General features: G+C 41.9%; 47 protein-coding genes (1 of these 47 running past the window's edge). 21 read left to right on the top strand and 26 right to left on the bottom strand.

Annotated features, from left to right (window positions below; genetic code table 11):
* The 3 genes from upp to HMPREF9331_RS01260 form a co-directional block, all read left to right on the top strand.
* On the top strand, positions 1 to 116 hold the end of the coding sequence (upp, locus tag HMPREF9331_RS01275; protein WP_016419378.1) for a uracil phosphoribosyltransferase. Its footprint begins 541 nt before the window's first position; 116 of the gene's 657 nt are visible here — the last part of the coding sequence; its start codon lies beyond the left edge, outside the window; the stop codon is at positions 114 to 116.
* Between the two features lie 27 nt (positions 117 to 143).
* Entirely contained in the window at positions 144 to 1,007 is an 864-nt protein-coding gene (locus HMPREF9331_RS01270; RefSeq protein WP_016419377.1) for an Abi family protein, read from the top strand.
* A 256-nt stretch (positions 1,008 to 1,263) separates the two neighbouring features.
* Entirely contained in the window at positions 1,264 to 3,117 is a 1,854-nt protein-coding gene (locus HMPREF9331_RS01260; protein ID WP_016419375.1) for a BamA/TamA family outer membrane protein, read from the top strand.
* A gap of 59 nt (positions 3,118 to 3,176) precedes the next feature.
* Here the strand turns inward: HMPREF9331_RS01260 and HMPREF9331_RS01255 are convergent, their stop codons facing one another.
* From HMPREF9331_RS01255 to ileS, 7 genes are all read right to left on the bottom strand, one after another.
* Positions 3,177 to 3,878, bottom strand: a complete 702-nt coding sequence (locus HMPREF9331_RS01255; RefSeq protein WP_009641593.1) for a hypothetical protein — start codon at positions 3,876 to 3,878, stop codon at positions 3,177 to 3,179.
* A 200-nt stretch (positions 3,879 to 4,078) separates the two neighbouring features.
* Entirely contained in the window at positions 4,079 to 4,453 is a 375-nt protein-coding gene (locus HMPREF9331_RS01250) for a TraR/DksA family transcriptional regulator (RefSeq protein ID WP_009641581.1), read from the bottom strand.
* Positions 4,454 to 4,764: 311 nt separating this feature from the next.
* Entirely contained in the window at positions 4,765 to 5,571 is an 807-nt protein-coding gene (locus tag HMPREF9331_RS01245) for a YwqG family protein (protein ID WP_016419374.1), read from the bottom strand.
* A gap of 9 nt (positions 5,572 to 5,580) precedes the next feature.
* Entirely contained in the window at positions 5,581 to 6,363 is a 783-nt protein-coding gene (locus tag HMPREF9331_RS01240) for a hypothetical protein (RefSeq protein WP_016419373.1), read from the bottom strand.
* A gap of 6 nt (positions 6,364 to 6,369) precedes the next feature.
* A complete protein-coding gene (locus HMPREF9331_RS01235) occupies positions 6,370 to 7,350 on the bottom strand; it encodes a hypothetical protein (protein ID WP_016419372.1) in 981 nt (326 codons plus the stop codon).
* A 344-nt stretch (positions 7,351 to 7,694) separates the two neighbouring features.
* Positions 7,695 to 8,564 (bottom strand): DNA damage-inducible protein D, encoded by an 870-nt coding sequence (gene dinD, locus HMPREF9331_RS01230; protein ID WP_016419371.1) that lies wholly within the window; start codon positions 8,562 to 8,564, stop codon positions 7,695 to 7,697.
* Entirely contained in the window at positions 8,564 to 11,980 is a 3,417-nt protein-coding gene (ileS, locus tag HMPREF9331_RS01225; RefSeq protein WP_016419370.1) for an isoleucine--tRNA ligase, read from the bottom strand. Before ileS ends, dinD begins: the two co-directional genes overlap by 1 nt.
* A gap of 249 nt (positions 11,981 to 12,229) precedes the next feature.
* On the opposite strand from ileS, the gene HMPREF9331_RS01220 reads away from it, so the two are divergent.
* Positions 12,230 to 14,152 (top strand): hypothetical protein, encoded by a 1,923-nt coding sequence (locus HMPREF9331_RS01220; RefSeq protein ID WP_016419369.1) that lies wholly within the window; start codon positions 12,230 to 12,232, stop codon positions 14,150 to 14,152.
* Positions 14,149 to 15,012, top strand: a complete 864-nt coding sequence (locus HMPREF9331_RS01215; protein ID WP_016419368.1) for a hypothetical protein — start codon at positions 14,149 to 14,151, stop codon at positions 15,010 to 15,012. The genes HMPREF9331_RS01220 and HMPREF9331_RS01215 overlap by 4 nt, the downstream gene beginning before the upstream one ends.
* 137 nt (positions 15,013 to 15,149) lie before the next feature.
* On the opposite strand, the gene HMPREF9331_RS01210 is transcribed toward HMPREF9331_RS01215, so the two are convergent.
* Positions 15,150 to 16,073 (bottom strand): helix-turn-helix transcriptional regulator, encoded by a 924-nt coding sequence (locus HMPREF9331_RS01210; RefSeq protein WP_016419367.1) that lies wholly within the window; start codon positions 16,071 to 16,073, stop codon positions 15,150 to 15,152.
* 45 nt (positions 16,074 to 16,118) lie between these two features.
* Here HMPREF9331_RS01210 and HMPREF9331_RS01205 point away from each other — a divergent pair, with 45 nt between their 5' ends.
* Positions 16,119 to 16,724, top strand: coding sequence for a SprT-like domain-containing protein (locus tag HMPREF9331_RS01205; RefSeq protein ID WP_009641591.1), 606 nt, complete (start codon positions 16,119 to 16,121; stop codon positions 16,722 to 16,724).
* A 9-nt stretch (positions 16,725 to 16,733) separates the two neighbouring features.
* On the opposite strand, the gene HMPREF9331_RS01200 is transcribed toward HMPREF9331_RS01205, so the two are convergent.
* On the bottom strand, positions 16,734 to 18,500 hold the full coding sequence (locus tag HMPREF9331_RS01200) for an aminopeptidase P family protein (protein ID WP_016419366.1): 1,767 nt from the start codon (positions 18,498 to 18,500) through the stop codon (positions 16,734 to 16,736).
* Between the two features lie 13 nt (positions 18,501 to 18,513).
* Positions 18,514 to 19,050 (bottom strand): Smr/MutS family protein, encoded by a 537-nt coding sequence (locus HMPREF9331_RS01195; RefSeq protein WP_016419365.1) that lies wholly within the window; start codon positions 19,048 to 19,050, stop codon positions 18,514 to 18,516.
* 151 nt (positions 19,051 to 19,201) lie between these two features.
* Between HMPREF9331_RS01195 and HMPREF9331_RS01190 the strand changes: the two genes are divergently transcribed.
* Together HMPREF9331_RS01190 and HMPREF9331_RS01185 are read left to right on the top strand one after the other, a co-directional pair.
* Positions 19,202 to 20,650, top strand: coding sequence for a S41 family peptidase (locus HMPREF9331_RS01190; protein ID WP_016419364.1), 1,449 nt, complete (start codon positions 19,202 to 19,204; stop codon positions 20,648 to 20,650).
* 11 nt (positions 20,651 to 20,661) lie between these two features.
* On the top strand, positions 20,662 to 21,495 hold the full coding sequence (locus HMPREF9331_RS01185) for a 1,4-dihydroxy-2-naphthoyl-CoA synthase (RefSeq protein ID WP_172539831.1): 834 nt from the start codon (positions 20,662 to 20,664) through the stop codon (positions 21,493 to 21,495).
* Here HMPREF9331_RS01185 and hflX read toward each other — a convergent pair.
* Genes hflX through HMPREF9331_RS01170 form a run of 3 tightly spaced genes read right to left on the bottom strand, consistent with a single transcriptional unit; the run spans position 21,492 to position 24,127 of the window.
* On the bottom strand, positions 21,492 to 22,709 hold the full coding sequence (hflX, locus tag HMPREF9331_RS01180) for a GTPase HflX (RefSeq protein ID WP_009641548.1): 1,218 nt from the start codon (positions 22,707 to 22,709) through the stop codon (positions 21,492 to 21,494). The genes HMPREF9331_RS01185 and hflX overlap by 4 nt on opposite strands.
* A gap of 36 nt (positions 22,710 to 22,745) precedes the next feature.
* Positions 22,746 to 23,459 (bottom strand): SAM-dependent methyltransferase, encoded by a 714-nt coding sequence (locus tag HMPREF9331_RS01175; protein WP_016419362.1) that lies wholly within the window; start codon positions 23,457 to 23,459, stop codon positions 22,746 to 22,748.
* 2 nt (positions 23,460 to 23,461) lie between these two features.
* Complete coding sequence (locus tag HMPREF9331_RS01170) at positions 23,462 to 24,127, bottom strand: SanA/YdcF family protein (protein WP_016419361.1); 666 nt, start codon at positions 24,125 to 24,127, stop codon at positions 23,462 to 23,464.
* 134 nt (positions 24,128 to 24,261) lie between these two features.
* On the opposite strand from HMPREF9331_RS01170, the gene HMPREF9331_RS01165 reads away from it, so the two are divergent.
* From HMPREF9331_RS01165 to HMPREF9331_RS01145, 5 genes are all read left to right on the top strand, one after another.
* Entirely contained in the window at positions 24,262 to 24,522 is a 261-nt protein-coding gene (locus HMPREF9331_RS01165) for a thiamine-binding protein (protein WP_040356974.1), read from the top strand.
* Entirely contained in the window at positions 24,506 to 25,198 is a 693-nt protein-coding gene (gene pnuC, locus HMPREF9331_RS01160; protein ID WP_016419359.1) for a nicotinamide riboside transporter PnuC, read from the top strand. Before HMPREF9331_RS01165 ends, pnuC begins: the two co-directional genes overlap by 17 nt.
* Complete coding sequence (locus HMPREF9331_RS01155; RefSeq protein ID WP_016419358.1) at positions 25,144 to 25,692, top strand: AAA family ATPase; 549 nt, start codon at positions 25,144 to 25,146, stop codon at positions 25,690 to 25,692. The genes pnuC and HMPREF9331_RS01155 overlap by 55 nt, the downstream gene beginning before the upstream one ends.
* Entirely contained in the window at positions 25,689 to 27,242 is a 1,554-nt protein-coding gene (locus HMPREF9331_RS01150) for a DUF4301 family protein (RefSeq protein WP_009641616.1), read from the top strand. Before HMPREF9331_RS01155 ends, HMPREF9331_RS01150 begins: the two co-directional genes overlap by 4 nt.
* A gap of 98 nt (positions 27,243 to 27,340) precedes the next feature.
* Positions 27,341 to 28,165, top strand: coding sequence for a hypothetical protein (locus HMPREF9331_RS01145; RefSeq protein ID WP_016419357.1), 825 nt, complete (start codon positions 27,341 to 27,343; stop codon positions 28,163 to 28,165).
* A gap of 107 nt (positions 28,166 to 28,272) precedes the next feature.
* Here the strand turns inward: HMPREF9331_RS01145 and HMPREF9331_RS13050 are convergent, their stop codons facing one another.
* Positions 28,273 to 28,449 carry a hypothetical protein gene (locus HMPREF9331_RS13050; RefSeq protein WP_016419356.1) on the bottom strand — a complete coding sequence of 59 codons (177 nt, stop codon included), beginning with the start codon at positions 28,447 to 28,449 and terminating at the stop codon, positions 28,273 to 28,275.
* 85 nt (positions 28,450 to 28,534) lie between these two features.
* Complete coding sequence (locus HMPREF9331_RS01140; RefSeq protein WP_016419355.1) at positions 28,535 to 29,989, bottom strand: RHS repeat domain-containing protein; 1,455 nt, start codon at positions 29,987 to 29,989, stop codon at positions 28,535 to 28,537.
* A 691-nt stretch (positions 29,990 to 30,680) separates the two neighbouring features.
* Here HMPREF9331_RS01140 and mrdA point away from each other — a divergent pair.
* A complete protein-coding gene (gene mrdA, locus HMPREF9331_RS01135) occupies positions 30,681 to 32,546 on the top strand; it encodes a penicillin-binding protein 2 (protein ID WP_016419353.1) in 1,866 nt (621 codons plus the stop codon).
* 4 nt (positions 32,547 to 32,550) lie between these two features.
* The gene (gene rodA / locus HMPREF9331_RS01130; protein WP_016419352.1) at positions 32,551 to 33,816 is read left to right on the top strand and encodes a rod shape-determining protein RodA; all 1,266 of its coding nucleotides are present in this window, start codon (positions 32,551 to 32,553) and stop codon (positions 33,814 to 33,816) included.
* On the opposite strand, the gene HMPREF9331_RS01125 is transcribed toward rodA, so the two are convergent.
* Positions 33,817 to 34,254: a hypothetical protein gene (locus tag HMPREF9331_RS01125; protein ID WP_016419351.1), complete on the bottom strand. Its 438-nt coding sequence runs from the start codon at positions 34,252 to 34,254 to the stop codon at positions 33,817 to 33,819. It abuts the gene before it with no gap.
* Positions 34,255 to 34,533: 279 nt separating this feature from the next.
* On the opposite strand from HMPREF9331_RS01125, the gene HMPREF9331_RS01120 reads away from it, so the two are divergent.
* The 4 genes from HMPREF9331_RS01120 (at position 34,534) to HMPREF9331_RS01105 (ending at position 41,475) form a co-directional block, all read left to right on the top strand.
* Positions 34,534 to 36,696 carry a prolyl oligopeptidase family serine peptidase gene (locus HMPREF9331_RS01120; RefSeq protein ID WP_016419350.1) on the top strand — a complete coding sequence of 721 codons (2,163 nt, stop codon included), beginning with the start codon at positions 34,534 to 34,536 and terminating at the stop codon, positions 36,694 to 36,696.
* A 701-nt stretch (positions 36,697 to 37,397) separates the two neighbouring features.
* Positions 37,398 to 37,784, top strand: coding sequence for an endonuclease domain-containing protein (locus HMPREF9331_RS01115; RefSeq protein ID WP_016419349.1), 387 nt, complete (start codon positions 37,398 to 37,400; stop codon positions 37,782 to 37,784).
* A gap of 144 nt (positions 37,785 to 37,928) precedes the next feature.
* Positions 37,929 to 40,079 carry a prolyl oligopeptidase family serine peptidase gene (locus tag HMPREF9331_RS01110; protein ID WP_016419348.1) on the top strand — a complete coding sequence of 717 codons (2,151 nt, stop codon included), beginning with the start codon at positions 37,929 to 37,931 and terminating at the stop codon, positions 40,077 to 40,079.
* 100 nt (positions 40,080 to 40,179) lie between these two features.
* Positions 40,180 to 41,475 (top strand): NAD-dependent succinate-semialdehyde dehydrogenase, encoded by a 1,296-nt coding sequence (locus HMPREF9331_RS01105; protein WP_016419347.1) that lies wholly within the window; start codon positions 40,180 to 40,182, stop codon positions 41,473 to 41,475.
* 155 nt (positions 41,476 to 41,630) lie between these two features.
* Here HMPREF9331_RS01105 and HMPREF9331_RS01100 read toward each other — a convergent pair whose 3' ends face one another.
* From HMPREF9331_RS01100 to HMPREF9331_RS01090, 3 genes are read right to left on the bottom strand one after another with little or no spacing between them, the layout of a single operon-like run.
* Entirely contained in the window at positions 41,631 to 42,788 is a 1,158-nt protein-coding gene (locus tag HMPREF9331_RS01100) for a GlmU family protein (protein WP_016419346.1), read from the bottom strand.
* Position 42,789: 1 nt separating this feature from the next.
* The gene (gene ribB / locus HMPREF9331_RS01095; protein WP_016419345.1) at positions 42,790 to 43,917 is read right to left on the bottom strand and encodes a 3,4-dihydroxy-2-butanone-4-phosphate synthase; all 1,128 of its coding nucleotides are present in this window, start codon (positions 43,915 to 43,917) and stop codon (positions 42,790 to 42,792) included.
* Positions 43,918 to 43,951: 34 nt separating this feature from the next.
* Complete coding sequence (locus HMPREF9331_RS01090) at positions 43,952 to 44,428, bottom strand: hypothetical protein (RefSeq protein WP_016419344.1); 477 nt, start codon at positions 44,426 to 44,428, stop codon at positions 43,952 to 43,954.
* 236 nt (positions 44,429 to 44,664) lie between these two features.
* Between HMPREF9331_RS01090 and HMPREF9331_RS01085 the strand changes: the two genes are divergently transcribed.
* On the top strand, positions 44,665 to 45,075 hold the full coding sequence (locus HMPREF9331_RS01085) for a BrxA/BrxB family bacilliredoxin (RefSeq protein ID WP_016419343.1): 411 nt from the start codon (positions 44,665 to 44,667) through the stop codon (positions 45,073 to 45,075).
* Positions 45,076 to 45,133: 58 nt separating this feature from the next.
* Entirely contained in the window at positions 45,134 to 46,039 is a 906-nt protein-coding gene (locus HMPREF9331_RS01080; protein WP_016419342.1) for an ion transporter, read from the top strand.
* An 88-nt stretch (positions 46,040 to 46,127) separates the two neighbouring features.
* On the opposite strand, the gene HMPREF9331_RS01075 is transcribed toward HMPREF9331_RS01080, so the two are convergent.
* The 7 genes from HMPREF9331_RS01075 to HMPREF9331_RS01045 form a co-directional block, all read right to left on the bottom strand.
* A complete protein-coding gene (locus HMPREF9331_RS01075) occupies positions 46,128 to 47,957 on the bottom strand; it encodes an ABC transporter ATP-binding protein (RefSeq protein ID WP_016419341.1) in 1,830 nt (609 codons plus the stop codon).
* 46 nt (positions 47,958 to 48,003) lie between these two features.
* A complete protein-coding gene (locus tag HMPREF9331_RS01070) occupies positions 48,004 to 49,722 on the bottom strand; it encodes a phospho-sugar mutase (RefSeq protein ID WP_016419340.1) in 1,719 nt (572 codons plus the stop codon).
* Positions 49,723 to 50,113: 391 nt separating this feature from the next.
* Positions 50,114 to 50,809, bottom strand: a complete 696-nt coding sequence (locus HMPREF9331_RS01065) for an FG-GAP repeat protein (RefSeq protein ID WP_016419339.1) — start codon at positions 50,807 to 50,809, stop codon at positions 50,114 to 50,116.
* Between the two features lie 72 nt (positions 50,810 to 50,881).
* Positions 50,882 to 51,109, bottom strand: coding sequence for an AtpZ/AtpI family protein (locus HMPREF9331_RS01060; protein WP_016419338.1), 228 nt, complete (start codon positions 51,107 to 51,109; stop codon positions 50,882 to 50,884).
* Entirely contained in the window at positions 51,090 to 51,491 is a 402-nt protein-coding gene (locus HMPREF9331_RS01055) for a bactofilin family protein (protein WP_009641602.1), read from the bottom strand. The genes HMPREF9331_RS01060 and HMPREF9331_RS01055 overlap by 20 nt, the downstream gene beginning before the upstream one ends.
* Positions 51,492 to 51,493: 2 nt before the next feature.
* On the bottom strand, positions 51,494 to 53,998 hold the full coding sequence (porW, locus tag HMPREF9331_RS01050) for a type IX secretion system periplasmic lipoprotein PorW/SprE (protein WP_016419337.1): 2,505 nt from the start codon (positions 53,996 to 53,998) through the stop codon (positions 51,494 to 51,496).
* A gap of 173 nt (positions 53,999 to 54,171) precedes the next feature.
* Positions 54,172 to 57,671, bottom strand: a 3,500-nt coding sequence (locus HMPREF9331_RS01045; RefSeq protein ID WP_016419336.1) for a T9SS type B sorting domain-containing protein, incomplete at its 5' end; no start/stop codon positions are given.

Genomic DNA, 57,671 nt, shown 5'->3' with positions numbered 1-57,671 from the left:
AAAATGCCCACTTATGGATAGCTACCATTGACGACTATCTCAACGAAAACAGCTATATCGTCCCAGGCTTAGGCGATGCTGGTGATTTAGCCTTTGGAAAAAAAATGCAAGGATAGTAGGTCTGAATTAAAAATATAATTTACATGGGAGATAAGGCAATAACTGTAGAGGAGCAAATCATCACTTTAAAAACAAGAGGATTAGTTATTGAAAATGAAGATAAGGCAAAAGAAATTCTAAAAGATATAGGATATTATCGCTTAGGTTTCTATTGGTATTATTTCCAAGAGGATAAAATAAGGCATATTTTTAAAGATAGAACCCTATTTTCAACAGCTGTAGACCTATACTATTTTGATATGGAGTTAAGGCATTTGCTTACTAAAGTCTTAAGTAGAATAGAAGTAAATTTACGAACTCAAATTACCTATATTGTTTCAAACCATTATAGTGAAAATCCTATTTGGTTTGTAGATACTAATATTATGGACAGAGAGTTTGTAAAAATATTCAAAAAGATCTACAAAGACATACGTAAGAATAATGTCATCATACAAAATCATCATAGAAGGCACGAGGAACCTTATGCACCTGCTTGGAAAACTTTAGAATTTGTAACTTTAGGGAGTATTCGAAAAATTTTCAACGCTATAAAAGATGATAGTGTTAAAATAAAAATTACAGAAGCATATGGAATCAATAGAATAGATGTTTTTGATAATTACCTAAAAGCTATTGTCGATATTCGTAATGCATGTTCTCATACAAGAGTTATATTTGATTTCAAAAGTGAGGAGTCTATTAAAAACACGAAAATATGTAAAATTCTTCCAGTTGAAAGAAATCACCTCAATGCCATTATCAAAGTAATTCATTACTTTCTGACTAAGATTTCTAACAACAGAGCAAGTGATATGCAAAAAGAAATAGATGATTTAATACTCAAACATGCTAATAATAAAGATCTTATAGAAATCATTAAAGAAAAAATGAAATATTCTTTGTAAATACAAAAAAGTTTTGTAACTTTGCAACGTGAATGGATCACAGTGTCCTTACAGACAAGAACTGCTATCGGCACTTTAAAATAGTTAAAGCCCTTTCCTTTGTGAAAGGGCTTTTGTATAAACTGACCTACACAGGTTTAACTGTGGAATATCTAATGGATATACAACCTCCACACACTTTACTTGCTTACACACAACTGAACTTGGTAGAATACAAGAGTTTCGTTCCGTAATAAAAACGTAAATACTAACTTTTTTGAAAAAACTATTCTTTTTTATAGTCTTTATAGCCTTTGGAGGGTGTCAGTTTACACTGGCGCAAGATACCTTACGTACCAAACGCATCCTAAACGACTCTATTAGGATAAAAGAGGATTCTCTCTACCGAAGAATAGAACGCAGAACTCAGAAAAGTAAGATCGGCCGTCGCCTTTATGACCTTATTTTCACCTCTGGAGAATCGGTGCCTGCTATCCCTCCCCCTCCCAAACCTAAAGAACCTTCCCGCTGGGTAACTTTTCAGGGAAAAATCATTCGCCATATCGAGATTACCACCTATGACCCCTTGGGCTTTGATGAGCGGGATAGTACCCAACAACCCAACAAATGGGAACGCTTGGGCAACCGCTTCCATAACAAAACAAAAAGCGAGGTAGTCAGGCGCCTCTTGCTCTTTGACCCTTATACGCCTTTGGATTCTATCAAAATGAAAGAGACCGCCCGTGTGCTACGTAGTCAATATCATATTCGAAGGGTGTATATACAGCCTGTGGCTACCCATAGTGCTGATTCAGTGGATATTAAGGTCAATGTCCTCGATAGCTGGAGCCTCTATGCCGATGCTATGGGCTCTCTTAACGAAGGTACAGTGCGGGTTTTCGAGCGCAATTTCTTAGGTTTGGGGCACCAACTATCGGGTAGGTATAGCCAAGAAATCCGAGGAAGTACCCGCCCTAGCTTTGGCTTTGACTATGAGATTCCTAACCTATATGCCACTACGCTCAACGCGTCCGTTGGCTACTCTATGGATTTTGACAAATATTACTACAAATATGGATCGCTCTCTCGCCCTTACTACTCTCTCTATACCCGTTGGGCGGGGGGTGCCAGTGTCTATCAACGGACTTTTGACGATACCATCCTCAAGAATGACTCTCTTTACCGCCCCGATTTCAAGGTCTCAGGTAGCAATCTCTGGGGAAGTGTTTCTTTCCCAATACTTAAGCGCTATACTCCTGTCAATCGGGTAACCAATATGGTCTTTTCCTTGCGCTATTATCGAATAAACTACCTAAAAAAGCCTGATGAGTTCCTAGACCCCGAACATTTCTATTCGGATAAGAATACATTTTTGGCTTCTTTGGGGGTGAATTACATAGGGTATGAGCAAGATAGATATATTTTCAGGCATCAGGATATAGAAGATATTCCCATTGGCAAAAGTGTTGCCCTTATTGGCGGATTCCAAGACAATCTCGGTTATAGAACACCATATCTGGGCGGACGTTTGCGTTATGGAGATTACTTTTCCTTTGGTTATTTAGCCTCTGATGTACAATTGGGGGGCTTTCTCACCCAAGAGCGCAACAAACAAACAACCTTGCGCTGGGAGTTTACCTATTTTTCCCCTTTGTTCAACATTGGGCAATGGCATTTTAGACAATTTGTCAAATGGCGCTCCGTAGTGGGACTCTCCCGCAAGGACTATGTAAAGGATCGTATCTCCCTCAATGGCTCCACAGGGATCATAGGCTTCAATAGTCCTACACTTACAGGCATACACAAGTCTATACTAACCTTACAGACGCAATCCTACTCGCCTTTCGCTCTCTGGGGATTCCGTGTGAGTCCTTTCCTTATGGGGGATATAGGGTTTATAGGTAATGACAACCGCAATTTGCTAAAGGATCAGATGCTGACCAAAGTCGGCATTGGCTTCTATATCACCAATGACTATATCCCTTTGGGCAATTTCCAATTTTCTTTTATCTATATGCCACGTGTGCCTGGGGTAGGCAACCATATACAGAAATTCACCAGTATCAACAACACCGATTTCAGGCTCCCTTACTTCAATTACAATATGCCTGAGCTGATCCGCTACGAATAAAACAATAGCCCAACATCGCAAAGGACATCAGGCTATTATCACCATAAAATATGACTTAACTAATTCTCATACAACGGGTTAGGAATCTCTTCCCGACCTTGTTCCATTCTACTTTGTTTGTTTGTTTTGGCCCTTGCCACTATTTTACTAATGACATATTCTTCTTCTTTCTTTTGTCCTCTGAAAATGAGCTTCCCAGCCTTAGCTATATCACCTATATACTTTTTAATCAGCTGGTACATCTCCTTATTGGCCTGTGTATGGTGTTTGCGCTCATTCATTAGCGTATTTTGCTGTATGTTAAGTGCATCGAGCTGCTTGGTTTGCTCTACTACCTTCTCCAAGAAGCCTTCGGGCATATCGGCAATACGCTCCATATTATCGCTGTAATAAGGAATGGCATCGCGTACAGCCTTAACCACTCCTGCGATATTTTTTCCATTGATTTTGGTTACAATCACCTTGAGCAAGGAGGTATCCAGACCAGAGCGCTCCGTATAATCCTTTAGGAAAGTAATACTTCGGCGGAGTTCGTCGGCCTGTTTGTATAGTTTTGCCGTAGTTTCTTTCTGTTTTACAACGATGGCATTGGTAGAATCATTGTTTTTCAGCTTGCTTATTGCCTTTTTGAAACTCTCTAGGTATTCGGCATTCATTGTTTTGTAAATTTGAGAAAAAGAAGCCAAATCTCTTTCAAAGCTTACCGCAATAAAATCGGCTATTACTGCATAATCCTCATGTTTGATAGTGGGTGCTTTCATAAACAAATCTATTTATTAGTCTTATATGGTTCTTTCTAAGGGGGCTTTAGTTTTTATCCACAAAATATGGTGCAAAAATATATGTTTTTTTCTTATTTTACAAATTTATTTTAATTTTTTTCTTGGCTCATTGTATAAAAAATATAAGGTAACTGAAGCAAGCATCAATTACCTTATTTCTTGTACAATCATGGAAAAAATTATTGCATATTTTTAGCCTCTATACTTAGAGTTGCATGAGGTACAGCCTTGAGGCGTTCTTTGTCTATGAGCTTACCTGTTACTCGGCATACACCATAAGTCTTGTTTTCTATACGGATAAGTGCATTTTTTAGATCACGAATGAACTTTTCCAAGCGTGTAGCCTGTGCCATATTGGATTCCTTACTCATCATTTCAGAACCTTCTTCAAAAGCCTTGAAAGTAGGTGAAGTATCATCTACACTATTGTCAGCCCCATTGAGATAAGCATTGCGTAAGAACTCCAAATCTGCTTGGGCTTTCTCCAATTTCTCCTCTATAATCGCCTTGAACTCTTGCAAATCCTTATCGGAATAACGAACTTTTACATCCATAATATACTGGTTTTTACTTACAAATTTGTTCCTTAAAAAAAGGCATTTATACCCCTTTTTTTAAGTTCCGCAAAGATACGAAATTTTTTGGATATTTGTATACATAACACAGAGAAAACTTTCTATTTATGGTATTTTACCCAAAATTTGACCATCTTTACTTACAACATAGGATTGACCTGCCTTAACCACTACACAATAATAGTGGCCATATCAAGAGACATTTTTTCATACAAATAGCCCTCGTCATATAGTAGCTGATTATAGACTTTTGCAAGATATTCATAACTCAATTCCTTCTACCCTTAATTTTAGCAATCCCAATTGTATAGCACCTCTTCAAAATTCTTTTCTTTCAAATCCTCCTTACGAATAAAGAAGTTAGCCACCCCCATGGTTCCCCACATAATATGGTCAGCATCGGAGTTCATCTGAAGGAGCAGCTCGGTAAATGGTGAGTCCTCCTCTCTGGGATCTTGTTGGGTAAAATAAGGATACCCTCCTATACGATGCTCTGTACCATCGGGGACAATGTCCCACAACAGTCGTCGAGTCTCTTCGGGCAGATCCCATATTGTTTCTATATCATCGGAAAAGGCTTCATTCCATAAGTCGGTAAAAAGGCGATCAAAATTCACATCCCATGGGGTAATTCCCTCTTCTCTGCGAATGAAAGTAAGCGCCAATTCTTTATAAGGAGTCATAGGGGTATATTCCTCGGTGAGCACGTACTGAAGCTTTACCTCATCCAGAGAAAGACCCTCAGTAGGTTCTGGAAAATAGAGCACTCGCTTGCCTGCATTACTACAAGGATCCTGCAAATCCAACCCATAGAGGTCATCACCGTCTATAATCCAAAACTGCAATAGTCCTTCCTTAGGATATATATTGTTCTCAGGCAACTGCTCACAGTTGATTTGTGCTACCATAAAGAACGGATTCCCCTCACTATCTCTGGGGATATGTCCGTTCTTAGGTACATAGGGATAACCGCCAAACTTACTATCGGTAAGGGTAAGGTTTTCTCCTTCGTGCGTTTCTATAGTAATGACTTCTTTCTTAGTAGCCTCGTTTAGCTTCGCTGCTAGAGTTTTGATCTGTTCTTGAGTGGGTTCCATATACTTTATTTAACTGAAACTAAACCAGTTATACACTTCTTTTTCGTCAGGGGAGATAAATAGCGAAATCGTATCGGCACTGTACTGTAAATAGTTATATCCTATTACATAGCCTAAATAGTTCTTATCTTCTAAGGAAATACCATATTCTTCACAGAGATAGGATTCTGTATCCAGGCGATATTCCAAATACTCGTCTAAATCCTCATAGGTTTCTTCATCTTCATCGTAAGGGGTAAGCTCATATATCTCACGTTCGTGTCCGCTATACCCTTGTGTGTAGTGATTACCAGCGATAAACTTGCCCGTTTCTTGGTATTTATCACGAGTTACCCAATAACTTAGCAGTGTATCCATATAAGTGGCATAGTCCCCACTGATTGCTTCCCATTTCTCTAAACTATCCTTATAGGGTGAGGGGTCATAGCTGTGTTTCACCTCACTATTGAGGTAAAGGTCTTTGTGGGCTGCATAATCTTCCTTTGCATTTTGATACCATTGAGGCAGTTCAGAAAAGTTAGGCAACCAATCCATCTCTCCATCAAAACGGTATTTGTCCCCTACTTTCTCAAAACGTACAAAGAACCAATTACAATCTGTACGCTCTGACTCATACTCTGCCAATCCACAAGCATACATGGAGATAAAATGTGCCTTGCTTTTTTGCTGCTGTTCATTCTCTATTTCTACCGTCAGTAGTGGAAAGAAAACATACTTAAACCACTCTTTAGGAGCTTCAAAAACTTCCTCTATACTTGGAAAGAGTTTTTCTACTTTGGTTACTTTTATCATGTTATTTTATTTGAAATACTCTATTTTTCGCTCTACATAGAGAATAGGTATCTCCTGTTCATAGTTAATGAGCTTGATCCAGTTCCCTTGTTTGTCATTTGTATAATGAAAAGTACTAAGTTTATTAGAAGAAAAGGTCAAATGCTCAATTAAGCGACCCTCTGAAGAGAATTTATTCAAAAAACCATTTTTCTCATTTCCATTTATCACAATATACTCCTCACTTAGTTTCTTATTCTTATCATAAATGTATTTAGAATCCCATATCATACTTCCCACTCCTTGGAACAGGGAACATATCAACTGATTTTCAGAATTGTACTGATAGAGTGCACGAGCACTTAGTTTCTCATTTCGGTAAGTATCTTTGCTGACAAGTTGTTTGTCCTTATAGGTATAGACTTCCTTAGCGCTTGGAAATTTATCTACATCTATATAGTTACATTCTATAAGCTGTCTATCAGCATTATAGCTATATTTGCAAGTTACCCCTCCTTCCCCTTCTATCTGATTGAGAAGCTCTTCTATTTTCTCTCCATCAGTGTTGTATCTGTAGGAATCTCTTACAACTAATTGGTCTCGTACAAAAGTTGATTTGTCAATAAGCTGATTTTTCGTATCGTAAGTATACACTATCCTCTGGTGCAGTGTAGTGTCGAACAAACGTTTCTCTACTAAAAAACCATTGGAATTATAGGTAATTACCGAAGGTACAATATCTATCAAAAAGGCAGCAAAAAAGGCAACAGCCCCCATTCTCTGCATCAGGTGCATCTGCTCTATTTTCTCAGACGGATAAAACCCCATAGAAAAAGGATCTCCCTTGGTTATTTTTCCATCTTTCTCTATAGTAAAATAGAATGATGTTTCTACCGATTTCACCCTACCTTTCAGTCCCATCTTTGCCCAATCAGTAGTTGCTGATTGTGCATAACTACACAGATGAGGTATTAATAACAATATGAATATGTGAAAAAACTTCTTCATCCCTCAAATTGTTTTTATCTTATTCTTTAAAAAGTTACCTTAACTCGTTCAATTTACCTTCTTATAGATCATTTTCGTGACCTCACGAAAATGATCACCAATACTGATAATCAACATCTTGTTCCTAAGACTAATTGACCAATATCATTTTCGTGAGGTCACGAAAATGATAACTAATACTAATAATCAATAGTTTAAACCCATTACCGACTAGAATAGATCATTTTCGTGAGGTCACGAAAATGATAACTAATACTGACAATCAATACACTACACCCAATACTAATAGACAACTATCATTTTCGTGACCTCACGAAATTGATCATATTCGAGAATATACCATATTATTTTTTATCTTTAGGTAATTTTTGGGAGTCTTTCTCTATATTTTTCTCATCACGTGCTACTTTTCGCTCCAATTTCTTAATATCCTCAGCAGCAGGGAGTTCTTCTGGTTTTATACCTCGCTGTCCTAACATATCACGTACTGTTTGATTATTTTGTACATGTTCTTGTGTAATAGATAGTTCTCCATGCAAATCATTACTTTCTACATTATAATTCGTCATTTCGGTAGCGAGGTTTTTTGCTGCGATAGTCAATGTTGGAAGAAAATCAGCTAAAGGTCTATTAGCTTTTACTCCTAAGCGCTGTTTCATATCCTCAGTTGTATATCCTCCAAAAAGTGCTGTATCTCCTTTGGATCGTATACGTGCAAAACCTTTATCATCTACACCTCTTTCATAGATATTTTGAGAAAGTTGCTTTTCAGCTGCTCTAAGTTTATCACGAGTTTCTAAACGAGAAAGCAAGTTCAGTCGTTCTTCTATTAACTCTGCTTTGCGTGTCTGTACTGCAAAATAACTCTGTGCAAAGGCTACTTCCTCTTTTTTAGGATCTCCATTTTGAGCAATAAGATAACAAGCATAACGTGTAAGCATAAAATCTGATACTTCACGTTTTCCTCCTTTACCTATATCGATCATTTTCGTGACCTCACGAAAATGATCATCTACATTGATACCCTGAGTTTTACATGAATCTACAGCTCTATGAATAGCAATAATAAAATTCTCCCAGCGAGCATAGCCCAATATGGCTTGCAACTCACGTGCAAACCATATTTCAACTCTCTCCTGTCTGTCTTCACTCTCTATATAATGTGTTATACTATCAAATGAGAGTTTGTACTGTACAATACTATTCTTGTCCATTATATTTTTTCCACCACAATCTTAGTCACAATATCATCAAAAGCGACTTCTTCTCCTTGGAGGGTGTCGGCAAAGAGGATTTCGTTGGCTAAGGTCTCTGCTTTGATATAGGCTTCATTGGCACGAACAGCCTTCTCAAGTGTATCTTGCTGTTGCAAAAGGATACGAATTCTGTCTGTTACTTCAAGGCCTGTATCTTTGCGAAGGTTCTGGATACGATTCACTAATTCACGGGCAATACCTTCTGCACGCAACTCATCGGTAATAGTAGCGTCCAAGGCTACTACCAAGCCCGTAGAGGAGCTAGCCACAAGCCAACCTTCTATATCCTGAGAGGTGATTTCTACATCGTCCAAGGTAAGGGTAAGTTTTTCTCCATCAAGAGTGATTTCTTTAGTGCCTTGACGTTCAAAGGCTTGTATATCTTGTTGGGTAAAGCCGTTAATCACTGCGGCTATATCCTTCATCTGTTTACCAAACTTAGGCCCTAATGCGCGGAAGTTAGGTTTGATTTGTTTTACCAAAATACCTGAAGCATCATCGATAAACTCTATTTCTTTTACATTCACCTCGTGCTTGATGAGGTTAGCTACCGCCAATATCTCTGCCTTTTCGGCTTCACTAAGGGTAGGAATGAGTATCTTCTGTAGGGGTTGGCGTACCTTAATCATCTCTTTCTTACGCAGAGAAAGCACCAAAGAGGAGATATTTTGCGCCTTCTCCATCTTGCTTTCTAAGGCCTTATCTATATATGGCGCCTTGCTCTCTGGGTAATCAGTTAGGTGTACTGATTCGGCCTTGTCCTTGCCTGTTACCCCATTAAGATCTCGGTAGAGTCTGTCCATAAAGAAAGGTGCCACTGGAGCGGAGAGCTTAGCCACCACTTCCAAACAGGTATAGAGGGTTTGGTAAGCGGATATTTTATCTTCCTCGTATTCACCTTTCCAAAAACGACGACGGCAAAGACGTACATACCAGTTACTTAGGTTCTCTTGTACAAAGTCAGAGATAAGTCGAGTAGCACGAGTAGGTTCGTAATCTAAGAAAGCTTCTTTAACCTTGGCCATAAGGGTATTGAGCTCGGAGAGAATCCAGCGGTCTATCTCTGGGCGTTTTTCCAAAGGCACTTCCGCCTCAGCATAGGTAAAGCCGTCTAAGTTGGCATAGAGAGCAAAGAAAGAATAGGTATTGTAAAGCGTACCGAAGAACTTGCGGCGTACTTCCTCTATCCCATCTACGTCAAACTTGAGGTTGTCCCAAGGGTTGGCGTTGGAGATCATATACCAGCGAGTAGCATCAGCTCCGTACTTGGTCAAGGTCTCAAACGGATCTACCGCATTGCCCAAGCGCTTGGACATCTTTTGTCCATTTTTGTCCAATACCAAACCATTGGACATCACATTTTTATAGGAAATAGTATCAAATACCGCTGTAGCAATTGCATGTAGGGTATAGAACCAACCGCGGGTCTGATCAACTCCCTCGGCGATATAATCTGCCGGGAAGGCTTTCCCTTCGTCTATTTTATCTTTGTTTTCAAAAGGATAATGTACCTGTGCATAAGGCATAGACCCTGAGTCAAACCATACGTCTATTAGGTCACTTTCACGCTTCATGGGCTTGCCTGAGTCGGAAACCAAAATGATCTCATCTACTATATTCTTATGCAGGTCTATCTGGTCGTAATTGGCCTCAGACATATCCCCTACTTTGAAATCCTTAAACGGATTTTCTTTCATCACACCTGCCGCTACCGCCTTGTTGATTTCTGCAACCAACTCTTCCACCGAGCCGATAACTTTTTCTTCCTTGGCATCCTCGGTACGCCAGATAGGTAGCGGAATTCCCCAATAGCGGGAACGGGAAAGATTCCAGTCATTGATATTCTCCAACCAATTGGCAAAGCGCCCTTCTCCTGTCGCCTTAGGTTTCCAGTTAATCTCTTGATTGAGTGCCACCAAGCGATCTCTTACGGCCGTCATCTTAACGAACCATGAGTCTAATGGATAGTAAAGCACAGGGGTATCTGTACGCCAGCAGTGGGGATAGCTATGGACATATTTTTCTACCTTAAAGGCCTTGTTTTCTGTCTTGAGCAATATAGCTAGCTCCACATCCCATGATTTTTCGGGTGCCTCGCCAGTCTTGTAATATTCATTCTTGATATATTTTCCTGCAAAAAGCGCAGGTACCTTGTCTCCTTTGAGAAAACGCCCTTGCAAATCCACCAAAGGTACTAAATTGTCATTCTCATCTTTGACCAACATGGGCGGAATGCCATTTTCTTTCCCTACACGGGCGTCATCTGCCCCAAAGGTAGGCGCTATATGTACGATCCCTGTACCATCTTCGGTTGTTACAAAGTCCCCTGGAATCACTCTAAAGGCTTTTTCTGCATTTTCAGCAGGGAGGAACCAAGGAATGAGTTGCTCATAGGTAGTACCCACAAGGTCTGCTCCCTTACATTCGGCCAAAACCTCATAAGGCACCTTCTTGCGATTTTCATCATTGGCATAAGCAATAAAATCCGCCTCCTCAGAAGTCTTGAAAAACTTAGCTCCAAACTGCTTTTCTACCAATTCCTTAGCCAATATCACTTGTATAGGCTCAAAAGTATATTGGTTAAAGGTACGCACCAAGACATAGTCAATATTTTTACCCACTGCCAAGGCGGTATTGGATGGCAAAGTCCAAGGGGTAGTCGTCCAAGCCAATATATACACGACACCCTCAGCAGAACCAAGTTCCACCTTTGCTTTAGGAGAGAAATCTTTTACCTTGAACTGAGCGGTAATGGTCGTATCACTTACATCGCGATAGCAACCAGGTTGGTTAAGCTCATGGGAGGAAAGCCCTGTCCCTGCCTTAGGTGAATAGGGCTGTATGGTATAACCCTTGTAGAGTAATCCCTTGTTATACAATTGCTTAAGAAGCCACCATACCGTTTCCATATATTTAGGCTTGTAGGTGATGTAAGGATCGTCCAAATCCACCCAATAACCTATCTTTTCGGTAAGGTTGTTCCATATATTGGTATAGCGCATCACCGCTTCCTTACAAGCTTTGTTATAATCGGCTACAGAGATTTTTTTACCAATGTCATCTTTGGTAATGCCTAATTCCTTTTCTACGCCCAACTCCACAGGCAGCCCATGGGTATCCCAACCTGCTTTGCGGAATACCTGTTCGCCCAATTGGGTATGGAAACGACAGAAAATGTCCTTTAGCGAACGTGCCATTACGTGATGAATACCAGGCAATCCATTAGCAGAAGGCGGCCCTTCATAGAAGATAAAGGGCTCCTTACCATTGCGGAAGTCTATACTTTTCTGAAATATAGCGTTATCTTTCCAGAATTGCAATATCTCTTCGGCTATTCGGGTCAGTTCTAAGGCTTTGTACTCTGTAAATTTCATTTTTTTAATTTTTAAAGTTAAGAATATTATAGAAAAAGTTTTGAATGCTGAGTTTCAAATTTTAAGTTTAGTTACTATTCACTTTTCATTTTTCACTTTTCATAAATAAAAGAGCAAAGATATAACATTTAAACAAAAAAATCAAGTGTTTTTCCATGTTTTTTTATTTGTAGATTTTTTTCATATAGGTATCATAGAATGATGTTTTCTTAAACCTACCTTTGCCCCATAATTTAAAAAGAAATTTTTATGACTCAACAACCTACCATGCGCGCACTGCTCCAAAGAGAGATTGCCCAACAAGAGCGCTTTATCAAGGAAAAACTAACCTCCTTGCTTATTCCTTTTAAAAAGTCCCTACACTTTAGGGTCAGCAAGGCCTATACCACTTTCTCGGTAAAACTCAAAAAACCACTCTCTATCAAAGAGTTATTGAGAATAGAACAAGCCTTTCCCCCTGGCTATATGGTGCTCTCCAATAGTTTTCTGGGCGAGATGACACAGCACCAGTTTATAGAAATCCGTATACCCAACCAGAGTAGCCATTTCTTCCATCTACAGGAATTACTCTCTTATTTCTGCCTTAGAAAGACTAAAGGAATACTCCCTATTATCTTAGGCTTAGATGATCGTGATTTGTATTCTATAGACTTAGCAACCTCCAAGCATATCGCCATAGAAAGCGATCTGCCTTCCTATCGCTACAAGCTCCAACAGCTCTTTTTGCATTCACTACTGACTCCCAACAACCACAAGTGGGTACAAATCGCTTGGATAGAAGAGCCTCTCGAACATACTAAGTTGCGCTCCCGTATTGCTCCCTTTATGCTTACCGAAGCTACCCAAGCTCAAGAGGTTCTTCCCTTGGTTATAAAGGAAAATGAAAAACGCAAAACTGAAAACACCTTTGACACCCGTTGGATCATCTTCGTTAGCGATGCCTATGCTTCCTATCACCAGCACAAGGATTTATTCAATGCCTTAGAAGACTCTCAGGCGCAGGGTATCCACCTGATAGGCACCTCCGAGTGTTTGGACAAGGATACCATAACAGTAAAGGACATCATGGAGTATAACAGCCTTTTCTCCCCTTCCCTATGGATGGACACCGAAGGACGTTTGCACCATGAGCGTAGCATTATACAGCTGCCTTTCTTTACCGAAGAGACAGTAATTCCTTTTGAATTTTACCAATTGTTAGACAAACGTATCAACGAAATCTTAGGGAGAACAGAGATGAATCTATTCGGTAAGTCTATGGATTTCCAGCAGGTACAAAGAACCCTCTCTTCTGAAATAAACAGATACCACTTGCGCAGCAGTGATGGTCGTATAACGCTATCCCTAAGTGCTATTCGCTCCACACTTGACCACATGCATCAAAAACTTTTTTATGATATGATAGAACGCTTGAGTAAAAATATCTACTATTTTGTAGGAGAAACCTCTGAAAAGTTAACCAACCTAAAGGAACTACGCATAGAGCCTGAAAGTGGGCAAGTACTTATCAATGATAAGGTAGCCTATACCTCTACTTCCGAGGGAGGTTTAGTTCCCCTCATCGTCCAGTCCATTTATGACCTTACCTTACATGCTGTCCCACAAACGGTTACAACCTTAGACCAACTGGATGAGGCGACCTATCCACAGCTACACCTTGTCACAGAAGCACTGCAAAGAGGTGAAGCCTACAAAGAGATTGCCCCACGGACAACCCCCATCGCCCTCATCTCAGAGATAGAGGACGTCCTCTCAAAAGCGAAGTTTCAATTAACGAGCAAAAAGGAAGTGGGAGAAAACACAAGTCCAATACATAAGAATAAGCATATATTAGAAGGTATTGATGAGCTTCCCAATAAAGATTTTGCCTTTAAATTACTCGAATTCATGAGAGATTATGGCCTATTAGAGAATAATCTTATAACCCTTACCGATGTTCAGGCTTGTAAGAACTTAGGGCACACCTTCCCCATTTTATTAGAAGCAGATGGAGAGAATAGTAGCAAAGATAATAGTGGAAGAGACCGATATTATCCCAATGATCTTTTTAAATACAATGGTAAAGAATATTATGTTACTAATGATTGGTATGAGAAAACAAAAGAAAAATCCAGCAATAGAGATAACCGAACTAGGTTCTTAGAATGGATTAAATCTTTGCTCAATAAATGATAAAATTTATTTGTATATATAAAAATATTTTCGTAATTTTGCAATCATCTTTAATTTTTTATTTATGTCAAAATTTGTTGGAACTTTTTGAGGATTTTAATAAGTTTATAAATCCTATTACAAGAAATCTCGTTGCTAATATAAGCAGAAAAGAGAAAAAACATAGAACTTGTTCTCACTGTAAAAATAGAACAAAATTAGAAGCTGCTCACTTAAAAGGAAAAGAGCGTCCTGTTATTGTCGCTAATATTATTTGTGAAATGACTGAAAAAAAAGAAATTAGCAGTAATGATATTATTGATATAGATCTTAATCTATTCTTAGAAAAATTTATAGAAGAGCATACTCCTTTAGAAAAGTCTGTCATTATTCTTTGTAAAAGCTGCCATAGAGAGTATGATAAAACAAATAATGTAGAAATTAAAGATCATATAAATGTAGATGAACTAGAGGAAGACGAACTATCCGATGAAGCCTTTGAAGAAGCTATTAAAGAAGCTATCACAACAGCAATAAACAAAAAAGATATTGTTAGCATCGTAAAAAATCAAATAAATGAACTTTCCGATAATGACACTTTCTTTTTTGCAAACATAAATAAAACGGTGCCTGTTTGGTGGATTGAACCTAATAAGGATAAACTCTTAGGAAGTTGGTTCTTATTGAATAATAAAGACAAAAAAGAAGTCCATGTATTCAAAATAAATAATAGTAACTCCTTCGATAAACTAAGAATAAGAGAGGATAAAAATAATCAATACAGATTAGAAATCTTAACAGAGCAAGCTCCTAATCATTTCATTGATAGATTCTCTAAGGTAGATTTTAAAGAATACTATATTCAGACAATCAAGTACTAATATAAAATTAATACTGCTCTTAACTTTCTAAGACGCAATAAATTGCGTCTCTACACATACGCTGGCTAAGACAATTATTTACTTAGCATAGTCTTCCGTAGAGATGCAATTTATTGCGTCTTAACACTTTTCTCTCTTCACTTTTCACTCTTCACTTTTTTGTTTCTTTTTATCGCCTCTTCCCAGTACTTGACAAACTTCTCTCTTAGGTGCTGAGGTTCTACGATGGTCAGTGACCAACTCCGCTTCATCAGCTCCATAATGAGGTCAAGGGTAGGCTTGATATACAGTTCAAAGGTAATTCGTGTATTGGTTTTGCTCACTACCCTCTGAGAGGGGTGTATGGGCGAGGCCATAAGATAGTTGCCATCACGATGGTCAAATTCTAAGACAAGCCGCTCGGCCTGCTCATCGGTGAACATACCAAAGGCATCACGATAGGGGGTTACAAAATCTAATTGCTTATTCGGGCGAAAGGTATCTCCCTCCTCTATACTTCTGATACGTTCCAAGGCAAAAGACTTAAAGGGTATTTCAGGATGGGCTATATCTACCGCCAAGAGGTACCACTTATAATCCTTATGCTTGAGCTTATAAGGTTGCACGGTATAGGTCTTTTCTTTTTCATCACGATAGTCATAGTAGGTAAGCTGTAGCTGGTAATGCTCCTCTATAGCGTGCATACAATCGGGCAGGTGTTCTGCTCCTGTGTTTCTACGAGGTTCTGGAATCACATACATAGGCAATAGTCCATCCTTATTTTGGGCAGTCAGCAGCATATAAGCGGTCAAAAGGTCATCTATAAGCTCGCTCCCCTCTTCATTAAAGAAATAACCATTTTCCTTATTGCGCTCTATCTTACAACGTTTGTACTGAAGTGCTTTTCTATCTCGGTGAAATAACTGCTTATCATAGCGATATTTGCGTTCCTTATTGTCCTCTCTTTCTTTGACATAAGGGGACATCGCTTTAGCTATTTCTTGGAATTTGGGAAACTCTCCCTTTCGGTTACAATTGCGAACATATCGCAATAGGATAAACTCTCGTATGATTTTCTCCATGATTTTACTTGTATTACTGTTTTTTTTCTTATTTTTGCACTCATTATGGAAGCCATTTTATACAAATACTTACCTTCTGAGGCGGTAGTACCTTGTTTTGAACTGATTAAGAACTTAGGGATCTACCTCAAGATCGTCAATGAGCGACAGAGTAGGCATGGGGATTACCAATGCCTGCCCAACGGACAGCATAAGATTACAATCAATGCCAATCTGAACAAATATCGCTTTCTGATGACCCTCATCCATGAAATCGCACACTTGGTAGCTATTGAAAAGTATGGCAAGCAAATAAAACCTCATGGCAACGAATGGAAAACTACCTACCAAGCCCTGATGAAGCCTTTCTTGCGAGTTGAGATCTTCCCTGCTGAACTACTTTCCTACCTTATCATTCACTTCCAAAACCCTTCTGCCAGTAGCGATACCGATGTACACCTAACGCTGGCTATGCGACAATATGACAATGGGGAGCGTACAAAATATTATGTATTTGAGCTCCCCACTGATAGTCTTTTCCGTACCGATGACGGACGTGTATTTAGAAAAGGCAATAAGAAAATCAAGCGCTATGAGTGCTTGGAACTGGCCACTGGCAAGCGCTTTGTCATTCAGCCACATGCCTTAGTAGAGTTAGTTACCCCTTCTTAACCTTTTGATTTATATAGCTTTACATCTTTCTTTTAGCCAAGCCTGTTGCTCCTTACCTACCAAGGGGCTAAGGGTTTTCTCTACCCATTGGTTGTAGTTATTGAGCCATTGGCGTTCCTCTTCTGTAAGCATATCCACGATAACCGCACGGGTATCTAAGGGGCAAAGGGTAAGGGTTTCTAAGCGGTAGAAATCGCCAAACTCATTGGAACTGTGTTTCTGTACCGCAACGAGGTTTTCTATACGAATACCATAACGACCTTCACAGTAGATACCAGGCTCATTGGAACAAACCATATGTTCGAGCATAGGCACATCTCTCATCTCCTTACGAATGCTCTGTGGTCCTTCGTGTACGCATAGGTAGCTACCTACCCCATGGCCTGTACCATGTCCATAATCACGCTGATTCTTCCAGAGAATAGCACGGGTGATGGAATCAAGCTGTACCCCACGAGTGCCTGCTGGGAATATAGTGGTACTTAAGGTGATCATCGCCTTCATCACAAGGGTATAATCACGCTTAAAGTCTTCTGAAAATTCCCCAAGAGGAATCACACGAGTAATATCGGTCGTTCCTTCTATATAGTGGGCACCGGAGTCTATCAGTACGGTTCCCTTGGCATGCATAGGCACTTCGGGATTAGTAGCGGCATGGTAATGCACTATAGCTCCATTACCCTCATAACCTATGATCTTACCGAAGCTATTGGCCAAAAATCCTTGTTCGGCGCGGAACTTATCCATAATATCTCCCAAAGAGTGCTCAGTAAGTGGGGTCTTTCCTATGTTGTTTTCGAGCCAATAGAAGAAATTGACCAAGGCTACCCCATCCTTTACCATGGCTTTGCGGAAACCTTCTAATTCGGTCTCGTTCTTCACCGCCTTGAGTAGTTGTACAGGTGAAGGAGCGATATGTAGGGTATTGTGCTCACCTACTGTATTATAGATAGTCTGATTGGCATCGGGGGAGAGCAGGATGGTTTCTCCTTTGAGTTTTTGTAATTCCTTGAAGTAATCATGGTAATCCTTAAGCTCAATATGTTGTTCTTTGAGGTAGGCCTTTACCGAATCATCGCACTGCTTAGTATCTACAAAAAGGGTAGCACTCTTAGGGGTGATACAGAGGTAAGCTAAGAAAACAGGGTTGAAATTCACATCATTACCACGGAGGTTGGTCACCCAAGCAATATCATCAAGAGCAGTAACAAGGAAGTGAGTAACCCCTTTATCTGCCATAATACCCCTGAGAGTTGCTAACTTATCCGAAGTTGAGCGACCTGTATATTTTTCAGCACGTACATAGATAGGCTTTCTATCGTCCTTAGGGCGGTCTTTCCATATCTTCTCAATCAAAGGCTTATCTACCAAGGTAATTCCCTTTCTCTTGAGTGTATCGCTGAGTAAGTTCCATGTATTGTGAGGCGTACAAAGGCCGTTGCAGCCTACTTTTGCCCCTTGGGGAAGTTCGTTTAAGAGCCATTCTTGGCTAAGGGGAGCATCCTTAGTGCCTTCTATGAAGAAATCTACACCTGTACCTGTAAGCTGGTTCTTAGCTTGTACTAAGTAACGGCCATCTGTCCATAATACAGCCTTGTCATGTGTGATGAATATGTAGCCCGCTGAGCTATCAAAACTGGAAATCCATTTCCTTTCCTCCCAATAAGGGGTGAAATACTCACTCATGTGAGGGTCTGCATTGAAAACCACAAAAGCATCCAAGCCATTGGCTTTCATCTCATTACGTAGTAATGATAATTTTTCTTTTGTTGTCATTATCTTTATATTTTTAGAATATGTTTTGCAAAAATACTTCCGTTGCCCCCATGCCATAACGCATATAGTCAGCGTCCTGATAACTTAGATCATAGCGGGAGAAAAGCGTCTCCAACTCGGCCTTAAGTACGCCCTCCCCTACGCCGTGTATAAAGACGATACTAGGGACTCCTTTTTCTATGGCATATTCTATACAGCGCTGGGCTTCTTCCAGTTGGGTATTGAGCATATCAAAATTGGTCATACCATGGGTATGGGCAACCAATTTCTCTATATGCAAGTCTATTTCCATATGGTAGGTAGGCTTTTTTCTTGATTTTTGTCCCTTGGGTGCCGTGTTTTTCTTCTTTTTTTCCTCCTTAGGCTCCACATACATGGCTCTATGATAGGGAACAGAAGTGTTGAGGTCTGTTTTGACCAATTCCGAAGGGGCAAAAGTAAGACTAATCCCCTCGGAGGTCTCTATACACACCTCTTTGGAGGTAATTTTGGTAACTACCCCTGAGATAAGTTCGTCTATCACTTCTACTTTGTCCCCTACTGAAAACATGTTTGTTCTACGTTTTGATGTGCAAAGATACGAATTTAATAACTAAAAATCAATGATTCTTGGCTATTTTTTTACCTTCGAAAAAGAATTTTACTTTTCATTTTCCGAAAAAATCCGTACCTTTGCAGCACTTATCTAAACTAAATTCATTATGATTAAGAAATTTTCCCTACTGCTAGTACTTGCCCTATGCCTCCCCTCTTGTAGTAAAGAACCTCAGGCAGAGCAATTAGAGAAAGCTACCCAAGAAGCCGAAGCCACAGACCAGCAATATAGAACCAAAGACTTTGTATGGCAAGGCCTAAACAAATACTACTTGTGGCAAGAGCAGGTAGCTGACCTCTCCGATACACGTTTTGAAAAATCTGTCTCTTATACCAATGCTACTAGTAAGAACTATGTAGATTATCTTAAGAACTTTAGCTCGCCCGAAGTGCTATTCAAGCAGCTACTTTCTCCCGAAGATAGATTCAGCTTTATTGTAAAGGATATAGACGAACTGGAAAACTCCTTCCAAGGGATCTCCCTCTCCACAGGTATGGACTATGCCTTAGCCCGAATAGAGACAGGCGGAGTCGTAGGCTATGTACGCTATGTACTCCCCAGCTCCGATGCTGAAAAACAAGGCGTGAAGCGAGGGGATTTCTTTGATTCAGTAGATGGGGAAAAACTTACCCTTAACAATTACCAAAAATTGCTCTTTAACCAAAACCCCTCACTGACCTTTGGCTTCTTCAAAGTGGTTGACAAACAGATAGTTCCTACCGAGAGTAAGACCCTTTCCCAGCTTCCACTTCAGGAAAACCCTATACTGCTACACAAGACCCTCAACCGCAATGGCAAAAAGATAGGTTACCTTGTGTATAACTCCTTTGTGAGTAAGTATGACAAAGAACTTAATGAGGCCTTTGCCCAATTCAAAGCCGATGGGGTGAGCGACTTGGTACTTGACTTGCGCTACAATAGTGGCGGAAGCGTACAAACGGCTATCTATCTAGCCAGTATGATCAAGGGTACTGATACCCACAAAGTATTTGTAAAACAGGCCTCTAATAAGAAAATGGCCAACTATTGGAACCGTGAATACAACTTTGAAAACAATATATCGGGCACCCCTATCCAAGCGCTAAACTTGCCTAAGGTATATATACTCACTTCCAAGCGCACCGCTTCGGCTTCGGAGCTGATTATCAATGGACTGAAACCTTACCTGACTGTTGTACAGATTGGAGATAAGACGGTAGGGAAAAACCTTGCCTCTATCACCCTGAAGGACAAGACCCAAGGCAGTAAGTGGGCTATGCAACCCATCGTGCTCCGCTCGGAGAATGCCGCTGGTTTTGGGCACTATGAGACAGGCTTATTACCTGATTTTGAAATCAAAGAAGATGTTCGAAACTTAGGCGTCTTGGGTGATGAGAATGAACCGCTCTTAGCTAAGGCTTTGGAACTCATCACAGGGGTTCCTCCACAGAGTGCTTCCCTTAGAGGAGCAGGAGTAAGGCGTGTAGCCAATAGACTTTCCATGGACGAGTTCGACCACTGCCGAAGCCTATCCCCTACTAATAACCGTATGTATATAGATAATCCTACTGAATAATGAATACAGAAATCCCTTGGCAGACAGCCAAACAATACGAAGATATTACCTACAAGAAGTGTAACGGGGTCGCTCGTATTGCCTTCAACCGACCAGAGGTGAGAAATGCTTTCCGCCCTCGTACTACCTCAGAACTCATTGATGCACTGCGCGATGCTACCGAAGACACCTCTATCGGTTGTGTACTCATCTCTGCTGAAGGCCCCTCGCCCAAGGATGGGGTATGGTCATTCTGTAGTGGAGGTGACCAGCGCGTACGTGGCAAGCAGGGGTATGTAGGTGATGATGGCGCTCATAGACTCAATATACTAGAAGCCCAACGCCTGATCCGCTTTATGCCCAAGGTTGTCATCGCCGTAGTACCTGGCTGGGCAGTAGGGGGAGGCCATAGCTTACATGTGGTATGCGACATGACCTTAGCCAGCCGAGAACATGCCATCTTTAAGCAAACTGATACCGATGTAGCCAGCTTTGATGCCGGTTATGGTTCTGCCTATCTGGCCAAAATGGTAGGACAGAAAAAAGCCCGCGAAATCTTCTTCTTGGGGCGCAACTACTCCGCTCAAGAGGCTTTTGAGATGGGTATGGTCAATGCCGTAATCCCTCACGATGAGCTAGAAAGCACCGCTTATGAGTGGGCACAAGAGATCTTGCGTAAGTCCCCTACAGCTATCAAGATGGCCAAATACGCCATGAACCTTACCGACGATGGTATGGTAGGCCAGCAGATCTTCGCGGGCGAAGCCACTCGCCTGGCTTATATGACCGACGAAGCCAAGGAAGGACGCGATGCCTTCCTTGAGAAACGCAAGCCTAATTTTGAGAAAAAGTGGATTCCTAATTAGGATTCTTCCTCTATTTCCACCTCTGGATATAAAAAATTGTTGTAAGGGAAACGCGTAATGTGTATTTCCCTTACTTTTTTATATACTTTCTCTCTGAATTCCTGTATATTTTCCTTATTCACCGCTGAAATAAAGATAGCATCTCCATTCATACGGTTCATCCATGTTTGTTTCCACTCCTCAAGGGTAAAGTGTCGGGAGGTCTTCTCGGTCATCAGGTCATCTTGGTCTATGGTTTGGTGAGTATAAGCATCTATTTTGTTGAAGACCATGATAGTAGGCTTATTGATACTTTGTATTTCGCCCAATATCTGATTGACCGATGCGATATGCTCTTCAAAATTGGGGTGAGAAATATCCACCACATGTAGCAGTAGGTCGGCATCTCTGACCTCGTCCAAGGTACTCTTGAACGATTCTATAAGCTGGGTAGGGAGCTTTCGGATAAAGCCTACTGTATCACTTAGCAAAAAGGGTAGGTTGCCAATAACCACCTTGCGCACGGTAGTGTCCAAGGTCGCAAAGAGCTTGTTCTCAGCAAATACCTCACTCTTGCTGATAAGGTTCATCAGGGTAGATTTTCCCACATTGGTATAACCAATAAGAGCCACTCTCACCAAGGCACCTCGATTGCTACGCTGGGTAGCCATTTGCCTATCTATGGTTTCTAACTTCTTCTTGAGCAGGGCAATACGATCACGGACGATACGTCGGTCTGTCTCTATCTCCGTCTCCCCAGGGCCACGCATCCCAATACCCCCACGCTGGCGCTCCAAGTGTGTCCAAAGTCCTGTAAGGCGCGGCAAAAGGTACTGATACTGCGCTAGCTCCACCTGTGTACGGGCATAGCTTGTTTGGGCACGCTGGGCAAAGATGTCCAAGATAAGCGTTGTCCTATCCAATATTTTGATTCTTAGGATTTTTTCTATATTGTTCTGCTGGGCGGGTGTCAGCTCGTCATCAAAGATAACGGTACCTATTTCGTTTTCTTCTACGAACTGGGTGAGTTCCTCCATCTTCCCTGTGCCAATAAAGGTTTTAGGGTTGGGGGTATCAAGGCGCTGGGTAAAGCGCTTAATCACCTCTCCCCCAGCCGTATAGGTCAGAAACTCCAGTTCGTCCAAATATTCGTGGGCTTTTTCTTCGTTTTGAGTAGCGGTAATCACGCCCACTAGTACCACTTTTTCATAGTCTAAATTTTTCTTTTCAAGCATGTTGAAAGTTTTGAGTTTTGAGTTTTAAATTTTGAGTTATAGCAAAATAAAAATCGTCGGTTGTTTATCCAATTGCAGCCCTTTGCGCTTACCCCGCCACTCCCCTACTGTATAGGTATGTATGGATTCCCCTGCGAGGGTTACATTGGTAGCCACACATAGGGAAGTCTGTGGGGAGAGCAGCTGTAACATCTCATCCAAGAGTGCCTCATTGCGGTAAGGTGTCTCTATAAAAAGCTGGGACTGTTGCTCTTCTTTTGCTCTTTTCTCCAAGCGCTTAAGGGCGGACTTACGCTCCCCCTTATCTATAGGCAGATAACCATTGAAGGCAAAAGACTGCCCATTCATACCGCTGGCCATAAGGGATAGCAGCAAGGAGGATGGCCCTACCAAGGGCACCACACGTATGCCCTTGTGGTGTGCCAAGCGCACAATGTCGCTGCCTGGGTCGGCTATGGCAGGACAACCCGCATCGGAGATAATTCCCATGGGATAGCCTGAAAGACAAGGGGATAGAAACTGCTGCTTATCCTCCTCCAGTGTATACTTGTTCAGTACGAAAAGCTCCAATTCCCCTTGGGGGTGTTTGGGAGCTATCTGCTTGATAAAGTGTCGTGCATTCTTAGCATTCTCCACTATAAAGTGCTTGCAGTGTAGCACCACCTCCCGTACACGAGGGGGCAAGACCTCAGAGACCTCACTCTCTCCTAATAGGTTGGGTATCAAGTACAAATTTCCTATCTCCTGCATAACTAATGTATTTCTATTTTCTCTCCCAAGAACTTGGGTTTCACCCCAAAAGTCAAGTCCCAAAAGACTTTCACTCGGGCAAAGTATTCTCTGACGCTGGTTTTAAAGCCTGTGTACTTATCTACATCTTTGGCACAAAAGCCAATGGCATCTATACCATACTTTTGAGCTAAGTAAATCGCCCGCTGGTCGTGAAAGGCTTGGGAGACGACCGTTAGCTGGGTAAGAGAGAAAATCTCTTTGGCTCTTACAACCGAATCCAAGGTACGGAAACCCGCATAATCCAAGTAGATTTTCTGCGAAGGCACTCCCTGGGCTACCAAGGCCTCTTTCATATCGGTAGGTTCATCATACCCTTGGCGGCTATTATCCCCACTGATAAGGATATAATCCACCTTCTGCGCCTTGAAAAGAGCCGCAGCTGCCTCCACCCTATACCGAAAATAGAGGTTAGGCTGTCCATTCTTAAGACTCTTGCCTGTGCCCAGTAGCAGGGCTACCTTGCGCTTAGGAATACTATCAAGCTCCGTATAGAGCTTATCGGTTGTAGCCTTGCGTATGGTGCTATCAGCATTGTGAATCACCACCACGCCCATCAGCAGGAGAAAAAGTAGGAAGAACATACTTTTTACAAAAAACTGTCTGGAAATACCTATTTTTCTTGCCATTGCTTTTGCGATTACTGTTACAGCAGGCAAAGTTACTACTATTTGTAGTTTTATCAAAAAATATATTCAAAAAATATGTGCTATTTCCTTTTTTTTTAGTATATTTGCTATCCGAAAACGAAAGCATTTTTATAATGAAAGTATCTGTAGAACTTACCCTTAGTCCGCTTCAGGACGAATTTAGAGCACCAGTTATTCACTTTATTAAGAAACTCCGTACCTCTGGTCTTATCGTATACGAAAACCCGCTAAGCACTCAGGTATATGGAGAGTATGATCGTGTCATGGAAGTCCTTACCAATGAGGTGAAAGAGGTATTTGACCTCGTAGAGAATGGACTCATTTACATAAAAATAGTAAAATCCGACCGACACGAATATGAACCTTATTTTTGATTGGATTTTCTCTCAATATAAGGGTACTCCTACACACTTGGTGATCATAGAACTATTAGGCGGGGGCTTCGGCCTTATCAGTGTTTTCTTATCCAAAAGAAGAAACATATGGGTCTACCCCATAGGGATAGTCAGCACGGTACTCTATGTATACCTGCTGTGGGTAGGAAGGCTCTTTGGCGATATGCTCATCAACGCTTACTATACCACTATGAGCCTATATGGCTGGATACTTTGGACTAGGCATAGAGAGGATAGTGTACATGTAAAAATAGGCAAAATGAACCTCTCTGAAACCCAAAGTACCCTATGGCTTGCGCTCTTTAGTTGGCTCTTTGTCATGTTCGTCTATTACTTTAGACCTTATATCAATAATGATTTCTCCATGGAGGGAACTGAGTTAGGCTTCAAGTATTTTGTATGGACGGACTGGATAGATGCCACCACCACGGCCATTTTTTTGGTCGGAATGTGGCTTATGGCCAGGCGCAAGATTGAGAACTGGCTCTTTTGGATCGTGGGCAATACCATCTCTGTTCCCTTATATGCCTATAAAGGATTCTTGTTCAGTTCCTTAATATACATCATCTATACCCTTATTGCTATTTTAGCTTATATAGAATGGAAAAAGATCTTATACAACAGCCGAGCCTCTGCAAGCGTATCGCCTTTGTAGGACCTGAATCCACGGGAAAGACTACTCTTAGCGAGCTGATGGCCTCCCTATACCACACCCAGTGGGTTAAGGAGTATATGCGCCTTTACCTACAAGAGAAGTGGGACAAGCAGCATGCCGTATGTACTTGGGAGGACTTGCTACCTATTGCCAAAGGGCAAATCCGCCTAGAGAATGAGGCGCTTTCTAAGGCCATAGGGTATCTCTTTTGTGATACCTGCCTTTTGGAGCTGGTCATTTACTCCTATATATATTATGGGAAGTGTGATCCTGTGATAGAGCGTCAGGCACTAAATCATAAGTACGAACACATCTTCCTTACTTATATAGATACCCCTTGGGTGGCTGATGACCTTAGAGACAAACCCGATGAGCGTGAGGAGGTTTTTGCCTTCTTCAGGGACTTTTTAGAGAAAAAATCAATTCCTTTTCACTTGTTGAAAGGAGATCTAGACGATAGAGTTGAACAAATTAACCAAAAGCTAACACGATGAAAGAATTAACCGAGTACGACCAACTTCTCTTAGGAGAAAAAGGTATCAAAGTCAGCAAGTTACAAGAACAAGTAGCCATTTTCCTCGCAGGTGTGCCCCCTGTGAACTTAGTAGCTCCTGCCCATGTGGGTAGTGGTATTCTCTCTTTCTCTAGAGAAGATGCCATTCAGTATGTGGCCACCTACCAGAAGAAGAAAAACAGCTTGGACATTCTCAAGTTTGTCCCTGCCTCTGGTTCCGCTACACGTATGTTCCAGTTCCTTTCAGCCTTTGAGAGTGATTTTGACCCTAAAAAACAAACCTTTGATGAGTATATCAAAGAAAGTGGCAATGCCAATGCGGAAATTTTCTTCCAATACCTCCCTCAATTTGCTTTCTATGACGCTTTACAATTGTATATAGAGCAGCATAAGGCCTTTGATGGGCTCAATGAGGACGAAAAAAAGCTCCGTATTGCCCATATCCTACTCAAGGAAGAGCCTTTTAACTACAAAAACAAACCCAAAGGGCTTTTCCCCTTCCACAAATATGGTGAAAAGGTAGTTACCGCCTTTGAAGAACACTTCAGAGAGGCTTTCCTCTATGCCGCTCAGGGGGATGTAGTCAATATCCATTTTACCATTGGTAAGGAATATAGCACTCTTTTCCTAAACCAATTGGCCGAGATACGCCCCAACTTGGAAAAGCAATATGGGGTACACTTCGAGGTGAGTTTCTCTCACCAAAGTGAAAGTACCGATACGGTGGCACTGACCCTTGACAATGAGTTCTTCCGCGATGAGAAAAACCAACTGCTTTTCCGCCCTGCCGGACATGGTGCCTTGCTTAAAAACCTTAACGAACTGAATGCCGACATTATCTTTATCAAAAACATAGATAATGTAGTGGTAGAATCCTACGCTGATGAGGCTATTTTCTACAAAGAGGTCTTGGCTGGAAAACTAGAAGATACGCGCTCCAAGGTGCATAAGATCCTACAAAAAATCCAAAAAGAGAAACTCAAGAAAAAGGAACTGCCTGAGATCCTCAAGTTCCTCCCCGAACTCAATATCAAGGTGCCTTCCTATGTACATAAGTTTGCCAAACGCTATATGATAGAATACATCTATCAGGCACTGAACCGCCCTATCCGTGTATGTGGTATGGTAAAGAACGAAGGCGAAATAGGCGGTGGCCCCTTCTGGATAAAGGACGCCGATGGCAACGAATCCCTACAAATCATAGAAATGGCACAGATAGACAAAGACAATCCACAACAATGGGAACGCCTACAGGCCTCTACCCACTTCAATCCTGTGGATATTGTTTGCTGTATCAAGAACTACAAAGGAGAGGTATTTGACCTTGAAGAGTTCCAAGACAAGAAACTCAGCTTTATCACCGAGAAATCTTATAACGGACGTCCTCTCAAGGCCTTAGAACTCCCTGGCCTATGGAACGGAGGCATGGCAGGCTGGATTAGTATCTTTGTGGAAGTACCACAGATTACCTTCAACCCTGTCAAAACCGTTAATGATTTACTTAAGAAAAACCACCAAGGAAATCATTAATAGTGACTAACGACTAGTGACAAATGACGAGTGACTAATTCCACTATAGTATTGGTCACTTGTCACTTGTCACTTGTCATTGGTTACTTGTCATTATTATGAAACATTTTTTACTTATTTTTCTATTTTACAGTGCTGTCACCTATGGGCAGGATCTCAAGGAGGCTAAGGATAGGCTCTCTTCTCCCCCTGAAAGTACTTCAGGAACTGAAGCATATCACTCTTCTTCCGATGAGAGCTATCAAGCTCGTCCCACTTGGGACGATATCTCTTTCCTTCCGATGCTCTTCGACCTTACCTTTGTCTTAGGCTACAACCTACTGGTGGAGAGTAGCTATGAACGATATGGACGTATGCAGACGGCTGAGCTTAATCCCTACCCTTACTACAAGGGTAAGGGCGACTATACCTATGAGAAACAAATCATGGAGGATTTTACGCTCTTTCGTGCCGCCGTTAGTAATGAACTCTCCTTGGGAACCCATATTTTCCAAAACAACCTACAAGGCAAGATACGTATGGGCAGCCGCTTTGGTGCAACGCTCTCCTATCGTCATTTCTGGGAAAAGCAACGAGGTGTCCCCGCCGAGCACTTAGATTTTGTCTCTCTTACAGCTCAGTACTACCGTATCCGCACCCAGCGCATGAGCCTTAGCTGGGGATTAGGAGCAGGCTATATAGGCAACGGCATTAACCAATTTGGTTTTGCTATGACCCAAGATGCCGAAGTCTTTGTCTATAGGCCTTTTTCGCTGGCCTATCAATTACAATATACGGCTTTTACTTACTCGGATATTTTCTCTTTTGCCGTGGGCGCTAATTATTATCGCCAGCAGTATCAGGGCGGAATCAAGTACCAATATAACAACTTAGCAGGCAAAAGCTTTTCGGCTATGATACTCTGCGTTGGGGTTACATTCTGATAAGGGAAACGTCTTAAATAACGTCTCTACAAATAATACCCCCCTGTGAGGGAAAAACAGAGGCTGTCCTTTGGGGATAGCCTCTTTCTTTATTCTACTTAATTTGTTTAATTACTCTTGTGATATTCTATAGTGCGCTCGGTGATGTATGAGCCTTTACCATCGGTATATTGGATACGTTCTGTCCAGTTCTTATACGCGTCAAACTTAAAGTGCTTAGTGAGCTTGGAGGTTAGGTTACCCGCTGGGTCAAAAGTATAAAAATATTTGGAAACAGCTATCAAATAACATATATTTAACAAGAAAACTACCCCTTTGTGGGTAGTTTTCCTTCTATAGTAGTCCTTATAGTTTTATGAGTTTTCGTATTTATTTGTAGTATTCTATAGTACGCTCGGTGATAAAAGTAGCTTTACCATTAGAATATTGAGTGAGGTTTGTCCAGTTCTTATTAGCATCTGTCTTATATTGTTGTATGAGTTTGGATGTTTCCTCCCCTTTGCGGTTAAAGGTAGTGGATTGCACACACTCACCCAATCCATTGTAAGTGAATTTGATAATGAAAGCCAAGGAACCATCGGTATTATACCCTTGTTGTTCTATTAGTTGTCCTTTCTCATCATACTTATAAGTATTTTTCTGGATAAGTTCTCCATAAGAGTCATATTCGGCACGTTCTACAAGTTCGCCTTTGCTATTATAGACTTGCGTTGTTTTTTGGATGACCTCATTGTTCTTGTCATAATTGACACGCTCTATCTCATTACCCTTAGCATCATACTTATAGGTGTAGCGGAAGAAAGGTTTTTGCTCATTATCTACACTCTTGATCTCAATAATCTGTCCAGCCTTGTTATAGACATAGGTATCTTTTTTCCAGATATTACCCAAGTTATCATACTCAACGGTATAGAGGAGCTTAGGATCAGCTATTTCTTCATAGGAAGGTTTCTTAGGCTCTTCCTTTTCAGGTGCTTGAGCCGCTGCAGAAGGCTTAGCTTTCGCTTGCGCATCATAGATATTTACCTCTGTTCTATTACCCTTATTATCATAGGTATATTTGAGCTTTTTGCGCAATACTCCTTTGGTATTGACCTCATCTATGACAATCTTATCTAATTCTGCAGGAGAGATTAGCTCTGTGAAGTATTCTTCCTTTTCAGCTACCTTACCTTTATCATCATATGTCCAAGTACACTTATAAGCGGTTTGGTTTTTCATAGTGATAACTTTTTCCAACATGTGGTTATCAGCATCATAACGATAAGATTCTCTCATAAATAGATTTGCTTGGTCATCATAGCTGTCTCTCTCTGAGATATTTCCACGTGTATCATAGCGGTATACATAGCGCCAAAGTAGGACACCCTTGGCATCAAAAGAAGATTCTTCTGTCTTTTGGCCTTTTTTGTCATAACGATAGGTTACACGTCCTCTGAAGCCTTCTTCTACAACAGGCTCCTCTTTAATTGGTTTTTTAGGTTGTGAGGCCTTGGGAGCAGGTTTTTCTACCTCACTGCCCTCATATACATATTTTTTGGAGTACCATAAGCCTCCGTTACTATAGTAAGCGGTTTTTTCAGTTACATTTCCTTTCTTATCATAGTGTATCAGTAGGTTATCTACCCCTTTGGCTACACTTCCTTTTCCATAATGGCCTCCACCCTTGTCTAAGGCAACATAAGTGGTCAGGCGCACACTCTTGACATTGCCTTCCAAAGTGTTTTTGTAATCTTTTTTCCCTGCTTCTTGTGCAAAGGCAAAGGTGGAACACAAGGAAAATAACAATAATTGCTTTACTTTTGACATACTTTGTCTTGTCATCTTAATTTTCAATTTTTAGACTTGTTTCTAATTAATTTTGTTTTAATAAAATTGGAAGTCAAAATGTTTTCTGTTAGTTTTTGTGGTTTTTAAGTGATATGTAGTTGCTTTTTCAGAAACATCTACATTACTATCAAAAGAGGTTAGGGATTTCTCCTTAAATAGAGTGCCTTTTTGATTCTTATAATCTTTGGTAGTTTTTGGTTTGGTTTAGTTTTTCTTATAGTTTATGTCATAATTTACAATGTTTTTCAAATTCGGGGGCAAAGGTACGATTTATTTTTTTATTCACAATGGGGTTAAAATTTTTATTAGTCCTTTTTTTAACTATCAAGTTACATTTAATATGTTATATACTAATCAATTATACAAAAACGTTAAATTTAAATTTAACTATTTATGACGGTTTTGAAAAAATAATTACTAATTAAATGGATTTTCCTCTATTAATATTTACCCTATATAAGATTTTCAAATAACATTTTTTTACGATTTAAAGAGATAGCAAATAATGATTAATGATTATTGGCATTAATTATCACTTAGATTATTTACAATTTTCGTGCCAAAACTTATGTTGTTTTTAAAAAAGCAAAATAAAAATATTTCTTGTAACAATTCACATTTTTTCTATTGTGATTTTCAAAGATAATGATTATTTTTGCCACGCTGAATTAGGTACTATAGAATAATGAAAAAAATATTCCTCCCTTTTATTATCTGTGTAGGAACGATCTCTATATTAATTCGACTTTTCTATTTACAAATAGTTGATAAAGACACTCGCAAAGACAATATTGCTAAGGATGTGGCTATAGAAGTGTCTTATGATTATCCCGAACGTGGGTATATCTATGATAGAAATGGTAAGCTACTGGTATCCAACCAGTCCGCTTATGATATCATGGTGGTACCACGCGAGGTAAAGCCCTTGGATACCTTAGAGTTTTGTTCGCTGGTGAACATAAGTATAGAGCAATTCCGCGAGAGTTTGGACAAAGCTAAGAAATATTCTTACCGTAAGCCTTCGGTTTTCGTCAGCCAACTCTCGAAGGAAGAGTATGCCCCTTTGCAAGAAAAACTCCGAAAGTTCCCTGGCTTCTTTGTGCAAAAGCGCTTGCTTAGACACTATGAGACCTTCAGCGGCGCCAATGTATTGGGCTACATCAGCGAGGTGAATGATTGGGAACTGAAGAACAACCCTTACTACTTGGCTGGTGAAATCATTGGCCGACAAGGCGTAGAGAAGCAGTATGAGGACTTTCTCAGAGGCAAGAAAGGGGTACACTACCTGCAAAAGGACAAGTTCAACCGTGTGATTGGCTCTTATAAAAACGGGGCTTATGACACGCTTCCTGTAGCAGGTAAGTCCTTGGAGCTAACCATAGACGATGATTTGCAGCGCTATGGAGAGACCCTTATGCAGTGCAAGCGTGGCAGTATTGTGGCTATAGAACCCAAGACAGGGGAGATTTTAGCGCTTGTCTCCGCCCCCTCCTATGACCCTAACCTACTGGTAGGGCGCAAGCGTTCGGAGAATTATACTATGCTGTACAACGACTCCATTGCCAAGCCCCTTTTTGACCGTGCACTGCTAGCCGAATACCCTCCTGGTTCTACCTTCAAACCTTTTACAGCCTTGCTCGGCTTACAGGAAGGGGTGATGACCCCCAACACCTTGGTCTCCTGCAATGGTGGCTACCACTACGGAAACCGCGTGATGAAGTGCCACGGACATGCCTCTCCACTTGATATGATGCATGCCATTGCCACTTCCTGCAACGCCTATTTCGCTCACGAATACCGTAAGATCATAGAAAAATACCCAACCCCTGCCGAGGGACTAACCGCTTGGGCAGAGGACTTAAAGAGTTTTGGTTTTGGAACTTACTTAGGTAGTGACTTTCCTATTGGTCGCAAGGGCTATCTGCCCGATGCTGCTTTCTATAACCGACAATATGGAGAGAACGGATGGCGAGCTACCTCCAATATCTCCAATGGTATCGGGCAAGGAGAGGTGCTGGTAACCCCTTTGCAACTGGCCAATGCCCTATCGGCTATTGCCAACAAGGGCTGGTACTATACCCCCCATGTGGTGAAAAAAATAGGAGGGGAAACAACCCCTTTTACCGAATATACCCAGATAAAGCACACCCGTATTGATCCCAAATACTTTGACCCTATCATACGAGGTATGAACCTCTCCTATACGGGAGGTACCTCCAGAGGTACCCAAATAGATAGTATCAATGTCGCGGCCAAGACAGGAACTGCTGAGAACTATATCAGAGTCAATGGCAAGCGTATGCAGCTGACTGACCACTCCATATTCATGGCCATGGCGCCTATAGAAGACCCCAAGATTGCCATAGTGGTGGTGGTAGAGAACGGTTACTTCGGTGCCCGTATCGCAGGGCCTATCGCCTCACTAATGATAGAGGAATACCTCACTAAAAATGTAAAAAGAAAAGACCTTGAGAAAAGAATGATAGAAAAGAGCTTGGAGGACGAATATGCCAAGCCTTACTCTGGACGACCTTTCTCTATTAATAAATAGTCCTATGTTAAAACACCTTGACTGGCTCAGTGTCCTCCTATATATAGCGTTGGTCTCCATTGGTTGGGTTTGTATCTATGCCACAGGCTACAACGAACAAACCACCAATCTTATGGACTTCTCTCAGCATGCCACCAAGCAATTATTTTTTGTTTGTACCAGCGTGCTGCTTATCCTATTTATCTTGGCTATTGAACCGAAGTTCTATGAGAACTCCGCAGAAATATTCTATATGGTAGCCATGCTACTACTAGTAGGGGTGCTTATCTTTGGAAAGACAATCAATGGGGCTAAGGCTTGGTATGCCATAGGCCCTGTTACCATACAACCAGCCGAGTTCGCCAAGACAGCTACCGCACTGCTCTTTGCCAAGCAGCTCAGCCATATACAGACAGATATACGTAAGTTCAAGGACTTGATTAATACACTAGTGATTATCATCATACCTTGTTTTCTCATCATCTTACAACCCGACCCAGGGAGTACCTTGGTCTATGGGGCTTTTATCTTTGCGCTGAACCGAGAGGGTATGAGTTCTTCCTTTATCTTTCTGATGCTCTTGTTCCTTATGGTTTTCCTCTCCACCCTGAAGTTTGGCATGGGCAACACGATTACTTTTTTCGTTTTCCTTGCCCTACTCTATGGCTATTGGGCAAAACAGCGCAACGGACATACCCCTTATAGGCATGTATCTTTGCTAGTAATACTATGCGTGCTGACCTCCTATTCGGCCAATTTCATTTTCTATAATGTTTTCAAGCAGCACCACCGCGATCGCTTTAGCCTTTGGCTACGCTTAGATAACGAGATCACCGATAGCCAAACGCTTCGCCAGACAGTAGCTTACAACACCTTACAAGCCGAGTCGGCTATCTCCTCGGGAGGACTCTCAGGTAAAGGATTTTTGGAAGGAACCCTTACCAAAGGAGACTTTGTCCCTGAACAACATACCGACTATATCTTCACCACTTTGGGTGAGGAATGGGGTTTCTATGGGACAGCTACCGTTACCCTTCTCTTTGCTTTACTCTGTCTGCGTATATGGTATTTGGCTGAAAACCAGCGGAGTAAGTTCTATCGTATCTATGGTTACTGTGTGTCGGCAATTTTCTTTATACACTTTTTTGTCAATATCAGTATGGTCATCGGCACCATGCCCACCGTAGGGATTCCACTGCCCTTCTTCAGTTATGGAGGTTCAGGGTTATGGGGCTTTACTATGCTGCTCTTTATCTTCCTTAGGCTCAATATGAATAAGGAAAAACATTAGCTAATTGACTAATTTACCCCGCCTTAGTATCCTTTTCATTTTTCCTACAGACATCTTTTTAGGTACACGCTTAGCAGAGGACTGTTGTAAGGATTGTTGTGATGAGGGTTGTTCTTGTACAACAATTGTTACAGCATCACGCTTTTCGGAAATCCCTTTCTCTGTAGGCTCTTGTGGTTCACTTGCTTTTTTCTCTTCAATAGTTGTTGTTTGCTGGTGACTTGTGGCCTCTTTACCACTTGTGATAGGGGGGCAAGAGGAAGCCACTGGGGCGGGCATATCCTCTTGGGGGTCAAGTTCGTCCCAGCCGTCAATGCTCATAAGAGCCTTGATCGCATTGAGTTGTTCGCGTATATTGGGATAAACGACCTTCTCTCCTTGCTCTTGAGGTTTGCCACTGGCAATATGCCATAGTGTTTGTACGATTTGCTTTTTCATGATTTATAGGATTATTAATAGACTTCTTAGCGACTACAAAATTACAACATTTAATCAGTAAAATCAATAAAACGTAATAATAAAAAGAAGTTAAAGTTAATGATTGACATCAATAATGATTAATACCACTATTTTAAGGATTGTCCTGCCGCAATTTATTACCTCTTCGTTTTGTCAGTTCTAAAAAAAAACGTATATTTGGCATTGATTCTAATAAAGACGAATTCTCATTCAACCATTAGCAATTAATGATCGATCATTAACAATTAATAATTACATATGAAATCATTCTTTATTCCTTTGGGGTGTTTGCTTACCTTGACGGCATGTCATTCGCTCCAGCAAAAACAAACTACTAAAGAAGAGAAAGAGACATGGGAAAACTTTTCTTATCCTGAAACCAAAAAGGAAAATGTAGAAGACACCTATTTTGGCAAGAAGGTGATTGACCCTTATCGCTGGCTTGAGGACGATAGAAGTGAAGAAACTGCCGCTTGGGTAAAAGCTCAAAACCAGGTTACCTTTGGCTACCTACACTCCATTCCTTACCGCAACCAAATCAAGGAACAAGCGGAAAAACTCTGGAATCATGAACAACTTACCGCTCCCTTCAATGTAGGAGATTATACCTATTATTATAAGAACGATGGTTTGCAGAACCAAGATGTTCTGTATCGCCGAGACAAAGAAGGTCGTGAGGAACTCTTCCTTGACCCTAATAAATTCGCTGCCGATGGGACAACCTCCTTGGCCGAAATCAACTTTTCCAAAGATGGTTCCCTCTTGTGCTATCTGATCTCAGAAGGAGGAAGTGACTGGCGCAAGGCGATTGTTATGGATACCAAAACCAAACAACAAATAGGAGATACTATTGTTAATATCAAATTTTCAGGCGGTTACTGGTACAAAAATGAGGGATTCTACTACTGTAGCTATGACAAGCCAAAGGGTAGTGAGCTTTCTGAAAAGACCGACCAAAACAAGCTATACTACCATAAGCTCGGCACCCCTCAGTCAGCTGACGTATTAGTCTTCGGGGGCAAACCAGAGGAAAAAAACCGCTACGTAGGAGGCTATGTGTCCAATGACGAAAACTACCTCATTATCCGTGGAGAGGAAACTACCTCTGGAGGTAAGTTGTGGATCAAGGATCTTAGAAAACCTAATAGTCCACTCATCACTATCCTCAACAACTATGACTCCGACACCTTTGTCCTTTCTATCAAAGGGGATAAAATCTACTTCCAAACCAACCTAAATGCCCCTAATGGAAAAATCGTAGTGGCAGACATAAAGAACCCTACCCCAGAGCACTGGAAAGACCTTATTGCTGAAACCCAAAATGTACTTACCCCTGTAGTGGCTGGGAAATATATCTTGGCTCACTATATGAAAGATGCCATCTCCCAAGTAAAACAATATGACTTTGAAGGAAAACTGATCCGAGATATCAAACTTCCTGCCTTAGGTACAGTAACCTTGAATAGTGCTAAGGAGGAGGAAAACGAAAGTTATTTTTCCTTTGAAAACTTCTATACTCCCTCAAGTATCTATAAGTTACACTTAGACAAAGGGGATACGGAGCTTTATTGGGCACCTAAGATAGACTTCAACCCTAATGATTTTGAGTCCAAACAAGTATTCTATACCTCCAAGGACGGCACCAAAGTACCTATGATCATCACCTATAAGAAGGGGACTCCCTTAGATGGTACAGCTCCTGCTTGTCTCTATGGTTATGGTGGATTCAATATCAGCTATACCCCTTGGTTCGCTGTTACTTATGCCGTATGGATGAACAATGGGGGTGTATTTGCCGTGGCCAACATTCGTGGTGGTGGTGAATACGGTAAAAAATGGCATGATGATGGTACTAAGTTCAAGAAACAAAACGTATTTGACGACTTTATCGCTGCTTGCCAGTACTTAATAGATAACAAATACACCTCCAAAGAGAAACTTGCCATCAAGGGTGGTTCCAACGGCGGACTACTCATAGGAGCAGTAATGACCCAACGTCCTGACCTTATGCGTGTTGCCTTGCCTTATGTAGGGGTGATGGATATGCTTCGTTACCACAAATTCACCTCTGGAGCAGGCTGGGCATACGACTATGGTACTTCCGATGACAGCAAGGAAATGTTCGAGTACCTCAAGGGCTACTCCCCTGTACACAATGTAAAAGAAGGTACCTGCTATCCTGCTACTCTTGTCTTCACTGGAGACCATGATGACCGTGTGGTACCCGCCCACAGCTTCAAGTTTGCCGCCCAGCTGCAAAGCAAACAAGCCTGCAAAAACCCTGTATTTATCCGTATAGAGACCAATGCAGGCCATGGTGCAGGTACGCCTGTGAGCAAAATCATAGACCAAACCGCTGACTGGCAAGCCTTTGCCCTATGGAACATGGGGTATAAGAAGCTACCAAACTCTAAAGACTAAATTAATTCAAGTTCTGAAAGCCCTGTAACTCATTAACTTTCAAAACATCCCCCCTACCCCCCTCAAGGGGAAAGTCGCGTAAGCGAGTATGTGAAAGTAAGTAATAGAGGTCCAATATGTTATAGAAAGAAAATTTTCTAATTTGATAAACAAAATAGGCCTTTTCAACGCCCTTAAAGACACATACTCCGCTCTCGCAACTCACATACTCTGCTCCAAGTATTCGCAGACTATCCTTTGGAGGGGAGTGGGGGGATATGTTTTTACAAATAATTGATTATTAGTTATTTATAATTGCAATAATTGCCTAAAAACGACTTGCGAAACTTAAGTAAATAATTAATAATTAATAATCAATTATTTATTTAAGTTTTGCAAACTCTGTAATCAACTGATTCTCAAAACATCCCCCCTACCCCCCCTCAAGGGGGGAGTTAGTAAGTAGTAGAGGTTCAATAAGTTATAGAAGGGAAATTTTCTAATTTAATAAACAAATTAGACCATTTCAACGCCCTTAAAGACACATACTCCGCTCTCGCGGACTTTCCCTTTGGAGGGGGGTTGGGGGGAGGTTTTTACAAATAATTGTTTATCAGTTACTTGCAATTTCAATAGCAACCTAAAAACAACTTGCGAAACTTAAATCATTTATAATTACAATAATGCCTAAAAACGACTTTCGAAACCTAAGTTAGAAAATAATGATAAATAGCAATATTATTCCTTATAATCCCAAGCTAAAAGAATTTGCGAATAACCTAAGAAATAATAGTACTCCTTGTGAAATTTCTCTTTGGAAACAAATAAAGGGAAGGAGTCTAGGAGTATTGTTTAATAGACAAGTTCCTATTTTAGAATACATCGTTGATTTCTATTGTCCTCAATTGCATTTAGCTATTGAAGTGGACGGAAATATTCATGATTTTAAGTATATAGAAGACGCCAAACGACAAGAAGCAATAGAAAAATACGGAATAACATTCCTTAGATTTTCTAATCAGTCAATAGAAAATGATATTACACATGTAATATCTGTGATAGTGGCAAAAATAAATGAACTAAAAGAAGAACAAGAAAGTAACTATTAACTCAAGTTTATATTGATGATTGTCAGCTACTTGAGACTAACAAACACTTTCAACTTCCTCAAAGAATCTGAACTCCCCCCTTGAGGGGGGGATTTTGAATATCAATAAGTTAAACAGTTTGTAAAATTCAATTTAACAATTAATATGAAGTATTTTTTTATTCCGCTAGGTTGTGCTCTTGCCCTTTCGGCTTGTAAGAACAACCCTCAACAACCCTCCGAGACAGAACAGATGAAAGACTTTACCTATCCCCAAACCAAAGAACAAGTCGTAGAAGACGATTATTTCGGAGAAAAAGTAGCTGACCCTTACCGTTGGCTCGAAGACGACCGAAGTCCAGAGACTGAGGCTTGGGTGAAAGCACAAAGCCAATTCACCACTGATTATCTCAATGCAATTCCTTACCGCAAAACGATTAAGGAACAACTAGAAAAACTCTGGAATTACGAAAAGTCAGGCGCTCCTTTTGTAGAAGGTGACTATACCTACTACTATCGCAACAACGGTTTGCAAGACCAGAGTGTGCTCTACCGCAAGGATAAGGACGGTAAAGAGGAAGTATTCCTTGACCCTAACAAGTTTGCTGCCGATGGAACCACTTCCTTGGCTGGGCTAAACTTCTCCAAAGATGGTTCTTTGGTATGTTACCTTATCTCTGAGGCTGGTAGCGACTGGAAAAAAGCCATAGTGCTCAACGCCAAGACCAAAGAACAAATAGGCGATCCTATTGTAGATGTAAAATTCGGTGGAGGTAACTGGAAAGGAAACGAAGGTTTCTACTACTCTTCCTACGACAAGCCAAAGGGTAGTGAACTTTCTGAAAAAACCGACCAAAACAAGGTGTATTACCACAAGCTCGGTACTTCTCAGAAAGAAGATGTGCTCATCTTCGGAGGTACTGCTGAGGAAAAAAACCGCTATACCGATGCCTATGTAACCGATGATCAAAGATATCTTATCATCTTCGGTGCCGATGCTACTTCTGGTAACAAGCTCTTTATCAAAGACTTGAAAGACCCTAAAGCACCTTTGGTTACTATCCTTAATGACTATTCTTCCGATACTTCGGTGATTGATGTCAAAGGAGATAAGCTCTACCTCTTCACCAACCTCAACGCTCCTAACGGAAAAGTAGTAGTTACCGACGTAAAGAATCCAACTCCTGAACATTGGAAGGATCTTATCCCTGAAAATGAAAATGTATTGGACATCACTACCGCTGGTGGCTATATCCTTGCCAAATATACCGTGGCTGCCCTTACCGAAGTAAAACAATATGACTTCTCAGGTAAGTTTATTCGCGATATTAAGCTCCCTTCCATAGGGGTTGCTGGTGGATTCTCTTCCAAAGAGAATCAAAAGGATACTTATTTCTGGTTTACCAATACTTGTACCCCTACAAGTATCTACAAACTCAACTTGGAAAGTGGAGAAACTACCCAATATTGGAAACCTTCTATTGCTTTCAACTCTGATGAGTACGAGTCCAAACAAGTATTCTATACCTCTAAGGACGGTACTAAGGTGCCTATGACCATTACCTATAAGAAAACTACCAAGCTCGACGGTACTGCCCCTACCCTACTCTATGGCTATGGAGGGTTCAATGCTATCACTTATCCTTACTTTGGGGTGAGCATCGCTGTATGGATGAACAATGGCGGAGTATATGCCACTGCTAATATCCGTGGAGGTGGTGAATATGGTAAAAAATGGCATGATGATGGTACTAAGTTCAAGAAACAAAACGTGTTCGATGACTTTATTGCCGCTGCTGAATACCTTATCAAAGAAAAATATACCTCTAAGGAGAAATTGGCTATCAAAGGAGCTTCTAACGGAGGACTTTTGGTAGGAGCCGTAATGACCCAGCGTCCTGACCTTATGCGTGTAGCCTTGCCCGATGTAGGGGTTATGGATATGCTCCGCTACCACAAGTTCACCGCAGGCGCTGGCTGGGCTTATGACTATGGTACCTCCGATGACAGCAAGGAAATGTTTGAATACCTCAAAGGTTACTCTCCTGTACACAATGTAAAAGAGGGCGTTTGCTATCCTGCTACCATGGTATCCACTGCCGATCATGACGACCGTGTAGTACCAGCTCACAGCTTCAAGTTTGCCGCTCAGTTACAGAAAAAACAAGCCTGCAAGAATGTACCTATTATCCTACGTATAGAAACCAATGCAGGACACGGAGCAGGTACCCCAGTGAGCAAGATGATTGAAGGATATGCTGACGAACAAGCCTTCTCTCTCTGGAATATGGGATACAAGGAACTACCTAATAAATAGTGAAAAGTAAAAAGTGAATAACAACAAATGACAAATCTCTTCAAAAATTAGAGAGATTTGTCATTTGTCATTAGTAATTAACCATTAACAATTAAGAAAGATGTTAGAAAAAGCCCTTGCTTCCGTAAGCGAAATGGAAAGCGCTTACCACACTTGGCGAAACCGCCCCTTAACCACACGTAAGGAGGTCATCAGCCGTATCCGAGAAAAGCTACTAACCCATGCCGAACAATATGCCAGAGCCATTACTACCGATATGAATAAGCCTTTGGCGCAAGCTCTTGCTGAGGTTAAAAAATGTACTGCCCTTTGCTATTATTACCTCACTCATATTGACGACTTCCTCCGCCCACAACCTTTGCAGAGCAGTTGGACAGAGAGTTATGTCCGCTTAGACCCCTTAGGCGTACTTTTAGCTGTTATGCCGTGGAACTTCCCCTTTTGGCAAGTATTCCGCGTAGCTATTCCTAACCTGCTATTGGGCAATGTATTGGTCGTAAAACACGCCTCCAATGTCCCTACTGCTGCTGCACTATTGGAAGAAATCTTCCTTGACAAGTCCTTAGGCTTTCCTATCTACAAGAACCTGCCCTTACCAAGCCAACATGTAGAAGCCATCATCGCCCACCCTGCCATTAAGGGCGTTACCCTTACAGGAAGTGAACCTGCGGGTAGGTCGGTCGCCCAGTGTGCAGGTAAGCACCTAAAGAAATCCGTCTTGGAACTCGGAGGAAGTGCTGCCTTTATCGTCTGTGAAGATGCAGATCTAACAAAAGCGGTCACCACAGCCGTCAATGCCCGTATGCAGAACGCAGGACAGAGCTGTATTGCAGGCAAACGTATCTTAGTACAAGAATCCATAGCCGAGGAATTTACAGCGGCCTTCACTGAAAAGGTCAAAGCCCTCAAGCAAGGTGACAAGTATGACCTCTCCACCGAAATAGGTGCTATGGCACGAGAAGACTTGGCCATAGAAATAGAAGAAATGGTCAAGCAGAGCCTTGCCGAGGGGGCTACCCTACGCTGTGGGGGCAAGCGTACAGGTGCTTTCTACACTCCTACTGTCCTTACTGGAGTTACTCCTACCATGCGAGTATTCAGGGAAGAGACCTTCGGGCCTGTAGCGGTCATCACCACCTTCCGAGACTTTGAAGAGGCCATTGCGCTGAGCAACCAATCGGATTTTGGCTTAGGAGTGGCCATTTTCTCCCAGAATGTAGATTTTGTAAAATCTCAAGCCCCTCGCTTTGACGAAGGTGCAGTATATATCAATGAGATGCTTATCAGTGATCCACATTTGCCCTTTGGAGGTATCAAGAACTCAGGCTATGGCCGTGAGCTCTCCTACTTTGGTGTATGGGAGTTTGCCAATATCAAGACGGTAGTGGTGAAATAATAATGCAAATCAAAGATTAAAACATTATTTGCTAACTATTTAAGACGCAATAAATTGTGTCTCTACGGATGACTACACTCTTCGGGAGTGTCTTAGCCAGCGTTAGGGTAGAGACGCAATTTATTGCGCCTTAGAAAATTAGTGAATCATTTTACCTATTGGTTATCAAACAACCACTGGAGTATATGTTGTTCCCTCTGGTCAAAAGCAATACCCCTACGTGCCATCACACGCTCGGCTACGGCAAAAGCCTCCTCCAAGCGGTATTTCTCAGCAGAGGCTCCCCAAGCAAAATTAGGAATATATTTGCTTGGAAATCCAGCAGAGAAAAGGTTAGCAAAAACCCCTATAGTGGTACCACTATTGATTTGGGTATTGATGGCCGTTTTGGAATGGTCTCCCATCAGTACCCCACAGAATTGCAAGCCTGAAGAGGTATAACCGCCCTTTTGGTAATCCCATAGCTGTATGGTATTATAGGTGTTTTTGAGATTAGAAACATTGGTATCCGCCCCGAGGTTACACCACTGCCCCAATACGGAATTGCCTAAGAAGCCGTCATGCCCCTTGTTGGAGTAACCCCAAATAACGGAGTTACTTATCTCACCGCCTACCTTACTGTAAGGGCCTATAGTAGTAGCTCCATAGAGCTTGGCACCCATATTCACGGTAGCATGCTCGCAAAGGGCGATAGACCCACGCAGGTGACTACCTTCCATGACCTCGGCATCTTTGCCTATGTAGATCTTGCCTTTCTGACAGTTGAGGGTTGCAAACTCGACCTTGGCACCTTCCTCTATGAAGAGGTTGTCCTTATCGCCCAAGAAGCCATTGGTAGGTGAGAGTGGCACAGAGGTACGTCCTTTTGTAAGTAGTTCAAAATCAAAGTCTATCGCCTTGTCATTATAGGTAAAAAGGTCGGTAGGCTTTTCAAAAACCACCAAAGGCTCTTCCCACTCTATAGGAGGGATAGAAGAAAGCGTGAGGCCATTATTCATAAAAGCCAACTGCCTTCCTTGATACGTAATAGACTCCCCTATCTTAAGAGAACGCAACTGTTCTAAAAGGCGTTGGGTAGGCAAGAAATTAGCGTAAATGGAAAGGGTACCCTCCAATGTATTAGATTTAGGATACTTTCCACTAAGATAATCAGCTGTGTTGTAAGCTATCTTTTCTACCCCTAAAAGTCGCTGCCAGCGCTCAGCAAAAGTTAAAATACCTGCACGCAGCTCAGCCGAAGGACGGGTAAAAGTCAAAGGGAAAAAATCCTTTATAATGTTTTTATCCTCAAAGAGAAGTCGGTCTATTTTCATATTAGTAGCTTACATAGTCTGTAATTTCCAAGCCATAGCCCGACATACCCACATAGCGAGAAGGTTCGGAGTTGGTCAAGAGTTTCAAGTGAGAGATACCCAAGTCTATCAGGATTTGAGCGCCTATACCTATATCTTTTACCTGAGCGGCAGGTACTTGCGAAGGTTCGGATTTGCCCTCTTGGGCTGCCTTAATAGCTTGGATACGATGCAAGAGATTTTGGGAGTAACCTCCTTGGTTGATGACGATAAAAGCCCCCTTACCCGCTGCATCTATCTGCTGGAAGATGCGACTGAGTTCGTTGTCCTTCTTGCGCAAAAGTTCTAAGATATCATTACTAATAAAGTTGGCATGGATACGGGTAAGTACAGGTTCGTCCTTAGCCCAAGTACCTTTGGTGAAAGCCAAGTGTATCTGTCCGTTGGTAGTTTGTTCGTAAGCACGTAGGCGGAATTGTCCAAAATCGGTATCGATAGAAAAGTCCTCTTTTTTGACAATAAGGCTATCATGGCGCATACGATAGGCCACCAAGTCCTCTATAGAAATGATCTTAAGATTGTGTTTTTCAGCCACTTTCACCAGCTGTGGCAGGCGTGCCATGGAACCATCTTCATTGAGAATCTCAATGAGTATCCCCGCAGGTTCCAGTCCAGCCAAGCGCGCCAAGTCTACCGCTGCTTCGGTGTGGCCTGTACGGCGAAGTACCCCGCCTTCCTTGGCCTTGAGGGGGAATATATGTCCTGGACGACCAAAATCCTCTGGCTTGGTCTCAGGCTTTACGAGTGCCTTAATTGTTTTGGCACGGTCAAATACAGAAATTCCTGTAGTACAGCCCTCTCCCTTGAGGTCTATAGAAACAGTAAATTGGGTATGGTGCAGTACGGTGTTGTTCTCCACCATCATGTCCAAGCCCAATTCCTTACAACGCTTTTCCAATAGAGGTGCACAAAGCAAACCGCGCCCATAATGGGTCATAAAGTTAATCATTTCAGGGGTTACCTTTTCTGCTGCTGCAATAAAGTCCCCTTCGTTTTCGCGGTCTTCATCATCTACTACGATGACGATTTTCCCTTGTTTAATATCCTCAATAGCCTCTTCTATGGTATTGAGTTTTATTTCTTGGTTCATTAATTTATATTTATTTTGTTATGAAATTCTTTGATTACCACAGCCTAAGATCATCACTACTTTCTGCATTAGAGAAATTAAGCACAAGCGTGAAAGTCAGCCCTTTAAAGACTGTATCTCGGCGGAAAGGAATGGAATACCCCACATAAGCCTGATGAATATTGAAAAAAGAAAGACCTATACGAGGCTGGAGTGCATGGGTATTGAGCGATACACCCATCCCAAGGAGAATAAGGCTAAACTCATATCCTATCTCAGGGACTATTTCCATTTTGGACTGCTTACGTCCGTCATCGGTAAATGTATTTTGTGACCCCAAGTGTACTCCTGCATAGAGCGAACGGCTCACCCAGTTATACTCTGTATTAAGAGATACCCCTGCAAAGCCTAGGTTATGAGAGCGATTGGTATGCGTAAAAGCCGCCCTTATCCCCCAATATTCAAAATCCTCAAAATCCTGTGCTCCAGCTCCTAAGGGCAGAAATAACAAAAAGAAAAATAGTCCTCTCATAAAATTTCTATTTAGAAATTCCCATGCAAAAGTACAACTTTTTTTCTTATTCTACACATTTTTAACGTGAGTTAGGTATAACAAATATCCCCCAAACTCACATCAAACTTACATATTTTTAAAGTATCGTTTTTATAAGAATTAACAATTTAGATTTGACAATTAACCATTAATCATCAACCATTAATCATTATTTTTCGTATCTTTGTCCCCGCGAATAAATAATACTAAAAATTATGTATCCACCAGAAATAGTAGCTCCTATGATAGCGGAGCTTGAAAGAGCAGGTTTTGAATCCCTCCATACTGTAGAGGCTGTAGATGAGGCTATTAAGCGCCCTGGCACTACCCTTGTTGTGGTTAATTCCGTATGTGGTTGTGCGGCAAGAAATGCCCGCCCTGGCGTACTCCTTAGCCTTGAGGGTAGTAAAAAGCCTGACCATTTGGTAACGGTTTTTGCGGGCTTCGATACCGATGCCACTGCCCAAATGCGAGACTATATGCTCCCTTTCCCGCCTTCTTCCCCAAGCATTGCCCTCTTCAAAGACGGAGAGCTGGTACATATGCTGGAGAGACACCATATAGAAGGCCGTTTTGCTGAGGCAATCGCTGAAAACTTAGAGGCTGCCTATAATGAATTTTGTTAAATAACAGTCCAAATCCAATGAAAAACACCTTTTTCATTGGATTTTTTATTGGTTTGAGATGAAAGAACTTTTAGCTAAGTACAAGCCCCTAATAGCCTCCAAATATAAGCTCCTAAAAGAAAGGGCTTTTGTCATTATCTACGGAAAAGATACCGTTGCAGGAAAACTCTTTGACCTTATTCTCCTAGGTTTTATCCTCATCAGTACTTTTTTGGCTATTTTTGAGAGTATTCAAACTGTAAATGATAGGATACATACCTTATTAGTAGTCTTGGAATGGGTCATTACTGTCTTTTTTACCATTGAGTATATATTGCGTATTATCTGCATCCCTAACTGGAAACGGTATATCTTTAGTTTCTATGGAGTTATTGACCTTATCTCTATCTTACCTGTATATCTTTCGTTCTTTGTAAAACAATCGAAAGTTCTTTCTATTATTCGTATCCTTAGGCTGTTGCGCATTTTTAGGATCTTGGACTTGGTACAATTCACCCAGCAAGCCAATCAGCTGAAGAAAGCTTTAAAGAATAGTCAAACGAAGATATTTGTATTCATCTACTTTGTGTTGGTGCTTTCTGTTATCTTAGGAGCGCTGATGTATATGATAGAGCCACATGACAAGGCTTTTACCAGTATTCCCCGCAGTATCTACTGGTGTATTGTAACCCTCACTACTGTAGGCTATGGCGATGTGGTGCCTACTACCACCTTCGGACAGATTATGGCCTCTATAATTATGATCTTAGGTTATGGTATTATAGCCGTACCTACAGGTATTGTAACGAGCGAGTACTCACGTGCTTACAGGAAAAAAGAACCTCATAAGTCCGATACCTCTCACAAGATGCCACAAGACATAGGTTATCCACACAGCCACACCCATGGTCATTGCAAGTATTGTAATGCCTATCCCCTACCTGATGGAGCACTGTATTGCCCCCAGTGCGGAGCAAAACAGTAGTCAATGGTCAGTGGTTAGTTATCAGAGACTGACCACTGTCTACTGTCTATTGACCTCTGTATACTGTCTACTGTCTACTGACCACTGTCTACTGAAAGGACTGCATTTCCACTAGCTTGCGATAGGTGCCGTTTTGTGCCATAAGGGTGGCATGGTTTCCTTGTTCTATGATTTTTCCTTTTTCCATTACCACAATAATATCCGCTTTTTGAATGGTAGAAAGGCGGTGGGCAATGACCAGTGAAGTACGGTTCATCATCATCTTTTCCAAGGCATTCTGTACCAGTTTTTCACTCTCAGTATCTAGGGCAGAGGTGGCCTCGTCCAAGATCATAATAGGTGGATTCTTCAGTACAGCACGGGCGATGCTCAGACGCTGCTTTTGTCCGCCAGAGAGCTTTCCGCCCATATCCCCTATATTGGTTTGGAATTTTTCGGGTAAGGCCTCTATGAAATCATAAGCATTGGCTACCTTGGCGGCTTCCTCTATCTCCATTGGGGTGGCCGACGCCTTACCTATAAGGAGGTTGTTTGTTATCGTATCATTGAAAAGGATAGAGTCCTGAGAGACAATTCCTATCAGATCACGGAGCGATTGTATCTTAAGATCGCGAATATCGGTGCCGTCAAAGGTAATACTGCCTTCATTGACATCGTAGAAGCGCGTAATAAGGTTGGCTATGGTACTTTTTCCACTACCTGATTGCCCTACTAGGGCTACTGTTTTCCCCTTGGGTATCTCCAGAGAAAAATCCTTGAGTACATACTCATTGTCATACTTGAAAGAAATGTTTTTCAAAGAGATAGCCGCTTGGAAGTCTGTTTTTTCTATGGCGTTTTCTTTGTCAAAAATAGGGTTCTGTGCATGGATCACCTCCAAGACACGTAGGGCGGCGGCATCTCCTTGTCGCAAGCGATAGGCTGCCTTGCTGATTTCCTTGGCTGGGGTGAGAATATTGTAGGCCAACCCCATATAAGCGACAAACTCGGAGCCTCCTAAAGTCTTATCGACCAAGACCATCGTACCTCCATACCATAGGAGGATTCCGATGACCAAAATCCCTAAAAACTCACTAATGGGTGAGGCTAAGTTTTGGCGATAGGAGAGGTTGTTGGCATAGGTGTTAAAGCGTTGAGTGGAGTCGGTAAAGCGCTTGATAAACGCCCCTTGTGCATTGAAAGACTTGATGATACGCAGCCCCGAAAGGGTTTCCTCTATCAGGGAGAGGAAGAAACCTTGCTCGGCCTGCACCCGTCCCGAATGCTTCTTAAGGGTCTTACCCACACGCGAAATAGCCAGCCCTGCTATAGGTATAAAGACAAAGACAAAGACTGTGAGCTTCAGGCTAATCCCACACATGATAACTATAGTGAAAATAATTGTAAGTGGTTCTTTTACAATAAATTCCAATATACTCAGATAGGAGGTTTGAAACTCATTGATATCGGTGGTGATACGGGAGATGACATCTCCTTTGCGTTTTTCAGAGAAATAAGAAATGGGTAAAGAAATGATTTTCTTATACATCATATTGCGTAAATCCTTCAACACACCGTTGCGCAAGAGGTTGATAAACACTATGGCCAAATAGTTAAATATATTCTTTAAGAAAAATAACAATAACACCAAGGCGATAATGTAGGAAAGCGCTTGTACAGGGTCGCCTCCCGCATGCTGGGTTACCTGATAGTTCAGGTATTCCTTAAAATAGATATTTGCCTCGCTAATACCCTTATACACAGGCTTTTGGTAAATCCTTGCACGAGCATCAAAAAGTACCTCAAGCATAGGAATCAAGGCAACAAAGGACAAAGAGCTAAAGAGTGCATATAGAATGTTAAAGAACACATTCAGAAAGGCAAACCTCTTATAAGGCAGTACATACGGATAAAGTCGTTTGATATTGGCTACGTTCATTCAATAATATATAAGAAAATCATTTCTAACTAATTAATAATCAGTTTTATAAACTCCATTCTTTGGTTACTTGCTTAATTTTAGCCAGTAAGGCCTCACGTGTAGCCTCATAAGCCTCTATAGAGGTAAGAGGGGCGTTGGCGCTGAAATAGAACTTGATTTTAGGTTCGGTACCACTGGGGCGTGCTGCTACCTTAAGTCCTTTTTCTGTATGGTAAATCAACACATTGGATTTAGGAATCTCAATAGGCTTTTTCTCACCTGTCAGTGGGTTATAGCTTACAGAGGTTTGGTAGTCATCTATACGTACGACTTTTTCACCTAAGATCTCTTTGACAGGGTTTTCGCGAAGGTTCTTCATGATTTGGTTGATCTCCTCTGCCCCGCTGATCCCTTTTTTCACTACGGAAATCAAGTATTCTTGATAAAGGCCAAACTCTTGGTACATCTTAAGCATTTCCTTGAAGAAGGAACTACCTTTGGCCTTAGCCTCAGCAGCAATTCCCATAGCCAATAAGGCGGAGGTTTCCGCATCTTTATCACGAACAAAATCACCTACCATATAGCCGAAACTTTCCTCTCCCCCACCGATAAACTGTTGGTCTGGGAAGTCCTTGATCATCTTGGCTATCCATTTGAAACCTGTAAGCCCTTCCTTATACTCTACCCCATAGGCATCGGCAAGTTTCTGCATCATAGGTGTAGAAACTATGGTAGAGGCAATAAACTCATGGCCTGTCTTTTCACCTTTTTCTTTCCACTTGTCCAAGAGGTATTTGGTCATTAGGAGCATTGTTTGGTTTCCGTTAAGCAACTCCATCTTGCCTTGGAGGTTACGTACAGCAATCCCTATACGGTCGCTATCGGGATCCGTACCGAACACAATATCTGCCTGTACTTCTTCGGCCTTTTTCAGAGCCATAGTAAGTGCTTCAGGTTCTTCAGGATTAGGCGATTTCACGGTAGGGAAGCTACCATCGGGGGTGGCTTGTTCCTCTACTATATATAGAGAGGTGTAGCCTGCACGCTGCAAGAGCTTAGGGATAATGGTTACCGATGTCCCATGCAAAGGTGTGTAAACAATCTTAAGATTTTCCTTGCCTGCGATAGGGAAATTGGCCTTGTTCAAGGAGGCTTCTATAAAGGCCTCATCTACCTGAGAATCAATCTTTTCAATAAGCGACTCGTTGGGAGTAAATTTAATATCAGCAAATTGTACCTTGTCAATGGCTTCCATTACTTCCTTGTCCTGAGGAGGTACTAGCTGGCCTCCATCTGTCCAATAGACCTTGTACCCATTGTATTCTGGGGGGTTGTGAGAGGCTGTAAGGACAATACCACTATGGCACTTGAGGTAGCGTATAGCGAAAGAAAGTTCTGGTGTAGGGCGCAACTGGGAGAAGAGATACACCTTGATACCATTGGCAGAGAAGACATCGGCTACTATCTTGGCAAAATCCTGAGAGTTGTGACGACAGTCATAGGCAATGACTACCTTCACTTGCTCATTGGGATATACCTTTTTGAGGTAGTTGCTCAATCCTTGGGTATTCTTTCCCAAGGTATAGCGGTTCATACGATTGGTACCAATACCCATGATCCCGCGCATACCTCCTGTACCAAATTCCAAATTCTTATGAAAACATTCGGTAAGCTCCTCAGGATTTCCTGCAAGTAGCTCACGTACTGCCTTTTGTGTTGGCTCGTCAAAGGTAGGACTAAGCCAAGACTGAGCATTTTCTTTACTTTTTTGTAATAGGTCCATAATTTATCTTTTTTAATTGTTAATTGTCAATTGTTAATTATCAATTCAAGCTTCATAAGCTTTGTAACTCAAATACTTAAGTTTCGCAAGCTCTGTAATCAACTGATTCTCAAAACATCCCCCCTACCCCCCTCAAGGGGGGAGTTAGTAAGTAATAGAGGTTCAATAAGTTATAAAAGGGAAATTTTCTAAGTTAATAAACAAATTAGACCATTTCAACGCCCTTAAAGACACATACTCCGCTCTCGCAACTCACATACTCTGCTCCAAGTATTCGCAGACTATCCTTTGGAGGGGGGTTGGGGGAAGGTTTTTACAAATAATTGTTTATCAGTTACTTGCAATTTCAATAGCAACCTAAAAACAACTTGCGAAACTTAAATCAAATATTTTATCTTTTCAACTTTTTAAAATCCTCTGGATTAAACAAAGTAAGCTGATTTTCTTGCAAATGATTGATCGTATCAAACATTTTTTGACGAATGGGACGCGGCAGGGTGTAATAGGAGGCATCTATCTGGGTTTCTCGCCCTTCATCACTGGGGTCATCTTGGTGACGAATAGCCGTTTTCTCCCCCTTGTGATAAGCTAAGAGCTTTACTTTACCCCTGTCAGGATCACCATCGGTAGGCGCTGCCCCATAGACAATGATTGGATCCACATAACCATCTTGGTCTAAATCGGTAAAGGAGACAAATTTTGTCCAAAACCAAATAGAGAACTCCGTACCTTCCCACTTAGGACTATAATCATATACGACCCTTACCACTTGGTAGGTATCTGCTTTCTCTAAGAGGTGAAAGGCCTTAATCTTGTCATTAATCACCTCACCCTCACTATTTTTCTTATAGGTTTGCTCCTTTCTTCTTGCTCTTTCATAGAGCTTATTCTCGGTAAAGACCCAAACATGTGTCCCTTCCTTATCCTTATAGGTATAAGCCTTGGTTATGGGATAGGTAATACCCAATTGCTTTTGTACCTTAGCAGGGAATTGCTTTTGTATTTGCTCCTCCTGTAAGGATTGTGCTTGCCCATACCCTTGAATAGATGCTAGCAAACCAAGAACACTCCAAAAAAAGTATTTCATAGTGGTTAGTGATTAGTGGTTAGTGATTAGTGGTTAGCAGTTAGTGGTTAGTGGTTAGTCACTAGTCATTGGTCATTGGTCACTATCATCGTTCATTGCTTTAACTTGTTTTATCACATGATAGAGGGCGGCAAACACTCCAAAGAGACTCCCGCCCACCACACCCCATGGGGCTATGGCAGGATATTTGCTGTCCAAGAGATTCCCGCCATAGGCGCAAAGGGCTATGGTAACGGCCATTTGCAAACCCACTTGGGAGAATTTTACCCAGCTATTAGGATTATTTTTTTGCTGGTTCATTGCTTACCGGAGGTGTTCCTTTGACTCCCATTTTACAAGTCACATTGAATACCGCACCAGGTTCTATAGCGAGCTTGTCTGCTTGTACTTCTCCTTCTATCACGGCAGTTGCCTTAAGAGAGAGCGTATTTTTAACCACCAAAGTTCCATTGATTGTACCTTCTACATCGGCATTGGTACAGATCACATTGCCCTTGATAAGGCCTGTTCTTCCTACCACCAATCGACCAGAGGTCTGTATGGTACCTTCTATTTCTCCATCTATACGGAAGTCAGAACCTGAGTTTACTTCTCCTTTGATCTTAGTACCTGCTACGATGCGGTTGCTCCCCGCTACTGAATTGTCTACTGCCATGGTTTTCTTATTTTCTTTATTAAACATTGTTAGTTAATTTTTATGTATTCTTCCTTGTTTTTAAACGTTTGTAGGATCGCATAATTTTCTGACGAAATTACGAAAAAATCTTTGAAAAACATAGTATTTTCTTGATTTTTTTCTTCATCTTTTTTCTTCTTGCCTGCTAAGACTTTTTCTTGGAAATAGTGATTGATTCTTTGCACAAATCCCTCGGCCATTTGCCTTGACATAAAGCCGTGAAGGACTGTGAATTGCTCCTTGTCATCATATACATCTTGGCTTAGAGAGAGGTAAGCGAAACCATTTTCCTCTAAGTAATCCTTTAGTTGGGTAAGCTGCTGCTCGCCTAAGGCTGGCAACACCAGTTTCCAAGAAGTAGCCTCTTCATCGCCCAAGAATGTAGGCTTCTGAGGGGTACCTTTGAGTATTTCGAGCTTTTCCTTGAGATCATCGGCTTGAGAGGTATTGGGGTATTCTTGTACAATAGCCTCTAACTCACGTATATAAGCCGCCTTTCCTTCCAATCGGGCGATGGCCTTTGCCCTGAGTATATCCCAGTCGGGTGCCATGGAAGAGGTCTTATAATCGGCCTTGTGGGTGTCTATATAGTCACGCACTTGGGCAAATTGCTGTGCCGCAAGTTGGTCACTCAGCTGTTGGTATTGCTCTTTTAGTGCCTTTTCATTGGTGCTTTGCTGTCCTGAAAGTGGTTTGGCATATTCTGAATTAGGGAAAGATGCCAGCAATCGCTCTTTGTAGGCCTCGGCCTCCTTAGGATATTTTTCTTCGCTTATCTTGTATAAGAGATAGAGGGCTTTTTCCTTGAGCTTGTCATTCTGAGTGAGTGAGAGCAGGCGGGTAAGGCGTTGTTCGGCCAATTTCCCGTCGGCAAACTTTTCCCAATAGAGTTCCCCTACCCCATAGAGGGCGGCCTCTCTGTCCTTTTGGAGTTGTTCGAGCTGAGTTTCGCTTGGCAGCTGGCTTAGGTAATCCTCAGCGGACACTTTAGGGGCGGATAAGCTATCTTTCTCTGTCTCAGTAGGTTGCTGAGCAATAAGCTGATTAGACCAACGCCAATTATCCACTAGTGGACGGTCTCCGAAGCGCTGTTTGAAGAGTTGCTTGCCATAGGCAACCGTCTGAGGTATATAGAAATAGAAGCCTTCTTGTGGCGCTTGGTGCTGTGTAGTGGTTGTTCGTCCAAAATCAGTAATAGAGATTACTTTTTTGTCCTGAGGTTGTTGCTTTAGGGAGTCAATATGCTGCTGGAAATAACGTACTTGTTCCTCCTTGGGCATTTTCATGATATGAGAAAGACTATCGGCCTTGGCTATGGTATTCTCAAAGGCGGTAATCTGAGCCAGGTTATCCCTTTTGCGACGCATATAGAGATGTTCGAGCGTGTTTTTAGGGATATACACCAGTGTACTGTCGTAGTGAGCATAGGCCAAGGGGTATTTTTTATCCTTGAAATACAAGTCTGCTAAGTGTTCATGGGCACGCTGACGCAAGCCGTCATTGTCCTTATTTTTTTCCAAAGAGCGCAAGAAGTACTCGGTAGCACCTTTGGGCTTGTTCTCTCCTTCGAGGAAGAGCGCATGCTGGAAATACACCAAGTCGAGCAAGTCCTTATGTTCATAGAGTTTTTCCATTTTGCGCAACTTCTTGGTATATTCTATTTTCTGCTCAGGAGTAAGGGTTTGGGTACGCGCCTTGCCTATCTGAGCTTCTACCCATAGGCGTCGGGGAATATTCCAGTTCAGCCCGATCACCTTTTGGTAATAGGCCTGAGCGGAATCGCGCTGCTGGAGATGCTCAAAGAGTTGCCCTATGATATAGTAATAACGGCCTCTTTTAGGCTTTTCCTTGGTCTCTTGGCTGGCTTGTTTTAGCGCTTCAATAGCCTTGGGATAGGCCTCTAAATTGATAAACGCCTGAGCCAATACCGCATGTAGGGTAGCTCGCTCTCGGCGCTTGGGTTGTTCCTCTTGGAGGATTTTCTCTAAGTCAGTTACGGCCAACTGTTCTCTACCGAGCTGAATATGCGCTTTTTCACGCCATACAGCCGCATTGTAGCGCTGGTTGGTCTCTCCATAGTTGGTTAGCAGATGGTTAAAGGCCTCTAAGGCTGGGATATAGCGACCATTGTAATAGCGTGCCTTACCCAGTAGCATATAGGCATCATCAATCTTTCTATTCTTCTGTTTGCCATCAAAGACCATAGAATGGCGTTGGATTGCCTTGATCGCCTTCTCCTCGGCACGGTCAAAGTGCGGGTTTCCTTCTCCCTTGAGGTTGTAATTCTGGGAGCGTACTTCGGGTTCTACTTCTAAGATCTCAAAGTAATTGTCTTTGTGCTTTTCGGCTAATTCTTTTTTGCCTTCTTCGAGTGCTAAATTGCCGTTATACAACACATTGTACATGGTTGGGATCATGCGAAACTGACGGTTGTAATAAGTATCCGACTTAGTGGTACAGCCTGTTATAAGGGCTATCAGTAGGAAATAAATAGATAATTTGTGCAACTTCATCTAAGAAAATAATAACAAGGCGCAAGTTAGTCATTTTTTTTGAATCATCAAACAAAATTAAGCTATTATTAATGATTAATGATTAATGACAAATGACTAATGACGAATCTGTAATGATTTGTCATTAGTCACTTGTCGTTAGTCACTCGTCACTCGTCGTTAGTCACTTGTCACTAGTATTTGAGGTACAACCAACCTTTCTTGGTATGGGTTTGCTCGGCTGTATCTTGATACTCTAAGATGTAGTAGTAAGTTCCTTGTGGGAGCTTGCTATCGGCACTTATGGTCGCACGTCCGTTAGAATGGCCGTCAAATGGCTCACTGTTGGTGTAACCGTCCTTTTCATAAACCAATACACCCCAACGGTTGAATATCTTAAGATTATTCTTAGGATACCCCTCAATATGCTCTATCATAAAGCCATCGTTCACACCGTCACCATTGGCAGAGATACCATTGTGGATCACTATCGGTTTGTCTTCCAATATCACTATCTTCACCTTAGCCTCAACACAGATGGTTGGGTGATCTTTCATACAGAGACTATAAGTCAAGGTGTAATCTCCTGCTGGAGCGCCTTGTGGGATCACTACATTACCATTCTGCTCTATACGAGCTCCAGATTTATTGTTGTCCAACATAGTGATCTTCACCTTATCCAAGTGTTCTAGGGCATTACCATCAGCATAGCGGTCGTTGTCCAAGACATTTCCTGCGATACCCTCTTTTACAAGCGGGTTGATCGGATTGGCGGTAAAGTCATCATCATTGGCTATCAAAGCAGGCAAGAGCTTAATCACCGCTTCGGCACTCTTACACTCTGTTGGTGCTGACTTCTTACAGATGGTATACGTATAGGTATAAACACCGTCTGGGGTGTTGGGCGCTATGGTGATCGTACCATCCTCATTCATGGTAAGGGCATTGGTTGGGTTTCTCTCTGCATCCTTAGCCTTGCCTTTGGTCAAGATCACATCGTCTACTGGTGATGGGTTCTTCTTCTTATTGAGTTCGTCATTTTTCAAAACACTTTCGGTTTTGTACTCCTTGGTCTTGTCGTTGGTAATATTAAACTCATCATCCTGAGCGGAGAAGCTCACTACCCTTATGGTTACTGACGCACTAGAGGTATTGGCTGTATTGGCCTTCTCTGTAATCGTATAGTAATACGTGTAAGTACCCTCTGGTATGTTCTTCTTCACTGAGATACGGCCGTCTTCGTTCATCACCATCTTAGTATCATCAATCACAGGCTTACCATTGGTTTTTGTTATACTTACCTCGGAAGGAGCAATACCCACTCTTTCGCCTAATATATCGTTGTTCAAGACACTTGGGGTCAAGGCACCTTCGGTACCTACTTCCCATACACCATCATCTTTGGCAAAGATATGAGCTTCTATAACTTCAAAGCTTACCTTAGCCTTATCACAGTTGGTAGGTACGTCTTTTTGACATATTGTATACTCGTAGGTGTAAGTACCCTTAGGCGTACCGCGTTTTACAGTGATGCTACCATTTGGATTCATGGTAATATTCTCATGAGGTTGTGCCCCTGGAGTCAGTACCACATCACGCTCTGGGGAGAGGTTACCTACGACTCCTTCCATGGTATCTACTCCAGCGGAGAATACCGTATTGGTAGTGGTGTAATCCACTGCGTTAGGAATCTTACCAAAGTCATCATCTACCGCCTTGAGGGCAAGGGTAGGCACTTCCACGGTTATCTTCACCTTAGCCTCATCACAGATGGTTGGCTGATTCTTCACACAGATTTTATAAGTAATCTCGTAAGTGGCTGGCGCTGCATCATTAGGTATCATAATCTTACCAGTGGCTGGGTTTACCCCTACTCTTGTAAGGCCGCCATCGTTAGAAATGGTGATATCCACATCGGCTGGGGTTGCAGGATTACCGTTGACCTTGTCATTGCCAAGTACGGCTACTTCCTGGCCTCGGCGTACTGTCGTATCAGGGTCATCATTGGCCTCTATGGTAGGTGCCCCTTCTACTACCTTGATTTCAGCTACGGCACTCTTTACTGCACCGCAAGTACTTGTTACCTCTACCCAGTAGTAGAAACTTCCTACGGTATTGGTGTCTGGCTTATAGCTTGGGCTGTTATCCCCTACTTCAGTGCCTGAGGTGTTGTTATTATCCGTATTCTTATACCACTTATAGCTGAGGGTACCTTCACCAGTGGCCACTACTGCAAGCAGTGTTGCGTCGGCTCCTCTTTGGTAAGTAGCCCCTGCTGGATGAGTGGTAATGGTGGTGGCTGTCTGTTGCGCCTTGATCTCAAAGCTATCAGAAGCTACCGATTCACAATTGTCATTGTTCTTAGCCGTAATGGTATAAGTACCAGGGGCTAGACCCATGATCTCATGGGTAATCGGATTAACCGTCAACTGGGTACCATTATGCCAAAAAGTTAGTCCTGACACCTGGGTAAGCTTAGCCACTGTTGGGCTGGTACAGCTGGCAGGGGTTAGCGTAATGGCTGGCTTGGCTGGTGTTGGGAGCTTGTCAGCTATGTCAAAGTCCACTGCCGCAGCCCTACAAGTACCACGAGTTATGGTCAGTGTATAAGTACCTGCTGTAGTAAGGCCTGTGATATTACCTGTAGTATTATCTACTGCTCCTATAGCTGTTCCATTGCTATCGGTTATGGCAAAGGTTTCTCCATGAGTATAATCTGTATAGTTGCTTACCTTAGCTACACTCATGGCTGTACAAGTAGGTCGTGTTACCATAACGGTAGGCGTTTCAGGAACAGGGAGTGCTTCGGCTATGGTAAAGGTTTCTTCACCAGATACACAAGTACCCTGAGTAGCCTTGATCTTATAGGTGCCTGCCGAAGTAATACCCCCGATGGTTCCGTCAGCAGCTACTGAAGCACCTGCAACAGTTACATTAGCACTATCGGTTATGGTATAGTTAATACCAGGGACATGGTTGGTTATCTTAACCACTGTTGCCTGACCACAAGTAGCAGGCCTTGTTGCTATGATAGGGTTAGCCACGCTTCCTATAGTTACTTGAGTGGCTACTCTTGAGGTCTCACAGGTAACAACTCCGCCATTAGAAGCTGTCTCTGCCACATAGTAAGTAGTGGTAGAGAGCAAGTCGGTACGTGTAAGTGGGGTTCCTCCTGTAGCTACATTATAGATTCTGATAGAGTTATCACTATCGTTGGCATCTATAGCCTTCCAAAGGGTATCTACTGTAGTACCTACACAATACGTATATGTTGCTTGCGGAGTAGGCGCCTGTACAAGGGTCACTGCCATAGCTTGCCTATCACTCTCACACTTGTTTGTCTCTGTAGCGGTATAGTAATAAGTGGTTGCATTGAGCAGGGTAGCATCTGCCAAGTCCGCAGGATCGGTAGCGGTTGCATATACTTTCAATGTACCTGTAAGGGTTAGAGCCAATTGTGCTTTGAGATCGGCCACTGTAGCACCCTGACAGAGATTTACTGCTGTAAGTGTTGGTTGTACTGTAATATCCTGTACTGTAATATGTGCACGAGCACTAGTTTCCTCACTACCACAAGCACTGCTTACCTCTACATAGTAATAAGCTGTTCCTACTGTAGTTACCACAGGTGTATAGCTATCCTCATCACTATTGGTATTCTCTGTTCTTATGAGTGTACCCGTAGCAGTAGCAC

It is taken from the genome of Capnocytophaga granulosa ATCC 51502, from assembly GCF_000411115.1.
Taxonomy (GTDB): Bacteria; Bacteroidota; Bacteroidia; order Flavobacteriales; family Flavobacteriaceae; genus Capnocytophaga; species Capnocytophaga granulosa.
Note: the sequence above shows the minus strand (reverse complement) of the source record. Positions and strands in the feature narration are given on the sequence as shown.

Excerpts from the sequence above, each read along its gene's own strand:
- HMPREF9331_RS01270 (WP_016419377.1), top strand. The coding sequence starts at position 144 with ATGGGAGATAAGGCAATAACTGTAGAGGAGCAAATCATCACTTTAAAA.
- HMPREF9331_RS01255 (WP_009641593.1), bottom strand. The coding sequence starts at position 3,878 with ATGAAAGCACCCACTATCAAACATGAGGATTATGCAGTAATAGCCGAT.
- HMPREF9331_RS01250 (WP_009641581.1), bottom strand. The coding sequence starts at position 4,453 with ATGGATGTAAAAGTTCGTTATTCCGATAAGGATTTGCAAGAGTTCAAG.
- HMPREF9331_RS01245 (WP_016419374.1), bottom strand. The coding sequence starts at position 5,571 with ATGGAACCCACTCAAGAACAGATCAAAACTCTAGCAGCGAAGCTAAAC.
- HMPREF9331_RS01240 (WP_016419373.1), bottom strand. The coding sequence starts at position 6,363 with ATGATAAAAGTAACCAAAGTAGAAAAACTCTTTCCAAGTATAGAGGAA.
- HMPREF9331_RS01235 (WP_016419372.1), bottom strand. The coding sequence starts at position 7,350 with ATGAAGAAGTTTTTTCACATATTCATATTGTTATTAATACCTCATCTG.
- dinD (WP_016419371.1), bottom strand. The coding sequence starts at position 8,564 with ATGGACAAGAATAGTATTGTACAGTACAAACTCTCATTTGATAGTATA.
- ileS (WP_016419370.1), bottom strand. The coding sequence starts at position 11,980 with ATGAAATTTACAGAGTACAAAGCCTTAGAACTGACCCGAATAGCCGAA.
- HMPREF9331_RS01220 (WP_016419369.1), top strand. The coding sequence starts at position 12,230 with ATGACTCAACAACCTACCATGCGCGCACTGCTCCAAAGAGAGATTGCC.
- HMPREF9331_RS01215 (WP_016419368.1), top strand. The coding sequence starts at position 14,149 with ATGATAAAATTTATTTGTATATATAAAAATATTTTCGTAATTTTGCAA.
- HMPREF9331_RS01210 (WP_016419367.1), bottom strand. The coding sequence starts at position 16,073 with ATGGAGAAAATCATACGAGAGTTTATCCTATTGCGATATGTTCGCAAT.
- HMPREF9331_RS01205 (WP_009641591.1), top strand. The coding sequence starts at position 16,119 with ATGGAAGCCATTTTATACAAATACTTACCTTCTGAGGCGGTAGTACCT.
- HMPREF9331_RS01200 (WP_016419366.1), bottom strand. The coding sequence starts at position 18,500 with ATGACAACAAAAGAAAAATTATCATTACTACGTAATGAGATGAAAGCC.
- HMPREF9331_RS01195 (WP_016419365.1), bottom strand. The coding sequence starts at position 19,050 with ATGTTTTCAGTAGGGGACAAAGTAGAAGTGATAGACGAACTTATCTCA.
- HMPREF9331_RS01190 (WP_016419364.1), top strand. The coding sequence starts at position 19,202 with ATGATTAAGAAATTTTCCCTACTGCTAGTACTTGCCCTATGCCTCCCC.
- hflX (WP_009641548.1), bottom strand. The coding sequence starts at position 22,709 with ATGCTTGAAAAGAAAAATTTAGACTATGAAAAAGTGGTACTAGTGGGC.
- HMPREF9331_RS01175 (WP_016419362.1), bottom strand. The coding sequence starts at position 23,459 with ATGCAGGAGATAGGAAATTTGTACTTGATACCCAACCTATTAGGAGAG.
- HMPREF9331_RS01170 (WP_016419361.1), bottom strand. The coding sequence starts at position 24,127 with ATGGCAAGAAAAATAGGTATTTCCAGACAGTTTTTTGTAAAAAGTATG.
- HMPREF9331_RS01165 (WP_040356974.1), top strand. The coding sequence starts at position 24,262 with ATGAAAGTATCTGTAGAACTTACCCTTAGTCCGCTTCAGGACGAATTT.
- pnuC (WP_016419359.1), top strand. The coding sequence starts at position 24,506 with ATGAACCTTATTTTTGATTGGATTTTCTCTCAATATAAGGGTACTCCT.
- HMPREF9331_RS01155 (WP_016419358.1), top strand. The coding sequence starts at position 25,144 with ATGGAAAAAGATCTTATACAACAGCCGAGCCTCTGCAAGCGTATCGCC.
- HMPREF9331_RS01150 (WP_009641616.1), top strand. The coding sequence starts at position 25,689 with ATGAAAGAATTAACCGAGTACGACCAACTTCTCTTAGGAGAAAAAGGT.
- HMPREF9331_RS01145 (WP_016419357.1), top strand. The coding sequence starts at position 27,341 with ATGAAACATTTTTTACTTATTTTTCTATTTTACAGTGCTGTCACCTAT.
- HMPREF9331_RS01140 (WP_016419355.1), bottom strand. The coding sequence starts at position 29,989 with ATGACAAGACAAAGTATGTCAAAAGTAAAGCAATTATTGTTATTTTCC.
- mrdA (WP_016419353.1), top strand. The coding sequence starts at position 30,681 with ATGAAAAAAATATTCCTCCCTTTTATTATCTGTGTAGGAACGATCTCT.
- rodA (WP_016419352.1), top strand. The coding sequence starts at position 32,551 with ATGTTAAAACACCTTGACTGGCTCAGTGTCCTCCTATATATAGCGTTG.
- HMPREF9331_RS01125 (WP_016419351.1), bottom strand. The coding sequence starts at position 34,254 with ATGAAAAAGCAAATCGTACAAACACTATGGCATATTGCCAGTGGCAAA.
- HMPREF9331_RS01120 (WP_016419350.1), top strand. The coding sequence starts at position 34,534 with ATGAAATCATTCTTTATTCCTTTGGGGTGTTTGCTTACCTTGACGGCA.
- HMPREF9331_RS01115 (WP_016419349.1), top strand. The coding sequence starts at position 37,398 with ATGATAAATAGCAATATTATTCCTTATAATCCCAAGCTAAAAGAATTT.
- HMPREF9331_RS01110 (WP_016419348.1), top strand. The coding sequence starts at position 37,929 with ATGAAGTATTTTTTTATTCCGCTAGGTTGTGCTCTTGCCCTTTCGGCT.
- HMPREF9331_RS01105 (WP_016419347.1), top strand. The coding sequence starts at position 40,180 with ATGTTAGAAAAAGCCCTTGCTTCCGTAAGCGAAATGGAAAGCGCTTAC.
- HMPREF9331_RS01100 (WP_016419346.1), bottom strand. The coding sequence starts at position 42,788 with ATGAAAATAGACCGACTTCTCTTTGAGGATAAAAACATTATAAAGGAT.
- ribB (WP_016419345.1), bottom strand. The coding sequence starts at position 43,917 with ATGAACCAAGAAATAAAACTCAATACCATAGAAGAGGCTATTGAGGAT.
- HMPREF9331_RS01090 (WP_016419344.1), bottom strand. The coding sequence starts at position 44,428 with ATGAGAGGACTATTTTTCTTTTTGTTATTTCTGCCCTTAGGAGCTGGA.
- HMPREF9331_RS01085 (WP_016419343.1), top strand. The coding sequence starts at position 44,665 with ATGTATCCACCAGAAATAGTAGCTCCTATGATAGCGGAGCTTGAAAGA.
- HMPREF9331_RS01080 (WP_016419342.1), top strand. The coding sequence starts at position 45,134 with ATGAAAGAACTTTTAGCTAAGTACAAGCCCCTAATAGCCTCCAAATAT.
- HMPREF9331_RS01075 (WP_016419341.1), bottom strand. The coding sequence starts at position 47,957 with ATGAACGTAGCCAATATCAAACGACTTTATCCGTATGTACTGCCTTAT.
- HMPREF9331_RS01070 (WP_016419340.1), bottom strand. The coding sequence starts at position 49,722 with ATGGACCTATTACAAAAAAGTAAAGAAAATGCTCAGTCTTGGCTTAGT.
- HMPREF9331_RS01065 (WP_016419339.1), bottom strand. The coding sequence starts at position 50,809 with ATGAAATACTTTTTTTGGAGTGTTCTTGGTTTGCTAGCATCTATTCAA.
- HMPREF9331_RS01060 (WP_016419338.1), bottom strand. The coding sequence starts at position 51,109 with ATGAACCAGCAAAAAAATAATCCTAATAGCTGGGTAAAATTCTCCCAA.
- HMPREF9331_RS01055 (WP_009641602.1), bottom strand. The coding sequence starts at position 51,491 with ATGTTTAATAAAGAAAATAAGAAAACCATGGCAGTAGACAATTCAGTA.
- porW (WP_016419337.1), bottom strand. The coding sequence starts at position 53,998 with ATGAAGTTGCACAAATTATCTATTTATTTCCTACTGATAGCCCTTATA.